Origin of the sequence: Undibacterium sp. Xuan67W, assembly GCF_049340165.1 — a bacterium.
Lineage (GTDB): Bacteria > Pseudomonadota > Gammaproteobacteria > Burkholderiales > Burkholderiaceae_D > Undibacterium.
Genome location: NZ_JBMPPN010000025.1, coordinates 1 through 48,051, shown reverse-complemented (window position 1 = coordinate 48,051; position 48,051 = coordinate 1). Strand labels below are relative to the sequence as shown.

The 48,051-nt window shown below is 50.1% G+C and carries 42 protein-coding genes; 34 read left to right on the top strand and 8 right to left on the bottom strand.

Features of this window, described 5'->3' with window-relative positions:
• Positions 1-350: 350 nt before the first annotated feature.
• From ACO0LE_RS17845 to ACO0LE_RS17745, 21 genes are all read left to right on the top strand, one after another.
• Positions 351-2,036, top strand: a complete 1,686-nt coding sequence (locus ACO0LE_RS17845; RefSeq protein WP_422961689.1) for an alkaline phosphatase D family protein — start codon at positions 351-353, stop codon at positions 2,034-2,036.
• A 507-nt stretch (positions 2,037-2,543) separates the two neighbouring features.
• Positions 2,544-3,797 carry an urea ABC transporter substrate-binding protein gene (urtA, locus tag ACO0LE_RS17840; protein WP_422961688.1) on the top strand — a complete coding sequence of 418 codons (1,254 nt, stop codon included), beginning with the start codon at positions 2,544-2,546 and terminating at the stop codon, positions 3,795-3,797.
• 284 nt (positions 3,798-4,081) lie between these two features.
• Positions 4,082-5,686, top strand: a complete 1,605-nt coding sequence (urtB, locus tag ACO0LE_RS17835; RefSeq protein ID WP_422961687.1) for an urea ABC transporter permease subunit UrtB — start codon at positions 4,082-4,084, stop codon at positions 5,684-5,686.
• A complete protein-coding gene (gene urtC, locus ACO0LE_RS17830; protein ID WP_422961686.1) occupies positions 5,683-6,831 on the top strand; it encodes an urea ABC transporter permease subunit UrtC in 1,149 nt (382 codons plus the stop codon). Before urtB ends, urtC begins: the two co-directional genes overlap by 4 nt.
• The gene (gene urtD / locus ACO0LE_RS17825; RefSeq protein WP_422961685.1) at positions 6,828-7,682 is read left to right on the top strand and encodes an urea ABC transporter ATP-binding protein UrtD; all 855 of its coding nucleotides are present in this window, start codon (positions 6,828-6,830) and stop codon (positions 7,680-7,682) included. The genes urtC and urtD overlap by 4 nt, the downstream gene beginning before the upstream one ends.
• Positions 7,683-7,823: 141 nt before the next feature.
• Entirely contained in the window at positions 7,824-8,522 is a 699-nt protein-coding gene (gene urtE, locus ACO0LE_RS17820; RefSeq protein WP_422957142.1) for an urea ABC transporter ATP-binding subunit UrtE, read from the top strand.
• A gap of 7 nt (positions 8,523-8,529) precedes the next feature.
• Positions 8,530-9,414 carry an urease accessory protein UreD gene (locus ACO0LE_RS17815; RefSeq protein ID WP_422961684.1) on the top strand — a complete coding sequence of 295 codons (885 nt, stop codon included), beginning with the start codon at positions 8,530-8,532 and terminating at the stop codon, positions 9,412-9,414.
• Between the two features lie 150 nt (positions 9,415-9,564).
• Positions 9,565-9,867, top strand: a complete 303-nt coding sequence (locus tag ACO0LE_RS17810) for an urease subunit gamma (protein WP_422957144.1) — start codon at positions 9,565-9,567, stop codon at positions 9,865-9,867.
• Between the two features lie 8 nt (positions 9,868-9,875).
• On the top strand, positions 9,876-10,241 hold the full coding sequence (locus tag ACO0LE_RS17805; protein WP_422961683.1) for an urease subunit beta: 366 nt from the start codon (positions 9,876-9,878) through the stop codon (positions 10,239-10,241).
• Entirely contained in the window at positions 10,238-11,938 is a 1,701-nt protein-coding gene (gene ureC, locus ACO0LE_RS17800; RefSeq protein ID WP_422961682.1) for an urease subunit alpha, read from the top strand. Before ACO0LE_RS17805 ends, ureC begins: the two co-directional genes overlap by 4 nt.
• A gap of 63 nt (positions 11,939-12,001) precedes the next feature.
• Positions 12,002-12,550: an urease accessory protein UreE gene (ureE, locus tag ACO0LE_RS17795; protein ID WP_422961681.1), complete on the top strand. Its 549-nt coding sequence runs from the start codon at positions 12,002-12,004 to the stop codon at positions 12,548-12,550.
• 6 nt (positions 12,551-12,556) lie between these two features.
• On the top strand, positions 12,557-13,237 hold the full coding sequence (locus tag ACO0LE_RS17790) for an urease accessory protein UreF (protein ID WP_422961680.1): 681 nt from the start codon (positions 12,557-12,559) through the stop codon (positions 13,235-13,237).
• A gap of 51 nt (positions 13,238-13,288) precedes the next feature.
• Positions 13,289-13,921 carry an urease accessory protein UreG gene (gene ureG / locus ACO0LE_RS17785; protein ID WP_422961679.1) on the top strand — a complete coding sequence of 211 codons (633 nt, stop codon included), beginning with the start codon at positions 13,289-13,291 and terminating at the stop codon, positions 13,919-13,921.
• Between the two features lie 151 nt (positions 13,922-14,072).
• Complete coding sequence (locus ACO0LE_RS17780; RefSeq protein WP_422961678.1) at positions 14,073-15,743, top strand: methyl-accepting chemotaxis protein; 1,671 nt, start codon at positions 14,073-14,075, stop codon at positions 15,741-15,743.
• Between the two features lie 153 nt (positions 15,744-15,896).
• A complete protein-coding gene (locus tag ACO0LE_RS17775) occupies positions 15,897-16,637 on the top strand; it encodes a c-type cytochrome (protein WP_422961677.1) in 741 nt (246 codons plus the stop codon).
• Between the two features lie 12 nt (positions 16,638-16,649).
• Positions 16,650-17,975 (top strand): c-type cytochrome, encoded by a 1,326-nt coding sequence (locus tag ACO0LE_RS17770; protein ID WP_422961676.1) that lies wholly within the window; start codon positions 16,650-16,652, stop codon positions 17,973-17,975.
• A gap of 172 nt (positions 17,976-18,147) precedes the next feature.
• On the top strand, positions 18,148-19,185 hold the full coding sequence (locus ACO0LE_RS17765; RefSeq protein ID WP_422961675.1) for a LacI family DNA-binding transcriptional regulator: 1,038 nt from the start codon (positions 18,148-18,150) through the stop codon (positions 19,183-19,185).
• A gap of 584 nt (positions 19,186-19,769) precedes the next feature.
• Positions 19,770-22,073, top strand: a complete 2,304-nt coding sequence (locus ACO0LE_RS17760) for a TonB-dependent receptor domain-containing protein (protein ID WP_422961674.1) — start codon at positions 19,770-19,772, stop codon at positions 22,071-22,073.
• 98 nt (positions 22,074-22,171) lie between these two features.
• Positions 22,172-24,211, top strand: coding sequence for an alpha-amylase family glycosyl hydrolase (locus ACO0LE_RS17755; RefSeq protein WP_422961673.1), 2,040 nt, complete (start codon positions 22,172-22,174; stop codon positions 24,209-24,211).
• On the top strand, positions 24,208-25,215 hold the full coding sequence (locus ACO0LE_RS17750; RefSeq protein WP_422961672.1) for a PfkB family carbohydrate kinase: 1,008 nt from the start codon (positions 24,208-24,210) through the stop codon (positions 25,213-25,215). Before ACO0LE_RS17755 ends, ACO0LE_RS17750 begins: the two co-directional genes overlap by 4 nt.
• Complete coding sequence (locus ACO0LE_RS17745) at positions 25,212-26,573, top strand: MFS transporter (protein WP_422961671.1); 1,362 nt, start codon at positions 25,212-25,214, stop codon at positions 26,571-26,573. Before ACO0LE_RS17750 ends, ACO0LE_RS17745 begins: the two co-directional genes overlap by 4 nt.
• 76 nt (positions 26,574-26,649) lie before the next feature.
• Here the strand turns inward: ACO0LE_RS17745 and pstS (ACO0LE_RS17740) are convergent, their stop codons facing one another.
• Positions 26,650-27,708 (bottom strand): phosphate ABC transporter substrate-binding protein PstS, encoded by a 1,059-nt coding sequence (gene pstS / locus ACO0LE_RS17740; protein ID WP_422961670.1) that lies wholly within the window; start codon positions 27,706-27,708, stop codon positions 26,650-26,652.
• A 231-nt stretch (positions 27,709-27,939) separates the two neighbouring features.
• Between pstS (ACO0LE_RS17740) and ACO0LE_RS17735 the strand changes: the two genes are divergently transcribed.
• From ACO0LE_RS17735 to ACO0LE_RS17725, 3 genes are all read left to right on the top strand, one after another.
• A complete protein-coding gene (locus ACO0LE_RS17735) occupies positions 27,940-28,497 on the top strand; it encodes a hypothetical protein (RefSeq protein WP_422961669.1) in 558 nt (185 codons plus the stop codon).
• Between the two features lie 317 nt (positions 28,498-28,814).
• Positions 28,815-29,582, top strand: coding sequence for a GNAT family N-acetyltransferase (locus ACO0LE_RS17730; RefSeq protein WP_422961668.1), 768 nt, complete (start codon positions 28,815-28,817; stop codon positions 29,580-29,582).
• Positions 29,579-30,421: a UDP-2,3-diacylglucosamine diphosphatase gene (locus tag ACO0LE_RS17725; protein ID WP_422961667.1), complete on the top strand. Its 843-nt coding sequence runs from the start codon at positions 29,579-29,581 to the stop codon at positions 30,419-30,421. The genes ACO0LE_RS17730 and ACO0LE_RS17725 overlap by 4 nt, the downstream gene beginning before the upstream one ends.
• Positions 30,422-30,524: 103 nt before the next feature.
• On the opposite strand, the gene ACO0LE_RS17720 is transcribed toward ACO0LE_RS17725, so the two are convergent.
• The 4 genes from ACO0LE_RS17720 to ppk1 form a co-directional block, all read right to left on the bottom strand.
• A complete protein-coding gene (locus ACO0LE_RS17720) occupies positions 30,525-30,842 on the bottom strand; it encodes a DUF6968 family protein (protein WP_422961666.1) in 318 nt (105 codons plus the stop codon).
• 17 nt (positions 30,843-30,859) lie between these two features.
• A complete protein-coding gene (locus ACO0LE_RS17715) occupies positions 30,860-31,243 on the bottom strand; it encodes a glyoxalase superfamily protein (RefSeq protein WP_422961665.1) in 384 nt (127 codons plus the stop codon).
• Between the two features lie 92 nt (positions 31,244-31,335).
• The gene (gene sixA, locus ACO0LE_RS17710) at positions 31,336-31,818 is read right to left on the bottom strand and encodes a phosphohistidine phosphatase SixA (RefSeq protein WP_422961664.1); all 483 of its coding nucleotides are present in this window, start codon (positions 31,816-31,818) and stop codon (positions 31,336-31,338) included.
• Complete coding sequence (gene ppk1 / locus ACO0LE_RS17705) at positions 31,819-33,909, bottom strand: polyphosphate kinase 1 (RefSeq protein ID WP_422961691.1); 2,091 nt, start codon at positions 33,907-33,909, stop codon at positions 31,819-31,821.
• A 359-nt stretch (positions 33,910-34,268) separates the two neighbouring features.
• On the opposite strand from ppk1, the gene pstS (ACO0LE_RS17700) reads away from it, so the two are divergent.
• The 7 genes from pstS (ACO0LE_RS17700) to phoR all read left to right on the top strand — a co-directional run bounded on the left by pstS (ACO0LE_RS17700) (position 34,269) and on the right by phoR (position 41,342).
• Complete coding sequence (gene pstS, locus ACO0LE_RS17700; protein WP_422961690.1) at positions 34,269-35,285, top strand: phosphate ABC transporter substrate-binding protein PstS; 1,017 nt, start codon at positions 34,269-34,271, stop codon at positions 35,283-35,285.
• Positions 35,286-35,617: 332 nt separating this feature from the next.
• Positions 35,618-36,562 (top strand): phosphate ABC transporter permease subunit PstC, encoded by a 945-nt coding sequence (gene pstC / locus ACO0LE_RS17695; protein WP_422957234.1) that lies wholly within the window; start codon positions 35,618-35,620, stop codon positions 36,560-36,562.
• Positions 36,559-37,455, top strand: a complete 897-nt coding sequence (pstA, locus tag ACO0LE_RS17690) for a phosphate ABC transporter permease PstA (RefSeq protein ID WP_422961663.1) — start codon at positions 36,559-36,561, stop codon at positions 37,453-37,455. The genes pstC and pstA overlap by 4 nt, the downstream gene beginning before the upstream one ends.
• Positions 37,456-37,472: 17 nt before the next feature.
• Positions 37,473-38,270, top strand: coding sequence for a phosphate ABC transporter ATP-binding protein PstB (gene pstB / locus ACO0LE_RS17685; protein WP_422961662.1), 798 nt, complete (start codon positions 37,473-37,475; stop codon positions 38,268-38,270).
• Between the two features lie 175 nt (positions 38,271-38,445).
• On the top strand, positions 38,446-39,156 hold the full coding sequence (gene phoU, locus ACO0LE_RS17680) for a phosphate signaling complex protein PhoU (RefSeq protein ID WP_422957167.1): 711 nt from the start codon (positions 38,446-38,448) through the stop codon (positions 39,154-39,156).
• 11 nt (positions 39,157-39,167) lie between these two features.
• Positions 39,168-39,857 (top strand): phosphate regulon transcriptional regulator PhoB, encoded by a 690-nt coding sequence (phoB, locus tag ACO0LE_RS17675; protein ID WP_422961661.1) that lies wholly within the window; start codon positions 39,168-39,170, stop codon positions 39,855-39,857.
• A 180-nt stretch (positions 39,858-40,037) separates the two neighbouring features.
• Positions 40,038-41,342 (top strand): phosphate regulon sensor histidine kinase PhoR, encoded by a 1,305-nt coding sequence (gene phoR / locus ACO0LE_RS17670; RefSeq protein WP_422961660.1) that lies wholly within the window; start codon positions 40,038-40,040, stop codon positions 41,340-41,342.
• A 113-nt stretch (positions 41,343-41,455) separates the two neighbouring features.
• Here the strand turns inward: phoR and ACO0LE_RS17665 are convergent, their stop codons facing one another.
• The gene (locus ACO0LE_RS17665) at positions 41,456-42,913 is read right to left on the bottom strand and encodes a hypothetical protein (RefSeq protein ID WP_422961659.1); all 1,458 of its coding nucleotides are present in this window, start codon (positions 42,911-42,913) and stop codon (positions 41,456-41,458) included.
• Positions 42,914-42,915: 2 nt separating this feature from the next.
• Entirely contained in the window at positions 42,916-44,247 is a 1,332-nt protein-coding gene (locus ACO0LE_RS17660; RefSeq protein ID WP_422961658.1) for an SPFH domain-containing protein, read from the bottom strand.
• Positions 44,248-44,505: 258 nt separating this feature from the next.
• On the opposite strand from ACO0LE_RS17660, the gene ACO0LE_RS17655 reads away from it, so the two are divergent.
• From ACO0LE_RS17655 to ACO0LE_RS17645, 3 genes are all read left to right on the top strand, one after another.
• A complete protein-coding gene (locus tag ACO0LE_RS17655; RefSeq protein WP_422961657.1) occupies positions 44,506-45,210 on the top strand; it encodes a response regulator transcription factor in 705 nt (234 codons plus the stop codon).
• Positions 45,159-47,273, top strand: a complete 2,115-nt coding sequence (locus ACO0LE_RS17650) for a sensor histidine kinase (protein WP_422961656.1) — start codon at positions 45,159-45,161, stop codon at positions 47,271-47,273. Before ACO0LE_RS17655 ends, ACO0LE_RS17650 begins: the two co-directional genes overlap by 52 nt.
• A 186-nt stretch (positions 47,274-47,459) precedes the next feature.
• On the top strand, positions 47,460-47,861 hold the full coding sequence (locus ACO0LE_RS17645; RefSeq protein WP_422961655.1) for a VOC family protein: 402 nt from the start codon (positions 47,460-47,462) through the stop codon (positions 47,859-47,861).
• A gap of 96 nt (positions 47,862-47,957) precedes the next feature.
• Here ACO0LE_RS17645 and ACO0LE_RS17640 read toward each other — a convergent pair.
• The coding region (locus ACO0LE_RS17640; RefSeq protein ID WP_422961654.1) for an IS3 family transposase at positions 47,958-48,051 on the bottom strand (94 nt) is incomplete at its 5' end.

Sequence of the window (48,051 nt, the reverse complement as noted above, 5' to 3'; positions counted from 1 at the left end):
GTGTCAGGTGATGACGCCATGTCGATTCTTTTGAGACATCTGAGGTCGGCTTACTCCTTTCCCGCTCCGTGATGTTGAACTGGGGGGATTGTGCCGGGTTTAGGTTCCGTTGAAAATAACCCCTCTCAGGAACCGGTTACGTTAGTGCAGGACATCACATCACCGCATCAGAAATTCAATATTCGCATGTCCCTCTCAGAATTTTCCTGTTAGATTTCCATCACAAGATTATGTCATTGATATGAAAATATCCTGAGTAATTCCTCCACTGGTCTTCCCATCCAAGTCATCTCTAAGTCATAAAAACTTTCTATGCTGGGCGGCTTCTCACTTCCTTTCCTCTGCTGACTATGAAAAATTCTCGCCGCCAGTTTATCCGTGACTTCACCTTCAGCACGGTTGCCGTTTCCAGCGCATTGTCGCTCGCTGCCTGTGGCGGCGGGAATGGCAATAATTTGACAGTCAATTTTTTGCATGGTGTTGCCAGTGGCGACCCGCAAAGCGATAAAGTTATTATCTGGACGCGCCTGACTCCGTCGGCAAGTCAGGATCTCGACGTGACATGGGAAATGGCGAGCGATAACCAATTTACCCGCATCGTTAAATCCGGTAGCTTTACGACCAATGCGGCCAGGGATTTCACTGTCAAGGTCGATGTCACTGGCCTGTCTGCGAGCACCGTATATTTTTATCGCTTCACGTATGGCACAGCACGTTCTGCGACAGGTCGTACCAAGACGTTGCCGACTGGTAGCGTCTCCCAGGTAAAACTTGCGGTATTTACGTGCTCTAATTATCCAGCAGGCTATTTCAATGTGTATGCTGAAGTCGCCAAACTCAACGATATTGATGCCGCGATTCATCTGGGTGATTACATCTATGAATACCAGCGCGATGGCTACGCCTCGCAAGATGCGGCCAGCTTAAATCGTCTGGTTGATCCGAAAAATGAAATCATCACGCTGACCGACTATCGCAGCCGTTACGCACAATATCGCACCGACGGAGATTTGCAGGCGATGCATGCAGCGTTGCCGTTGATTGCCATCTGGGACGATCATGAATTTGCCAACGACGCCTGGATCGGTGGCGCGGAGAATCATGATCCGGCGACAGAAGGACCTTTTAGTGCCCGTCGTGCTGCTGCTTTGCAGGCCTACAACGAGTGGATGCCTATCCGCTTGCCGGATCCGACCAAAAATGACCGTATCTATCGCTCTTTTGATTTTGGTAATCTGGTCTCCCTGCATATGCTGGATACCCGTCTGATCGGGCGTGAACAACAGCTTAGCTACACCAATTACATCAGTGCCAGCGGTGCATTTGATGCAGTAAAATTTACGACTGATATTAGCAATCCGACCCGCCAGCTGATGGGCGCAGAGCAAACATCCTGGCTACAATCCCAGCTCGGCAAGTCTGCGGCGACCTGGCAAATTCTGGGACAGCAGGTGTTGATGGCACGCATGAATATTCCCGCGCCACTGGTACTGCAAGCAATCAATTTCAGTGATTACACCGCGCTATTGGTGAAAGCGCAGACTGCGCCAGCGACATTAACTGCTGCCGAAAAGCAAATTTTGGCACAGCCATCCATTCCTTACAATCTTGATGCATGGGATGGTTATGCCGCCGCACGTGAGACGGTTTTTGCGACCGCCAAAGCATTGGATAAAAATTTGATCGCGCTGGCAGGTGATACTCATAACACCTGGGCCAGTGATCTTGCTGATCTGAGTGGGAACGCAGTTGGTGTCGAGTTCGGCGTGACCTCGGTTACCTCACCAGGTTTTGAAGAAATTTTCCCCAAGGAAGATCCGGCTAAAGTCGCAGGCGGCCTGGAGCAGATCATCGGACCTCTGGTCTATGCTGAAACGAAAAACCGTGGCTTCATGATCGTGACGGCGACCCCGACAGAGGCAAGGGCAGAATGGCGATACGTCAGTACGGTCAAATCCAAAACTTATACTGTTGTCCCGGGTAAAACTTTAAAGACCTTACCGGGTGCTGCGAATCGGAAATTACTGCCAGTGTAGTCCGGTCATCACATTCGTCCTTTATTACATAAAAAAACCAGCAGGCTTGCTGGTTTTTTTGTTTTTACGAAGAACTCAATAACTGATTAGTATCCCAGTATCGTCTGTTATTTTGTCCGCGATTGAGCTTGATTCTTTCTAGCAAGGCCTGATTTTGTTCTCGAATTTTATTTGGCGACAGATCTTCTTACGCACGTTTTATTGCCTGGAAACGCACCAGACTGAAGCGGCGACCAACAATTCTTTGTCACTTGCACAAAATTGATGCGAATGCATCAGTAATAGTCACGCCCGCTCACTACAAACCGCATGACGCAGACCTCCTGCCTCTGGCACGCAATCTGCTAAAGGTAGTCATGCGAACTCCGCACTCCGCTTTTTTTTAGCTTTGTGATTTTTTTTGTTTGCTTTGTCGTCTGCTTTTTCGTTCGATATTTAGTTCGTTTTTACATTCGCTGTTTAACGCTGTTTAACTAGCTCATTCACACTCACGCTTAGGAGCAACAAATGTCTCGTCGCACCCTATTAAAATCGACTGCAGTTGGCGCCTTTACTCTGGCTACTGCGGCTTGGTTGCCGCATGCGTATGCCGCTGACACGATCAAAGTCGGCATTCTTCACTCGCTATCAGGCACGATGGCGATTTCCGAAACGTCGCTGAAAGACGTTGCCTTGATGACGATTGATGAGATCAACGCGAACGGCGGTGTGATGGGTAAAAAGCTGGAGCCGGTGATTGTGGATCCTGCTTCGAACTGGCCTTTGTTTGCAGAAAAAGCGCGCCAGCTGGTTGCGCAAGATAAAGTCGCTGTCGTGTTTGGCTGCTGGACGTCGGTATCACGTAAATCGGTATTGCCAGTATTTAAAGAGCTGAATAGTCTCTTGTTCTACCCGGTTCAATACGAGGGCGAAGAGCTGGAAAAAAATGTGTTCTACACGGGTGCAGCACCGAACCAGCAAGCGATCCCAGCGACCGAATATCTGATGTCGAAAGAGGGCGGCGGTGCCAAGCGCTTTGTGCTGCTCGGTACGGATTATGTTTATCCACGCACGACTAACAAAATTCTGCGCGCTTTCTTGCATAGCAAGGGTGTGAAAGATACCGATATCGATGAGGTCTATACGCCGTTCGGTCATTCTGATTATCAGACCATCGTCGCGAATATCAAGAAGTTCTCTGCTGGTGGCAAGACTGCGGTGATCTCTACGATCAATGGCGATTCCAACGTCCCGTTTTATAAAGAACTGGGTAATGCCGGCCTTAAAGCGACCGACGTGCCGGTTGTCGCATTCTCGGTAGGTGAGGAAGAGTTGCGCGGCGTCGATACTAAGCCTTTGCTTGGTCACCTCGCTGCATGGAATTATTTCCAGTCAGTGAAAAATCCTGTGAATACGGCATTTATCAAGCAATGGAAAGACTATGCCGTTGCCAAAAAACTGCCTAACGCCAGTACCGTCGTCACCAATGATCCGATGGAAGCAACCTATGTCGGTATCCATATGTGGAAGCAAGCAGTAGAAAAAGCCAAATCCACCGATACGGATAAAGTCATCGCTGCCATGGGTGGTCAGACTTTCAAAGCGCCATCAGGTTTTGAACTGACGATGGATAAAACGAATCACCATTTGCACAAGCCAGTCATGATCGGCGAGATCAAAGGTGATGGTCAGTTCAGCGTTGTATGGAAAACCAAAGGCCCGATCCGTGCTCAGCCATGGAGTCCTTACATCCCTGGTAACGAGACTAAGCAAAAAATGTAGTTGTCTGAGCTATGTACTCAGTGCGATGCACGACAGATCAACTTGACTCTGCTATTGCCGGAGCCGAGTTGATCGACGCCATGAATTGAGTTGAATTGAGCTGAAACTGAGACATAAGTTCTGGACGTGTGATTCACCAATGCCGGGGAAGGAGTGATTGCCAACCCCGGCATTGTGTTGATGCTGGTCTGGTATTGAGCTGTTTTTTTTCCTGTTCTATCTGCACTACCGTAGTACGACGCTTCATTTTTTTGACGAATTTTTCAGCCCGGAAGAGTGCGTTTATGTCGCTATTTAAAAAAATAGTCTTGCCCGGATTGCTTTGCCTGCATGCCGTAATCGCCAGCGCGGCGATTGATCCTGCTGTACTTAAGCCTTTAGCCGGCGATGATCCTGATGCCCGTATTGCCGCCGTCAATCAGATCGCGGTACTGGCAAATCAGGATGCCCTGAAAGTGCTGACAGCGTTGAAAAATGACACCCTCTATGCAACGCCAGACGGTCAGTTGTATATCGTCGACAATGATAAAGCCACCAATCTCGCCAATGATAAAACGACGCCCTTACCTGAGGGCATTGATGGCATCACTGTCAACAACCGTCTGCGTGCCGTGGTGGATGACGCACTGTCTGGATTAAAGCTGTTTTCGACAGATCGTGCACTGCGCCTGGCTGCAGTGCTGGAACTACAAAAAAGCGCCAGTCCCGAACAAGCGCCATTGATTACTAAAGCACTGACAAAAGAAAACGATCCTGAGATTAAATCCTTGCTACAACTCGTTGCCGCAACCGCTAATTTGCAGTCTACCGATCCGCTTGTCCGCAAAGCCGCGGTCATCGCGCTGAAAGACAGCACAAATGCCAACATCAAGCCTGCGCTACAAAAAATGCTGGATATGGGACCCGATGGCAAGCCCTTGGAACCTGACGAAAGTATTCGTATTGAAGCCGCCAATACCATGAACGCGCTAAATAGCCGCATCGTCAGAACCGAGTTTGCCGGTAATTTGTTTTATGGCGCCTCGTTAGGCAGCGTGCTGTTACTGACTGCACTGGGACTGGCGATTACCTTTGGCCTGATGGGTATTATCAATATGGCGCACGGCGAACTGATGATGATTGGTGCGTACACGACCTATGTGTGTCAAATGGCTTTCCGGCATTTTTTGCCAGGCGCAATTGATGCATACCTGATTGTCGCGCTGCCCGCTGCCTTCATCGTTGCAGGCACAGTAGGGATCGTGCTGGAACGCACCGTCATCCGCTGGTTGTACGGCAGGCCGCTGGAAACGCTGCTCGCAACCTGGGGCATCAGTCTGATGCTGATGCAAGCGGTACGCACGATCTTCGGTGCGCAAAATGTCGAGGTCGCCAATCCTAGCTGGATGTCGGGTGGTGTCACCGTGCTTGGTTCACTGGTGCTCTCGTATAACCGGATTGTGATTATTTTCTTTGCCTTGTTTGTTGTGCTGGCAGTCTGGCTGATACTGAATAAAACCCGGCTTGGTTTGTTTGTCCGTGCGGTCACACAAAATCGTCGCATGGCCGATTGCGTCGGTGTTTCTACCGGTAAGATCGACATGATGACTTTCGGTCTGGGCTCCGGTATCGCGGGGTTGGGCGGTGTCGCCCTATCGCAATTGGGAAATGTCGGTCCGGATCTGGGACAGAGTTATATCGTCGATTCGTTTATGGTAGTGGTGCTGGGCGGGGTCGGGCAACTGATCGGTACGGTGATCGCTGCACTTGGTCTGGGAGAAGTGAATAAATTTCTTGAACCCGTCGCCGGTGCTGTCATGGCAAAAATTACGATACTCGTTTTCATCATCGTGTTTATCCAGAAGCGGCCACAGGGCCTGTTCGCGATGAAGGGGAGGAGTGCAGAATGAGCGAGTCCTTATTTTCGCGCCTAGCCTGGTCTGGCATCATCTTCTGCGCCGTCATTCTGGCCTTGTTGCCTATCTTGAATTTGAGTTTTCCGGCTGGACATGCCTTGCATATTTCTAGTTATGCCGTTGGTCTGATCGCGAAATTTATGTGTTATGCCCTGGCTGCGCTGGCGCTGGATCTCGTATGGGGCTATACCGGCATTCTGTCACTCGGGCATGGTGTGTTCTTTGCACTGGGCGCGTATGCGCACGGCATGTATCTGATGCGTGCAATCGGACGGGATGGCGTGTACCAGAGTAATCTGCCGGACTTCATGGTTTTTCTCGACTGGAAAACCTATCCCTGGTATTGGTCGATGACCGATAACTTCTGGTATTGCATGGCGCTGGTGGTTCTGGTGCCGGGTACACTGGCATTTGTGTTTGGTTACTTCGCGTTCCGGTCCCGCATTAAAGGGGTGTATTTTTCCATCATTACACAGGCGATGACGTTTGCCTTTATGTTGATGTTTTTCAGGAATAACACTGGCTTTGGGGGCAACAACGGGTTTACCGATTTCAAGCGTATTCTCGGTTATTCAATTACTGCACCCGCGACGAAAGCCGTGTTGTATCTGGTGACGCTGGGTCTTTTACTTACGGCCTTAATTCTGTGTCGCTGGATCGTAAAATCTAAATTAGGACGAGTGCTGCAAGCAGTACGGGATTCTGAATCACGCCTCATGTTTATCGGCTACAACCCCTTATGGTTCAAGCTGTTTGTCTGGACGCTCTCTGCGATTTTATGCGGTATCGCCGGTGCTTTGTATGTGCCGCAGGTCGGTATTATTAATCCATCCGAAATGTCGCCGGGTAATTCGATCGAGATGGTGATCTGGGCCGCGGTTGGCGGGCGTGGCTCTTTGCTCGGTCCGATTATCGGTGCCTTTTCTGTGAATGGTTTAAAGAGCTGGTTCACGGCGGCTTTTCCCGATCTTTGGTTGTTTGCGCTGGGTTTGTTATTCATCCTGGTGACCTTGTTTATGCCGCAAGGTATTCTGGGACTGGTCGATCAATTCAAACGCAAATGGCAATCGGCATCTTCCGATGGACTGGTTACCCAGGCAACCCCGGATACATCGACCGGCAAGAAGGAGGCGGCATGAGCAATATCGTGCATGATAAAGCCGCCGGTATCCTGATTGATCTGGTACAGCGCGACGAGCCGCAGGCCTCGTTTTCGCGGATCAAACCAGAAGGCGTCGATACCATACATGGCGCGATTTTGTATCTTGAGGACATTGTGGTGTCCTTCGACGGATTTAAGGCCTTGAACTATCTGAATCTGGATATTTCCGTCGGCGAGCTGCGCTGCATCATCGGCCCGAACGGCGCTGGCAAAACTACGATGATGGACGTCATTACAGGTAAGACACGACCCACCTCCGGAAGTGTTTTTTTTGGTCAGTCTATGGATCTCAGCAAGATGACTGAGTACGACATTGCACATGCCGGAATTGGTCGTAAGTTTCAACGTCCTACCGTGTTTGAACAACACAGCGTGTTTGAAAATCTCGAATTGGCAATGAAGATGAACAAGCGCGTCAGACCGACTTTGTTCTTCAAGCTCAATAGCGAGCAGAAGGACAAGATTGACGACATTCTTCGATTGATACGTCTGAACGGCAGCGAACACAGGCTCGCCGGCTTGCTCTCACACGGCCAAAAACAATGGCTGGAAATCGGCATGCTGCTGATGCAGGAGCCGCAGTTGATTTTGCTGGATGAGCCTGTGGCTGGCATGTCCGATGCCGAGACCGTGCGTACTGCCGAGTTGTTGAATGAATTGCGCGGCAAACACTCGATTGTGGTGGTGGAGCACGACATGGCGTTTGTCACAGAGATCGCACGCGAAGGCAAGGTGACGGTATTGCATGAAGGCTCGGTACTGGCAGAGGGGACGATGCAGCAAGTCCAGTCGGATGAGCGGGTTATCGAAGTGTATCTGGGGCGTTGATACGTGCTACTCCCTCAATTAAGACCGCAGTTTTGTCTTGATTCTCGAAATTGAATCCGCACTATCCATGCGCCTCTTGGCACGAAAAGCTTCCAGCAGCCGCAGCAGTATTGCGGATTAGTCGATAAAAATAGGATTTTTATGCTACAGGTTGATCACATCAATCAATATTACGGATCGTCCCATACCTTGCGCGGTGTCTCGCTGTCGCTGGAAAAAGGACAGTGCCTGACTTTGCTCGGCCGTAATGGTGTCGGCAAAACGACCTTGCTTAAATGCCTGATGGGGGTGTTACCCGTGTCCAGCGGCAGCATCATGCTAGAAGGCCGCGACATCACCAGGCTCAAGCCACATGAGCGGGCTGCCGCTGGTATTGCCTATGTTCCGCAAGGCCGTGAAATTTTTGCCCGACTGACAGTAGAAGAAAATATGCTCATGGGGATGGCTGTCAAATCAGGTCGCAAGGCCTCCGTAATTAAAGACGAAGTGGTTGAATTGTTCCCGGTATTAAAAGAAATGTTGCATCGCCGTGGCGGAGATTTGTCTGGCGGGCAGCAACAGCAACTTGCGATTGCACGTGCTTTGCTGGCTGAACCCAAACTGATTATTTTTGATGAGCCAACGGAAGGAATACAACCATCCATCATTAAGGATATTGAACGTGTTATCCGTCTGTTACGCGAGCGCGGCGATATGGCGATACTCTTATGCGAGCAATATTTTGATTTTGCACGCGCACTGGCAGACCAGTTCATCATTCTTTCACGTGGTGAAGTTGTGGCATCCGGTCTGGCAGATCAAATGGACAGTGAGGACGTGAAGAGGCACTTGGCGGTATAGTTTCAGGATGAATCAGATTGTTGACCCATTTATATCCGGCGTTTCTGTCGGGCCTTTGATCAAAGCCGCGTGTCAGGCCAGACTAACGCTGGGTTTTGTCGATGATGCCGGTACTACACGGCTGGTCGAGCGTAGCCATTTTGGCCCGCTGCGCGTACAAAAACCGCTGTATCCGGAAGCTCCGTCGATTTGCCATGCCATCGTGGTACACCCCCCCGGCGGTGTCGTCGGAGGAGATGAATTACATATCAAAACCAGCGTTGCCTCAGGTGCACACGCCTTTGTTACAACTCCCGGTGCGGCTAAATGGTATAAGGCGAATGGCCATGTTTCGCATCAATTGATTGAGCTCGATATCGCGGCGCAGGCATCGCTGGAATGGTTGCCGCAAGAGACGATTTTTTTTGATGCTGCGCATGTGCGCTTGCAAAACAAAATCAATTTGGCTAAAGATGCAAGCTATATTGGTGCTGACATTCTGTGCTTCGGACGCACCGCCTCTGGCGAATCTTTTCATACCGGAAAAATCACACAGACCAGCGAAATCCGCCGCGAAGGTAAGTTACTCTGGTTTGAGCAGGGCAGTATTGCCGGCGGCTCATCTGCTATGCATAGCCCGCTGGCACTGGCAGGTAACACCGTCAGTGCCAGCCTGATTGCAGTCGGCAAACAATTACCGGCGTCGCTGATCCAGCGTTTGCGCGAAGAGGCGATTGCGTTGACGGGCGACCCTCATGCCGTTGGCGTGACTCAGATGAAGACGGTCGTCGTTGCAAGGTATATGGGGCATTCGAGTGAAATGGCACGTCAGTGGCTGACACGCATGTGGCAAATTGTGCGACCTGAATTGCTGGGGCGTGAAGGCGTGGTGCCGCGGATCTGGAATACCTAGTCGTGGCTATTGCTGAAGCTAATGTGCCTTGTGGCAGTTAAATAACGAAATAGATTGTTGATGGAGTCAGCGATTTTATACTCCTCCACCGCAGGCGTGAGAGGATAGAAGAATAAAGCAAAAAATTTGCAGAAAATTGAAGGAGCAAACATGGAATTAACGCCAAGAGAAAAAGACAAGTTGCTGATTTTTACGGCAGCCTTGCTGGCTGAACGACGTCAAGCACGTGGCTTGAAATTGAATTATCCCGAAGCCGTCGCTCTGATCACTGCCGCCATCATGGAAGGTGCCCGCGACGGAAAAACCGTCGCCGAGCTGATGTCGGATGGCACCAAGATACTGACGCGCGCCGATGTCATGGACGGCATTGCCGAGATGATCCCCGATATTCAGGTAGAAGCGACATTCCCGGACGGCACCAAGCTGGTCACCGTTCATCATCCTATTCCATAGGTGCTCACATGATTCCTGGCGAAATGCTGATTGAAGCAGGCGATATTGAACTCAATGTTGGCCGTGTTACCGCATCTATCGTGGTGGCGAACAGTGGCGACAGACCGATACAGGTTGGTTCCCATTTTCATTTTTTTGAAACAAATCCCGCATTGGAATTTGATCGTAACGGCGCTTACGGCATGCGCCTGAATATCGCCGCAGGGACAGCGGTTCGTTTTGAGCCCGGGCAGAAGCGCACGGTGGAGCTAGTCGCTCTGGCTGGTGATCGTAAAGTATATGGTTTCAATGCTAAGGTGATGGGTGCATTGAGTCAGCCTGAATCTGATCTTCAGCCGACAGCAAGTACTGATCACATCAAGGAGGCCGAATGAGCAAGATCTCACGCCATGCGTATGCAGAAATGTTTGGCCCGACAACCAGCGACCGGATTCGTTTAGCCGATACCGAACTGTTTATTGAAATCGAAAAAGACTTTGCCACTTATGGCGAAGAAGTGAAGTTCGGTGGCGGAAAAGTCATCCGCGATGGTATGGGACAGTCACAGCGTAATTACAAAGACGTAATGGACACGGTCATTACCAATGCAGTGATCCTCGACCATTGGGGCATCGTGAAAGCGGATATAGGACTCAAAGGCGGCAAGATCGCTGCAATAGGCAAAGCGGGCAATCCGGATATCCAGCCGGATGTCACGATGTGCATAGGTGGTGCGACGGAGATCATTGCCGGTGAGGGCATGATCGTTACCGCAGGCGGCATCGATTCGCATATTCATTTCATTTGTCCGCAACAGATAGAAGAAGCCTTGATGAGTGGCGTGACCACCATGCTGGGCGGCGGTACCGGCCCAGCGACGGGCACCGCTGCGACAACCTGTACGCCTGGCCCATGGCACCTGCATTCGATGCTGTCTGCGGCAGATGCTTTTCCGATGAATTTAGGTTTTCTCGGCAAAGGTAATGTGAGCTTGCCGATGCCACTCGAAGAGCAGGTACTGGCGGGAGCCATCGGTTTGAAGCTGCATGAGGACTGGGGTACGACCCCGGCGGCAATTGATAATTGCCTGGCCGTTGCTGATCGTATGGATATCCAGGTCGCGATTCATTCAGATACCTTGAACGAAGCAGGTTTTCTGGAGCACACTCTGGCGGCATTTAAGGATCGTACGATTCATACCTTTCATACTGAAGGAGCCGGTGGCGGCCATGCCCCCGATATTATTGCCGCGGTCGGTCAGGCCAATGTCTTGCCATCGTCGACCAATCCGACACGACCTTATACCGTGAATACCCTCGATGAACATCTGGACATGCTGATGGTCTGCCATCATCTTGATCCCGCCATCGCAGAAGATATCGCTTTTGCCGAATCCCGGATACGCCGCGAGACAATTGCGGCAGAAGATATTTTGCATGACATGGGCGCAATCTCGATGATGTCATCCGATTCGCAAGCGATGGGGCGGGTCGGCGAGGTCATCATGCGTACCTGGCAGACGGCGCATAAGATGAAGACGCAGCGCGGATCACTGGCAGAGGACAATGCCCGCAATGATAATTTCCGTGCAAAACGCTATATCGCTAAATACACAATTAATCCGGCGATTACACACGGCATCTCACACGTAGTAGGTTCGCTAGAGGTCGGCAAGATCGCTGATATCGTGTTGTGGAAACCAGCATTTTTTGGTGTAAAGCCCACGATGATTTTAAAAAGCGGCATGATCGCGGCGGCGCAGATGGGTGATCCGAATGCATCAATCCCGACACCACAACCAGTCCACACTCGCATTATGTTTGGTGCCTATGGCGGCGGATTAAAAACCTCTGTGACCTTCGTCTCACAAGCGGCACTGGATGCCGGTATCGGTGCGCAACTGCAACTGAACAAGCCGCTGATTGCCGTGAAAAATATGCGGCATTTGCGTAAAGCAGACATGATTCATAACGCGGCAACGCCAAAGATGGAAGTCGACTCTGAAACTTATGAAGTACGTGCGAACGGTGAATTATTGGTTTGCGAGCCAGCTAAAATTTTACCGATGGCGCAGCGCTATTTTTTGTTTTAATGATTGCGATTGAAACCCATTTAATAAATTAGAAAACAAATTTAAAATCGAACTTTACAAACTATGCTGACCCTGAACACCAAAGTAGATCAAGCCGACAGCATTGTCGGTGAGCTGGTTCTGCCTTACGAATTACGTGAAAAAAGCCGGCAACGTGCGACCCTGAGTTCCGGTGAGGACGTGGCGGTATTTACTGTGCGCGGTACGGTGCTGCGGCATGGCGATTTGCTGCAAGGGATGACAGAGTCCGGCGAGGTTCAAGTCGTAAAGGTACTGGCCGCCAAAGAAGCGACTTATCGTGTGGACTGCAAGACGCCCCATACCTTGTTGCGCTGCGCGTTTCATCTTGGTAACCGGCATACGCAAGCGCAAGTCGGCGACGAGGCGGGCACGGGATTTTTGCGGATTCGGAAAGACCCTGTGCTGAAAGAAATGCTGGAAGGTCTGGGTGCAATCGTGAGCGAGGAGCAGGCTGCGTTTGAGCCAGAATCCGGTGCCTACGGTGGCGGTCACCATCATCACGGCGACGATCATCACAATCTCTTGGCACCGGTACCTTTGCGGCAGAAGATTCACCGGCCATCCCAGCTTACTACGGACAAGACTTCGTAAACTTGTATGCAATCCGCTTCGCTCCTGCATTTATTTCAGCTTGCCAGTCCTTCATTGCCTATCGGCGCCTACAGCTACTCGCAAGGGCTGGGGGCAGCCATAGAAAATGGTCTCGTCAGGGACGAGGCATCGGCGCGCACCTGGATCGTTGGCGCCTTGCATCATATAGTCGCCCAGTTCGAGGCGCCGATACTCTGGCGTTTGTTAAGCGCATTTTCTGCGCGTGATGCAGGGGCTGTGAGCTTGTGGACCGAGCGCTTTATCGCTGCACGGGATACGGCAGAGTTCCGTGCCGAGACGATACAGATGGGATATTCCTTGTCGAAACTCGCCATCGATTTAAAAATCGCCGATGCGTCATTGCTGGCTATTTTGCAGCAACAGGCCGAAGTACCTCTGCCAACCGCCATGGCGTTTGCTTCCGTTGCGCTGGATATTCCAGCCGATGCCTGCGTGTTAGCTATGCTGTTTTCATGGGCTGAAAATCAGGTACTGGTATGTGTTAAATCGGTACCTTTGGGTCAGGTATCCGGGCAGCGCTTATTGCTCTCGCTACGACCAGAATTGGAGACCGCGGCACTTGTCGCACACACTTTGCCTGATGACGAATTATCGAACTGGTCGCCCGGCTTATCCTTATTGTCCATGCAGCACGAGATCCAGTACAGCCGGCTCTACCGATCGTAAAAAGTACTTTTTAAGGTAACGTATTGTGCTCAACTATTCCATTCGAAAATTATGACAACAACTTCAGTAGCAACTACCTCAAATCCTCTGCGCGTCGGCATCGGCGGTCCGGTTGGCTCGGGCAAAACCGCCTTATGCGAAATGCTGTGCAAAGCCATGCGAGATGATTACGACATGGCCGTCATCACGAACGACATCTACACCAAGGAGGATATGGAAATCCTGTTGCGTGCCGACGCTTTACCCGCCGAGCGTTTGATGGGAGTAGAAACAGGCGGATGTCCGCATACGGCGATTCGTGAAGATGCCTCAATTAATCTTGAGGCAATTGCCCGCATGAGCGCTGAGTTCCCTGATCTGGATTTGATTCTGGTGGAGTCGGGCGGTGATAATCTTGCAGCCACTTTTAGCCCTGAACTATCTGATTTGACGATTTATGTCATTGACGTGGCTGGTGGCGAAAAAATCCCGCGTAAGGGCGGCCCCGGCATTACCCGTTCTGACTTATTGATTATCAATAAAACCGACCTGGCACCGTATGTCGGCGCGAACCTCGATGTCATGGCGCATGATGCAAAAAAAATGCGCGGTGAGCGACCATTTATTTTTACCAATCTGCGCAGCGGTGATGGCGTGCCTCAGGTGATTGAATTTATTTGTAAGCAGGGATTGTTAGATAAATAGTTCTTTTAGAGCGACAGTATGATGTGAGCCATTATTAATGGCAAAAGTGATACAGATTAGGAGTAAATCACTTAATTAATAATTAATAACCCTACTTATTGTAAGGGAAGTGTTATATTAATCGCACCGATCCACTTGATAGTCGACGATTATGCGCACAAACCTCCCAGTTTCGCAGAACGAATATCAGTTTCCTCCAAGTGATAGCCTAGTCAGCGTGACCGATGAAAAAGGGCGCATCACCTACTGTAATCCTGCATTTGTACAAACCAGTGGTTTCCTCCAGCATGAGTTGCTGGGACAGCCACATAACTTGGTACGCCATCCTGATATGCCAGAAGAGGCATTTCGGGATATGTGGGCAACTTTGCAATCGGGTAAGCCATGGACGGGTTTAGTAAAAAATCGACGAAAAAATGGTGACTACTACTGGGTGCGTGCAAACGCAACTCCCATGCGGCACGGGCAAAAAATTACTGGCTTTCTCTCGGTTCGTACAAAACCGACTAAAGAGGAAGTCAATGCGGCTGAAGCTCTTTACAAGCTCATGCGCGATGATGCTAAAGAGGGCCGGCAAGTCTATGGGTTAAAACATGGCAAGGTTATTCGAAAAGACATATTTGGCCTTATTGGTAAAGTCTTCAACATGGGGAAAAAAGCGCGCTTGTTTTTAGTTCAGGCAGCCTATGGCTTACTGGTCTTGCTCGCGGCGATGTATTTTTCCCCGACGATCGCAGCGATTGTCGCGGTAGTACTAGGTCTCTGTCTGACTGTATGGATTGGCTATCTGGTCTCGCTGCCTTTGAACTCTATCCTCAATGATGCTGATCGACTTGCTGCAGGTGATTTGTCGCATCCGGTAGCATTGGGAGCTGGTGGTTTGGCTGGAGAAGTGCAGCAGGCGATACATCAGCTTTCTGTTAATCTTCGCACTGTTGTCGGTGATACTAGGAGGGAGCTGCAGAACGTTCGCAGCACGACTGAGGAAATCGCTGCTGGTAATTTAGATATGTCTGGCAGGACGGAGTCTCAGGCAAGTAGTTTAGAAGAAACCGCGGCCTCGATGGAAGAAATTAACAGTACGGTTGCACAAAGCGCCAGTGCTGCATCACAAGGTTCGACATTGGCCTCGCAGATGACGGATTTAGCTTATCGTAGTCAGGATGCAGTCCAAGCCGTTGTCGTTACGATGGAAGAAATTAGTGGATCTTCACATAAAATCAGTGACATCATTCACATCATCGAAGGGGTTGCCTTTCAGACGAATATTCTCGCTTTAAACGCAGCGGTGGAGGCGGCAAGGGCAGGCGAAGCAGGACGCGGTTTTGCGGTAGTCGCATCCGAGGTGCGAGCGTTAGCACATAGAACAACGGATGCTGCACGAGAGATTAAGCATTTGATCCAGGAATCTAATGAGAAAGTAGACGCTGGTAGTAAACAAAGTGTCGAGGCTAGGCAGAGAATGGATGATGCACTGAAGTCAATCGGAAATGTGCGCACGATGTTAAGCGAAATCAGTAACTCTGCCGCCGAACAACAATCTGGGATTGCGCAGGTTAATGATGCAGTGACCGATCTTGATTCAGTTACACAACAAAACGCAGCGATGGTTGAAGAGCTTGCGGCATCGGCGGAATCCTTAAATGATCAGGTAGATGCCGTACTTGATTCCATGGGGCTATTCCGTTTAACAGACAGTGATATTACCGTCGCACAAAAAGATGCAGTCAATGTGAGAAAAATAGCGAAGTCAGATCAAGAACAAGACCAAAACCAAGACCACAAACATGAAACTAAAAATCACCCTTTGCGACTGAAATAGTTTTAGTGAAAATTAAAAGAGCCCGCACCTCAGTAATTGTGCGGGCTTTTTTAATGTTCTTCCCCAATGTTTGAAGTAAACTAATCGGATTGCAACGAACTTATCTCGCTCCCAGGAGGTTTGGTTGCCTTTTATCTTTCAGGTGGCTGATTTATGTTTATTCCAAAAGGTATGTGCGGTTTTCTTGATCAGCTTCGAATCGTCCTCCCAGTTTCGGTGTGTATGATGGTACTGACGATGGGAAATATCTCATCTGCACAAAGTATCCCGGATACGCTAAACCAACGTTTGAAAGCCTGTACCTCATGCCATGGCAAAGAAGGTAAAGCAGCAAGTGATGGTTATTACCCGCGGATTGCAGGTAAGCCGGATGGCTATTTGCTGAATCAGTTAAAAAACTTTAGAGATGGCAAACGTACTTATCCCTTGATGACCTATATGGTGGGAAATATGTCGGATACTTACCTGCAAGAGATCGCCCATTTTTTCTCCGAGCAGCATCCACCTTATCCTGCGCCTCAGCAGATTGATGTGACGGCAGCGGTCATCGAACGTGGCCGGCAGTTAGTGCAACGCGGCGATCAGTCCAGCAAGTTGCCTGCCTGCATTGCCTGTCATGGAGAGAAAATGACGGGTGTCGCACCGTTTATTCCGGGCTTGCTGGGGTTGCCGCGAGACTATATCAACTCACAATTAGGCGCATGGCAAACAGGTAGCCGTCATGCGCAGGCGCCCGATTGCATGGAGCAGATTGCACGTAAATTGACTCCGCAGGATATCGCTGCCGTGTCAGCATGGTTGGCTTCGCAAACATTGCCAGCTAATCCTGTAGCGATTTCTGCTGGTGAGTTCAAGGCTAAGCGCCCTATGTCCTGCGGCACTATTCCTGAATAAGCGATTGACATGATGAAACGAATTTTTGCAAGTTTATTGTCAATGCTGGCGCTGATTGCATCGGGGATTTTTTGGTACGGCAATCAGTTGGGCTCGCCTTTGCCAGCAGATATGGGAAAGACAGCAGGGACGACTGAGCAAGCTGCGGATCAGAGTGATCAGATTGCCCGCGGCGCTTATCTGGCGCGCGCCGGCAATTGTATGGGCTGCCATACGACCAGAGGGGGTGCTGCCTATGCCGGTGGTCGCTTGATTGCCTCTGAGTTTGGTGATTTCGCTTCACCGAATATCACGCCGGACAAAAAAACAGGTATCGGCAACTGGACTTTTGGAGATTTCTGGAATGCTTTACATAACGGTAAATCGAAGGATGGTCGCTTGTTGTATCCGGCTTTTCCTTATCCTAGCTATACCAAGATTTCACCTGGTGATGCACAAGCGCTCTTTGCTTTTTTTCAGTCGATACCCGCAGTAGAGCGACAGAATCAGTCGCATGCGCTGCGTACACCTTATGATCAGCGCGGCCTGTTGGCATTCTGGCGCGCTTTATATTTTAAGCCCGGACAATATCAGCAACAACCCGCGCAAACTGCTGAATGGAATCGCGGTGCCTACCTGGTGACAGGTCTCGCACATTGCGGCGCCTGCCATACCAGCCGCAATGCGTTGGGCGCCAGTGATCTGAACAACGAGCTAGGCGGTGCTTATATGCCGGTGAGTAACTGGTACGCGCCATCATTGCTGGCGCAGGAGGAGGCTGGAGTTCAGACATGGTCAGCGACACAGCTCAGTCAATTATTGAGAGATGGTATTTCAGCGCAGGCCCATGCATCTGGACCAATGGCAGAAGTCGTTGCCAACAGTCTGCAATACCTGAACGACAGCGACGTACAGGCGATGACGGTATATCTGCAATCTTTGCCGAAAGTGACTAAGCCCAAAGCTGACATACTGGACCAGGCCATTGCTGGGCAGGGGATTGGTAAAGAGGAGATGGAGCGCGTCATGTATCTAGGCGGCGCGCTCTACAAAGCCCATTGTGTCGATTGCCACGGGGACAGCGGGCGCGGTGCGCCACCGGTGTACCCTGCGCTGCAAGGAAATGCGTCTTTGCAAATGACGTCGGTAGCGAATCCGGTGCGCATGGTACTAGCTGGTGGTTTTCCTGCCGCGACTAAAGGTAATCCGCGTCCTTACGGCATGCCACCTTTTGCGCCGACCTTGTCAGATGCCGAGGTCGCTCTGGTCATATCCTATGTCAGAAATTCATGGGGTAATAAAGCGTCGGTGATCGGTGCGTCTGACGTGAACCGGTACCGCACGGCACCTCTCGATTGAAAGGGTATTCACTTCCTTTTCGTTCTTGCATCATTGCCCTTTATAATAAGTCTGTTTAGTCCTTTTTCAATCGGCACAGAAAGGGGCGACTTGGTGATTTCCCCGATTTTGAAACCGGGAAATCTGACCTGACAATGACATCAAGATAACGACTAAAACGGGATTACACAAATTGACATCCGATTCCAGCAGCGCTGAGCAACGCCGTTTGCAAATGGCCGATATTGCCCGTCTAGCCGGAGTCTCTACCTCGACGGTATCGAGAGCACTGAGTGGCAGCTCATTGGTGAATGATGAGACCCGTAAGCGGATCGAGGAATTAGCCCGGTCGCTAAATTACACCATCAACATCGGTGCGCAGAATTTGCGCTTAAAACAAAACCGCACCGTGGCGGTAGTTGTTCCCTATGATTCTGCGACCCGGCAGCATTTATCTGATCCGTTTTTCCTGAGTATGCTGGGCAGCCTTGCTGACGCCTTAACCGATCGCGGGTTCGACATGTTGTTGTCGCGGGTAGACGCAGAGCGCCTCGATTCTGCAGCGCAAATCTATGATACTGGCCGCGTGCTTGGCGTGATTTTAATCGGTCAGTGGCGTCATCATGATCAATTGAATCAACTCGCTGCTCGCCGTGTTCCCATCGTTGTCTGGGGTGCACAATTACCACAGCAATTGTATGTGACCGTCGGTAGCGATAATGTCATGGGCGGATTTTTAGCGACTGAGCACTTGATTCAATCTGGCCGAAAGCATCTGGCTTTTTTTGGTGACACACAATTGCCTGAGGTCGCGCATCGCTACGAAGGTTATTGCAACGCACTGAGTCAACATGGGATCACTCTGGATGAACGGCTGGTAGTTCCTGCTTCATTTATTGAGGAGGGCGGGCGCCTGGCGGTTGAAGAGTTATGCCAGCGTGGCATCGCGTTTGACGGTCTGTTTGCATGTAGTGACTTATTGGCAATGACCGCCATTAATACCTTGAGAGAAAAAGGTTTTCAGACACCTGACGATGTTGCCGTAGTCGGTTACGACGATATTGAGCTGGCACGTTACTTCCATCCTCCTCTTACCACCGTGCGTCAGCCAATTGCACTGGCAGGGCAAGCCTTAGTCGACGCTTTACTGGTATTGGCAGATCAGCGTAATGCGATGCCACAGTTGCTCTCGACCGAACTTATTCCACGCTCAAGCAGCCGTTCCGGCTAGATTTTCTACGTCATTTATATAGTTAATTCAAAAATGCAATCGTTTGCATAGATTTCAAAAATACCCCTGACTTTTGGAAATAAATAGTCCGATTCAGTGGCGTAAAGCATTTTGCATTGCAGCAAAAATATGAGTGGAGCATCTTTCATGTTGCGTGGCTCATACAGAGATGAGCCGTGTAATATTGTGATTTGGGTAGACTATTTGCGGAAAAAAATCACCTGTTTCAACCAGACCAGGTACAGGTAAAACAGTCTTCGCAGAAAGACTTCAATTTAAAAATAGCACGATCAGCTTAAAAATTTCCCCTTTGCATCAGATGTAATTTTATTGCACTGCGTGATTGCAATCGATTGCAAAGAAAAATATTTTGCACGATAATTCACCACACCTACACTACAAAAGATCTTCATCAATGTTTGCCATAAGATGATCGGAGAATCAGGCGAGGATTGCTGGAGGTCTTTTGTCACTGCTTTGCATACGCTGAATCGCCAGCGTCCTGGCAAGCAGAAAAAAAGGTGACGACACCGCCGGAACAAGTGCGCATTGTTTTGGACATAATGAATAAAACGGAGACAGTAATGACATCACAACGCATCAAAATGACACGTATGGCCAGCGTAGTATCGATGGCAATTTTTCAAATGAGTGCTGCCTGGGCACAGGAGGCGGCAACTAGTCAGGATAAAGAGAAAAATTCGTTGAACCTGAATTCCGTGATTGTGACCGGAACACCATTTGGCACCTCCAAGATGAAGGCCAGCGTATCGATCAGTACACTTGATGCTGATCAGATTTCGCAATCTTCTCCGACGAACGCGGCTGAGATTTTACGTGCAGTACCCGGTATTCGTGCCGAGTCATCGGGTGGTGAAGGTAATGCGAACTTGACCGTACGTGGCGTACCTATCTCTGCGGGCGGCGCCCGTTACGTGCAGTTTCAGGAAGATGGTTTGCCGTTATTGCAATTCGGCGATATCGCCTTCGTTACCCCCGATATGTATTTACGTGCAGATGGTGGATTGAGCCATCTAGAGGTAGTACGGGGTGGTACTGCGTCAACGATGGCAACGAATTCACCAGGTGGCATCATTAATTTTTTAAGCAAAAACGGTAGTGAAAAAGGCGGCAGCATCGGCATTACAAAAGGCCTGGATTTCAATCAGACCCGCTATGATTTTGACTACGGTGCAGCGATCTCAGATAAGACACGCTTCTTCATCGGCGGCTTCTACCGCAATGGTGATAGCTCACGCCCGGCAGGGGTAACCGCGGAAGATGGCGGTCAGATCCGCGCCAATATGACGCATCAGCTGGACAATGGTTATGTACGTCTGAGTTTTAAACATCTTGATGATAAGTCGCCGATGAATATGCCGGTTCCAGTCAAAACGGTGAACGGCACGATCTCAGAATTGCCAGGAATCGATCCACGTACTGCGAGTTTTTACTCCCCTTACTGGACGCGCGATATTGTTCTGGATAAAAACAATAATAAGATTTCGACCAATATCAATGATGGCTTACATGTAGTCAATAATGCTTTCGGTGCGGAAGCCTCATTGAAACTGGGTGGCGGCTGGACATTGGATGAAAAATTTCGTAAGTCGACGAATACCGGACGATTCATTTCCATCTTCCCGGCAGATAACGGCACGACTTCAAGTGGGATGACATACGCAACCGGTCCGAATGCTGGTAAGGCTTATACAGGTGCCGCATTTACTGCAACAGTATTCAATACCTCGTTTGACGATCTCGGTAGTACTGTAAATGACATCAAATTATCAAAAGTATTTGATACTGGGAATGGTAAGTTGGCAGCGACTGTCGGCTTATATTCGTCTATACAAAATCTTGGTGTAACGTGGAATTTCAACCAGTATTTACTGCAAGCCAGTGGTGATAAACCAGCTTTGATTAATTCCAGTACGACGATCCCCGGCACCCAAGGTCAGCTCGCTCAGGGAACGGATGTTTTTGGTGGTTGCTGCAATCGCAGTATCGATGCGCAATACAAAACCAATGCGACTTACGCCAATTTGGGCTGGGAAAGCGGTAACTGGAATCTTGACGGCAGCCTACGCTACGATAAACAAGATGCAACCGGTACTTATAATCAGGCAGTCAATCAGGCATATCGTGCCGCGAATGTGAAATTCATCGACTATGGTGTAAATCACACATCCTATTCCCTTGGCGCAAACTATCGGCTGATACGCGACCTGGCATTGTTTGCACGTGTCAGTGAAGGTATTGCATTCAATGCTGACCGCATCATGTTCGGCAATCCGCTGGATGGTACGACACCGATCAGTACCAATATTGTGAAACAGACTGAAGCAGGAGTGAAGTGGAAAACCGGCGATTTCAGTAGCTTTGTGACTTTGTTCCAGGCAAAAACCGCAGAGTCGAATTTTGAGGCGACCACCCAGAAATTCACTGCCAATACCTATGATGCAAAAGGTCTGGAGATTGAGGCAAGTTACCGTATGGATGCGTTCCGCATGACCGGTGGTCTGACTTATACCAATGCGACGATCGTGGGAGCAAATGATAGCTCCGTAATTGGTAAGACACCGCGCCGTCAGGCCAAGTTCGTGTATCAGATTGCACCGACTTATACCATCGGCGATGCGGTTTTTGGCGCTAGTGTGATCGGTACTACCAAGTCCTTTGGTGATGATGGTAATACGCTGACCTTGCCTGGATTTAATGTCTTTAACGCCTTCGTTAATTACCAATTCACAGACCGTGTGCAAGTGTCTCTGAGTGCGAATAATCTTCTCAATACCATTGGTTATACCGAGGTCGAAGGTGATGGACATGCGGCGCGTTCGATCAACGGACGCACAATGCGGGCGACCCTGAAATATAACTTCTGATTTCCTGCTACTCCAGCAGTTTTTAGGCTCTCGTCACATTCACTCCCTGTGGACGAGAGCCATTTTCTTTTTTATGTTTTTAAAGTCTGGTTCTTTTGATGAGTCCGCACGCTATTTTTGATCGTCTTCTTCAATCTCTGGTAGCACAACTGCCCTCAGATCAGCATGTTTTAATTACTTTGCGTTTTCAGAAACAGGCGCCAGTATTGATAGACAAGTTGCGCACTCTGTATCGCAATAAATTCGAGAACGAAACCGGTTTTATCGATTGGCTAGAGCAGATGTTACGTGCAACAGGACGCTTGATTTCTGATCGTCCTTTAGCATTACGCAATCTGGATGTACAGCGTAGTGGCAGCAGGGAATGGTTTTCTTCGCAAAATATGCTGGGTTATTGTGCCTACGTTGATCGTTTTGCCGGAGATCTGGGTGGTGTTGCCGCGCGTATTCCTCATTTGAAAAAATTGGGCGTCACGTACTTGCACCTATTGCCTTTCCTGAAGGCGAGACAGGGTGAGAATGACGGTGGCTTCGCCGTAGCTGATTTTGACGCCATCGAACCAAAACTCGGTACGATGGAAGACCTGCAAGAATTGACGACGCAGCTGAGATCTTCCGGGATTAGTTTGTGTTCAGATTTTATTTTGAATCATGTTGCTGATGATCATCCATGGGCAATGGCTGCAAAGCGAGGAGATGCAAGCTATCGCGATTATTTTTATCACTATCCGGACCGCACTCAACCAGAGATTTTTGAAGCGAGCCTGGGGCAGGTTTTTCCTCAGGTGGCTCCGGGTAATTTTAGTTTTATCCCTGAGATGCAGAAGTGGGTATGGACTACGTTTTATCCGTATCAATGGGATTTGAATTACACCAACCCCGCTGTATTTGCCGATATGACGGTCGCCTTACTACAATTGGCTAACCGTGGTGTAGAAGTATTTCGTCTCGATTCAACGGCTTTTCTCTGGAAGCGTGAAGCAAGCAATTGCATGAATCAGCCCGAAGCGCACTGGATATTGCAAGCCCTGCGCTGCATCGTCGATGTTGCCGCACCAGGTGTTTTGCTTAAGGCAGAAGCAATTGTCCCGACAGCAGAATTACCTGCCTATCTCGGCAGCCAGGATTCCTCGGTAAAAGAGTGTCATCTTGCTTATCACAGCAGCCTGATGGCAGCGAGCTGGGCCGCGCTTGCCGAACAAGATGCCGATCTGCTGCGCGCAGTTATTCAGGCGACACCGTTATTGCCGGAGCAGGCAAGCTGGCTGACCTATGTGCGCTGTCATGATGATATAGGCTGGAATGTGCTACGTCCTGAGGCGAGTCATGGCGTGCAAAATGTGCAGCAGCGTCTATCCTATGTATCCAGATTTTTTTCTGGTGAAGAGGCTAGCTTCGCGCGCGGTGCGAGCTTCCAGGCTAGTGGTCCGGATGCGGTGCATGGTACTGTGGGTATGGCATCTGCACTGGCGGGTCTGGCCAGTGCCAGTACGTCGCTGGAACAGGAATACGCATTGCGACGCACATTATTATTGTATGGACTGACACTGTGCTTTGGCGGCATGCCTTTGATTTATATGGGTGATGAATTTGGACAAATGAATGACGACGATTATCGTCTGCATGCAGGTCATGAAAACGATAGCCGCTGGCTACACCGGCCTCTCTGGAAAACGGAGTTAGAAATGACTGCTCATGACGTCAGTACGATTGCAGGAACCATGTTCCGCAGCTTAAGTCACTTGTTACAGCAACGGCGGTCTCTGCCGCAACTGGCAGCGCATCAGTCGCGTCGTTTGTTGTTGGGTGTGCCGTCTCAGATACTGGCCTTTGCCCGAGGCACAGAGGATGAGGCTTTGCTGTATATGTCAAATTTTTCAGATCAGACGATCACATTAGATTTATTCTCCTGTGTGATGCAAACCGGGCTAAAAGCAGAGCAATGTCTCTGGCGCAACCAGTTAGATCAGAGCATCCATGCTGATACGCTGACTTTGCAGCCCTGGTCGCAAGTCTGGCTGACTAGAGCTACAGATACGGTACAAGAAAAGACGCAGGAAATGCATGCACAGGCGCTGTCGCCAGATAACTCCGGCAAGCCAGAGCTGTCTTCAACTACCAATGGAGTCATCGCGTGAACAACAAATGGAAGCCCGTCCTTATTTTTGGCGAAGCGTTGATCGATGATTTTCCGGGTGAACAAGTAGTGGGAGGAGCGCCGTTGAATGTGGCGCGCACCCTCGCTTATTTTTGTGCTAATCCCCTGATGATTTCGCGGATAGGTAGTGATGCAAATGCGGATCTGATCGTGCATGAGATGCAGCGCTTTGGATTGCAAAAAGACGGCATGCAGATAGATGCTCTGCACCCTACCGGTAAGGTAGAGGTTAGGCAAAATGATGCTGGGAATAAGGCGAATCATCATTTTGATATTTTGCCAGATCAGGCCTACGACTATATTGAGTCCGGTGCAGCTCTGAGCGTCCGCGACAAGCTTTGTCCTGATCATGATGCAGGTTTTATCTATTTTGGAACGCTGGCGCAGCGCATGGAATCTTCACGTAAAGCGCTATACGCATTGCTGGATAATACCCGGGCGATGACTTATCTCGATTTGAATTTACGTGCGATGCAAGTCAGTATGAGTACGATAGAACGTTCTCTGCATGCGGCGGATATCTTGAAAATCAACGAAGAAGAATTGCAGACGTTAGTCAAAATTTATCTGCGTGATACGCAATACGCCACGCTGGATGTGAGTGACAGTGCACAATCCTGGCAGAGCGGCCTATCTTCGCTGATGGCAATGTTTAAGCTGCGCGCAATCCTCGTGACGCTGGGTGCTCGTGGCTATGCGTATTTTGATCGTGACGGTGAGTACCTCAGTAATGGCGACGTCCAGATTGCGACAGAGCTTGTCGATACGGTTGGTGGTGGCGATGCATTCTCTGCGATTTTCTTACTTGGTTTACAGCAAGGCTGGAGCCTGTCACTGACCTTGCAGCGGGCACACCAATTTGCGGCAGCTATTTGTGGTGTGCGCGGAGCTGTCGCAAGTGATATGCAATTTTACGAACAATGGCAGGCCAGATGGACGGCAGAGTCAGTGGAAAAAAATACTGGCAAGGGAGCCATCGCATGAATCAGATAAACAGTCAGCAGAGTTTTGGCGGTGTTGTGAAAGCTAAACCTGGCTTATCTTTCTGGCAGATTTTGAATATGAACTTCGGGTTCTTTGGTATTCAATTCAGCTTTGGTTTGCAACAAAGCAGTATGAGCCCGATTTATGCCTATCTCGGTGCTGATGAGGCCAGCTTGCCGTATCTGTGGCTCGCCGGACCAGTGACCGGTCTGATCGTGCAACCTCTGATTGGTGCGATGAGTGACCGCACGGTGACGCGTTGGGGGCGACGCACGCCATATTTTTTGGTCGGCGCACTGCTGTGCAGTCTGGGTTTGTTATTGATGCCGTTTAGTCCGACTTTGTGGATGGCCGCCAGTTTGCTATGGATACTTGATGCCGCTAACAACGTGACGATGGAGCCGTATCGCGCGTTTGTCAGCGACAAGCTTGATAAAAGCCAGCATTCGATCGGCTTTCTGACGCAGAGCGCATTTACCGGACTGGGGCAGACACTCGCGTACCTGACGCCGTCGATTCTTGTCCTGCTAGGGATGAGTCGCGATGCAGTAAATGACAATCATATTCCGCATATTGTGATCGCTGCATTTTTGATTGGTGCCGTGTTTTCTATCGCCTCGATTTTATGGACACTGAAAACCTCACCTGAAATTCCTTTAAGTCAAAGTGAGATCAAGGTCTTGCAAAACAAGCCTGGCGGCTGGCGCGCGACGCTGACAGAAGTAGTGCTGGCGATGAAGGAAATGCCGCCGACCATGCGCCAGTTAGCGCTGGTCAAATTGTTTCAGTGGTATGCCATGTTCTGCTACTGGCAATACATCATGCTGTCACTGGGACGGACGATTTTTGGCACCAGCGATCCAAGTTCTCAGGGATTTCGTGAGGCGGGATTGTTGAATGGACAGATTGGTGCCTTTTATAATTTCATCGCGTTTGTCGCAGCGTTTGCCCTGGTACCATTTACCCGTCACTACGGGCCGAAGCTCACACACGCGGTGTGCTTGACACTGGCAGGTCTGGGAATGCTGAGTATTCCCGGGATTCATACACCTGCTTTATTATTTATCCCGATGATCGGTATTGGCATGGCGTGGGCTAGCATCATGGGTAATCCCTATGTGATGCTGGCGGGTAGCATCCCAGCAGAGCGCACCGGGGTGTATATGGGAATCTTCAATATGTTTATCGTGATTCCCATGATTATTCAGATTGTTACTTTGCCCTTGTATTATCAGCGCTGGCTGGGTGGTAATCCTGAAAACGTGATTCGCTTAGCCGGTGTTCTGCTCATCTGCGCTGCGTGTTCGGTCGGCTTTGTGAAGTTGCAAGCTGACGCTGGCAAAGAGACTTCAGCATAGCGGCGGCATAGTGGTAGTAAGGCGGCAGTAAAGTAGCAGTACATCGTGTTTCCGCACGCCGCAGTATTCTTGATTGCTATTGCAATGACCACTGTAATGGTTTGCCATTCTTATCGGTAACCGTGGTCATTTCTTTATACACACGTGCCTGGATCGCATCAGGCAGGCGCACCAGATCGACGTTGTTGACCAAATGATCGCCGTTTAAAAATCCCCAGGAAAAGAACTTCAGCAATGCAATCGTCTTTTCTGGCGTAGCAGACACCTGAGGCACAATCACAAAAGTTCCCATCGTGATTGGCCAGACGTTGGGACCAGGCTTATCGGTCAGCATTTCGTCAAAACTGGCCTTGCTCTTCCACTGACTCGCCGTCAACGCCGCAGCGAAACTCTCCGCTGAGGGCGGCAAAAATTTACCATCGCGATTTTTCAATTGCACAGCGGTCAATTTATCCTGCAAAACATAGTTGTAATCGATATAGCTGATGGCATAGGGTGTTTTTTTGATGCCAGCCACAATACCGCTACTTCCTTTGATCTGCGTCAAGTCCTTATGCCATGCGATGGTAAAGTTTTTGCTGTAGGCTATTTTCCAGTCTGCGCTGACTTTACTCAAATAATCTGTGTAGTTATAGGTTGTACCAGAGCCGTCCTGACGTACGATGACTTCGATGTTTTTCGCTGGCAGATTGATTGCCGGATTGATGGCAGCGATCGTCGCGTCATTCCACATGGTGATTTTTCGTGAAAAAATCGCGGCGAGGATGTCACCCGTCAGTTTCAGATCCCCTGATTTAATGCCGGGCAAATTCACGACAGGTACCACCCCCGAGATCGCGGAGGGAAATTGAATCAATTTTTCTTTTTTAAGGTCGGCGGTGCTCATTGCGACGTCACTAGCACCGAAATCAATCTCTCTGGCTTTAATCTGTTTAATCCCGCCGGATGAACCGACGGGTTTGTAATCAAGCGTATCGGCTGATTTCTTGGTATAGGCCTGAGCCCAGATATTGTAAAGCGGCGCTGCTGCAGAGGAACCTGCGCCATTCAGGGTAGCGGCGCTGGTGGTGACAGATGGCGCAGACAACAAGAGGGATAGCCCGATGGCAGGCGTAATACGATAGAGAGATTTCATGGTGTTCAGGGAGCTGGTAAGAGGTGTTCAGTAACGCGGATCGGTGAAGTAAAGCAGGATTGCAATCAACAACAAACCGTATTATCTCGTAAATTCAGAATCCGGCTTGAAAAGATCATGTCATGCAGAGGTCATTTAATTCAATTAATTTATATAGATAGAAAAAATGACATTTGTAGAATTGAGATAAATCGTTTATATTATTTGTACTTTTAATTCATGGAGGTGTTTATGGCTACTGCCCCGAGTAAAAAAACTGCAACAACGGACAAACCGGTTGCTAAAGCTGCCGGTAAGATTGCAGTAGTTCCCGCCAAAAAAATTGCAACGGCCGCTAAATTAGTTGCCACTCCTGCTGAAAAGCCAGCAACTAAGCCCGCCGCTAAGCCAGTGATCAAATCAGCAACCAAGCCTGCGACTAAATCAGCTGCTAAGAAAACGGTTGCTAAGGCCAAGCCAGTCGCAAAAATCGCTGCTGCTAAGTCAGTGAAACCAGCATCATTGAAGCCTGCGTCAGCCAAACCGGTCGTAGCCAAAACAGCGGTAGCCGCAACCGCGAAGGTGAAAAAAGAGAAACTCGTACGTGACAGTTTCACCATGCCTGAGTCCGAGTACGAAGTCCTCAGTTCCGTGAAAAAAGCCTGCCTGAGTGCCGGAATCGAAGTGAAAAAGAGCCAATTGCTGCGCATAGGTCTGGTTTTGCTGAATAAGGCCAATGTGACAGAACTGAAGACGTTAATCAGTGCATTGGCACCATTGAAGGCCGGACGTCCTAAAAAAGATAAATAAATTGCTCTGTAACAGCAGGCAAAAAGAATAACGAAAAAGATGGCAAAAAAGGTGACATAGTCGTGGTAGTTTCATCGCCTGATGGACCTGGCATCTACTTCGTTTGCGTGGAATATTTAATCGATAGTTGGGTCATTGCTTCACTAAGTTACCTCACTAAAGTACCACACTCACTCATCGTAATAAGCAGGCTCGCCTCAACCGCGAGCCTGTTGTATTTTTGCCTGTCATAAAACCGACATCAAACTGTCATCTTGTTGAAGTAATCCTCCATTAATCTTCGTCCGTCAAAATGCTAAACACAAAAAGGATGACGCATGAGATTACTCACGATACCTGCGGATGCCAATCCGAGTTTTTCTAAACTCAGCCTGAGTCTGGCGAGTACCGCCAAAGAAGTGAAAGAAGTCCAGCGCCTGCGCTACAAGGTTTTTATCGAAGCGATGGGCTTGTCTGCGCTCAGTAACCCAGACGGTCTCGACAAGGACGAATTTGATGAACACTGCGATCACCTGATCGTACGTGACACCAAAACTTTAAAAGTCGTCGGTACTTACCGCATCCTCGGTCCGAATGCAGCACGTCATATCGGCCGCTATTATTCCGAAACAGAATTCGACTTATCCCGTCTTCACAACATCCGCGGCAGTATTGCCGAAGCAGGGCGTGCCTGCATCCACCCTGACTATCGTAGCGGCGCAGTCATCATGCTGCTCTGGGCTGGACTGGCTGCGTATATGCGTCGTGAGCGTTGCTCGTACCTGATCGGCTGCGCAAGTATCAGCCTGACTGATGGTGGTCATAACGCCGCGGCGATTTACCGGAATTTTAAAGAGGCTGATTTCTCCCCTCTGGAATATCGTGTGACGCCACTGCTGCCGTTTCCATATGAAGAGATGGATGCCACGCATGATGCACGTATCCCACCTCTGCTGAAAGGCTATCTGCGCGCCGGTGCTTGGGTCTGCGGTGAACCGGCATGGGATCCTGATTTTCATTGTGCTGACCTGTTCGTGATGCTGCCCTTATCAAACCTGGATGATCGCTATGCGAAACACTATGGTACCGAGGAGATAGCAAAATGAAGCCTGGCGACCACTTCCTGAATCAGAAATTGTTTAAAACCAGTAAAAAAGACTTTATACGTTTTCGTAGTATCTGGATATCTGATCTGCATTTAGGAACGACTGGTTGCCAGGCAGCGCGCCTGCTCGAATTTTTGCAGGCTACAGAATCAGAGACCTTGTATCTGGTCGGCGATATCATCGATGGCTGGCAGCTCAAGCGTCGCTGGTACTGGGATCAGACGCACAACAATGTTGTACAAACCGTGTTAAAAAAAGCCAAAAAGGGAACCAATGTTATCTTCGTTCCCGGTAATCACGATGAATCGATCCGGCAATTTATCGATCTTGATTTTGGTGGCATCAAGGTCAGGGATGAACTGGTGCACGTCACTGCACAAGGTAAGCGCATGCTGGTGCTGCACGGCGATCGCTTCGACGGTGTAATCGCCTGCGCCAAGTGGCTAGCCTATGTTGGTGATAGTCTGTACACCGTCATTCTGAAATTCAATCAGGTCTTTAACAATTGGCGCGCCCGTGCTGGTTTGCCGTATTGGTCGCTCTCGCAATATCTGAAGCTCAAGGTCAAAAACGCTGTCAGCTACATCAGCTCTTTTGAAAATGCACTGGCCGACGAAGCACGCAAGCGCGATCTTGATGGTGTGATTTGCGGTCACATTCACAAGCCTGAAATTCGCGATATCGACGGCGTTCTTTACTGTAACGACGGTGACTGGGTTGAGAGTTTATCCGCGCTGGTCGAGGAGGCGAACGGCGAGCTACGGCTGGTCAGCTGGCACGACATCATGCAGGTCAATCATCCTGCATTACTACCAGAACCTGAATTAGTGAATTCCTGATTCACTATATTTTATGCGCCTTCCAGACCGAAATGCCTTGGAAAAGCTTATGAATACGGTGAAATGGCTTTTGGGAAGTTTTTTTTGAGATTGCCGGATCGTATCAGGTGAGCTGGCATAATCCTGACCCAATCAGATCGGCGGGACTTGCTGGGCCGCCGTCTTTATCCCAGTAAAACAACCAGCCAGCCTCGGAGAAATGTGTGACTCTGCGCGCAATGAATAGCATTGCCTGCTGCACCGCATGCCAGCTATCCACTCCATAAATCCTTGATGGATGCGAGTCGAGTATTCCAAGTGATACTGTGCAACCCCAGTCAAGATGATCCTTCACAGGAGCGGCAATACCTAAGATCAGTTCAGCACGTTCACCGTCCGGTGACACCGCATACCACTGGCGTTCTAATAAAAACTCGCTCATGACCAGATTCTTTCCCTTCAATTAGTTTCTGCGTGGCTGGCAGGCTTCACTTCGTTGAATAGAATTTTATTGGAAAAAGGGTCTGTCAAGCTCATGACACGATCGCCCCATGGGGCGATTTCGATACCTGGTTTATTGTATTTATAGGTTTTCTGAGACAATTCCTGGTACAAGATATCGATGTCCGGCGTATTCACAAACACCTTACTTCCCGGGGTGCAGTCGCCGGAGTGTTCACTTAGATGAAAAACTAAATTGTCTCTCGATACTTGCATGTAGAGCGGGAAATCTGCCTCAAACCGATGCTCCCAATCGATATTCATACCGAGAAATCCGATATAAAACTGTTTCGCTTTTTCTTCATCAAAAATGCGTAAAACAGGAATGCTCTGGAAGTTCATCGTCTATCCTTATTCGTACATCATTCAGGAGATCAATGATAGCGCAGTAGCACGATCAGAACATGACTACAACTGCGAATATGAACCCTAGACTATTTGATTACCAGGTCTGGAGACATGATCGCTTTGAGATAGGTTTGTATGCCTGCTTCGCTGTCTTCTTTGGCGCGTTGCTTCTGGCTGATCCACCAGACGTTGCCTTTGCGTACTGAGCAGTCTTGTTGTGCCGGCGCGATCAGACGGGCAGCCACCTGACCCAGCGTTGGCTGGTGGCCGACTATGAGGACTGGTTCGCGGCTGTTTGGCCAGTTTGCCGCTTGGAGCAGGGCGTCGGCATCGGCTTCGGGACCGATTTCGTAGATGACTTTGAACTTGCGATCGAGTGCCGCCATCGTCTCGCGGGTTCTGACCGTGGGGCTGACTAGAATGCGGCAGGTTTCTGGCAGATTGCTGTCTAGCCAGTAGGCCATTTTGTTGGCCTGTTTGATCCCTTTTCCTGTGAGCTTGCGGGCGCTGTCTGGCATGCCGGGAGCGGCCAGTTCTGCGTCGGCATGGCGCCACAGGATCAGGTCCATCTATTCCCCGTCCGTGTCCGATAACGATCCCAGGCGCTGCATCAGACTTTGCTGAGCACAGATAGATGCTTGCTTGGTGCGGGCTTTTTTGCGGTGATAGTCACCGTCGCTGTCAAGTGTCCAGGCGTTGACATTGTCCTTGAGATAGGGATCCAGACCTTCGGTGATTACACGTTTTTTCAGGGATTTATCTAATACCGGGAACGCGACTTCAATACGGCGGAACAGATTGCGGCTCATCCAGTCGGCGCTGGCGAGATGTACGTCGTGAGCGAGATCGTTGCGGAAATAATAGATGCGGCTATGTTCCAGAAAGCGGCCGATGATGGAGCGCACCTTGATGTTTTCTGATAAGCCCGGGACGCCGGGACGCAGCGCGCAGGCACCACGCACGATCAGGTCAATCTTGACGCCGTCTGCTGACGCTGCATACAGAGCACGGATCACGGATTCATCAAGCAAGGCATTCATCTTGGCGATAATCCGTCCCGGCCTGCCAGAGCGGGCGATCTTGGCTTCGTTTCGGATGGCTTTGATGATCTGCGGTTGCAGAGCAAATGGCGCGAGCCACAGGTAGTCGAGTTTTTTCGGTTTATTCAGTCCAGTCAGGTGGATGAACACTTCATTCACCTCAGCAGCAATCGCCGGATGCGCCGTCAGCAGACCAAAATCCGTATAGAACTTAGTTGTCGACGGATGGTAGTTACCTGTGCCCAGATGCGCGTAATGCCGCAATGCACCGCCTTCTTCGCGACGGATCACCAGCGCTAATTTTGCATGGGTTTTTAATCCGACGACACCGTAGACCACCTGAGCACCAGCGCGTTGCAGGCGATCTGCCCAGTTGATATTCGCTTCTTCATCAAAACGCGCCATCAACTCAACCACAACGGTGACTTCTTTACCGTGGCGTGCGGCGGTGATCAGTGACTCCATCAGATCCGAATTCATACCAGTGCGGTAAATCGTCTGCTTGATTGCCACTACCGCCGGATCGAGTGATGCGGAGCGGATGAAGTCGATCACTGTCTGGAAAGGTTGAAACGGATGATGCAATAAAATATCTTGCTTGCCGAGCAGGGTGAAGATGTCGGCGTGTGCGTATTTGGAATTGATCTTGGCAGAGAACGGCGGGAAGCGCAAATTCGGCTGCTTGACATGATCCACCAGCTCAGACAAGCGCACCATATTGACCGGGCCATCGACTGGATATAACCGGTCCTGATTAAGCGAGAATTGCGACAACAGGAACTGCGCAAGATCGTCCGGACAGTTTTTAGCCACTTCCAGACGGACGGCTGCGCCAAACTGACGCGTCTGTAATTCGCCTTGCAAGGCCTGACGCAAATTTTTCACTTCTTCTTCATCGACCCACAGATCACTATCGCGTGTCACACGGAATTGCGAATAAGCAAGAACTTCGCGTCCGTTGAATAAATCGCCGATATGCGCATGAATCACTGATGACAGCAGGCAGAACGATAAACCTTTGTCTGACAGTTCATCCGGCAGCTTGATCACTCGCGGCAGGACGCGTGGTGCTTTGACAATTGCAATCGCAGTACCGCGGCCAAAGGCATCTTTACCGGCCAGCGAGACGATAAAATTCAAACTCTTATTCACTACTTGCGGGAATGGATGCGCAGGGTCGAGGCCGATCGGTGTCAGAAGCGGTTTTACTTCGCGTTCAAAGTAGGCCTTGACCCAGGCTCTTTGTGCTTCGTTCCTATCGGTATGGCGTAAGAGATGAATACGTTTGCGTGCCAGTTGCGGCAAAATTTCCTGATTCAGGACTTCGTACTGACGTTTGGCGAGCTCATGACATTCTTTATTAATCCTGTCCATCATCGCGACGAAGGCCGGATGTTGCGCCAATTCGCCATCTACGGTGTTCTGTGCCAGCAGGCTTGCAACACGAACTTCAAAGAACTCATCGAGATTGCTACCGACGATACACAAATAACGTAAGCGCTCCATTAAAGGAATGGTTTTGTCCTCGGCCTGTGCCAGTACCCGCCAGTTAAAAGCTATTTGTGACATCTCCCGATCAAGGAAAATCGCTGATCGCGGTAATTCCTGATGTGTTGTCATAGAAGTCGCAGGCTTGACATGAGTGTTTTGCTCAATCGGTTCGACAGGCGTTGCCACTGATTCTGCCGGCGGGTTGGGGGCTTTCTGATCTTGCATGTTTGCTCGCGTGTCATAGAGACCGTCATATAGGTGCAGTGGATTGTAAAGAGGCAATATGACAAGTTTATGACAATTAATGACATACTAATCCTGTATTTCATCAAATATTATTGTGCGTCATAATCCTGTCATATTTGACTTGTAAAGTTCGCTCCGTAATAAATCAGTTATGAACCAGCAGTAATGGACCAGATCCAGACCGCTACGTGTTATCTAACCCCGAGGTGAATATGCAACTCAATCGACTCTTTACATCTTTGATGATCGCGTTTGTTACAGCGACAGCATCCGTTTCAGCAGTTCAAGCCGCCGACATGACTGGCGCAGGTGCGACTTTCCCTTATCCTATTTATGCAAAATGGGCAGAAGCTTACAAAAAAGCAACGGGTAACGGCCTCAACTATCAATCCATCGGTTCCGGTGGTGGTATCAAACAGATTAAAGCAAAGACAGTCGATTTCGGCGCGTCTGATATGCCTTTGAAGCTCGAAGAATTGGATGCAGAAGGTTTGACACAATTCCCGGCAATCATCGGTGGCGTGGTGCCAGTTGTCAATCTGGACGGTATCGCTCCAGGTAAAATGAAGATGACAGGCGACGTACTGGCTGCTATCTACATGGGCAAAATCACAAAATGGAATGCACCGGAAATCGCTGCAATCAATCCAGGCCTGAAATTGCCAGCAGAAGAAATCACTGTAGTACATCGCTCTGACGGTTCAGGCACTACATTCCTGTGGTCCGATTACCTGTCTAAAGTCAATCCAGAATTCAAAACAGTCGTTGGCGCAAGCACAGCGGTCAAATGGCCTGTCGGTCTGGGTGGGAAGGGCAATGAAGGCGTTGCCGCTAACGTACAGCGTATTAAGAATTCCATCGGCTACGTTGAATATGCTTATGTTAAGCGTAACAAAATGATTTACACCTTGTTGAAAAATGCAGATGGTCAATTCGCTGAACCTGATGATGAAAACTTCAAAGCGGCTGCAGCGGGTGCTGACTGGTCTAAAGCCCCGGGCATGTACCTGGTGCTGACTAACCAGCCAGGCAAAGTTACATGGCCTATCACTGGCGCGTCGTTCATCCTGATGCACAAAGCTCAGGCTGATGCTGAAAAAGGCAAAGAAGTATTGAAATTCTTTGACTGGGCATTCAAAAACGGCGGCGCAATGGCAACTGAACTGGAATATGTGTCCTTGCCACCTGCCGTAGTTAAGCTGATCGAAGATAGCTGGAAAGCGAAAGTTAAAGACGCATCCGGGAAAGCAATCTGGTAATTAGTTTGATCGATTGATCGGCACATTGCTGATGAAATTCCATCATCAATGTGCATGATTCGAATAAGTAAAAGCAGTTAAGCTAGCAGTAAAAAGCAAAGTGGAATTCGCGGTTGAGAGCGGCATCCACTTTGCCCAGAGTGTCAGAAGTTCCGTAAGACTCAGAACAACCCCTGAACGATTACCCGAACTACTTTAATGAGATGGAATTGTGTTCCATGCAGATACAACAACCTTCGATAGCCATGTCCACGCCCACTTCTCCAGCTAGCCCAAGCACCCTCCAGAACCACTCTCAGGTTGCTGCTTCGGCGCAATCAGCAGAAGTTAATATGGTGGCGGTCATGCGACGTCAGCAATGGCAAGATTTTATCTTCCACAAGCTGACATTCAGTTTTGCTCTATTCGTATTGGTGGTGCTGATCGGCATCATCATCTCCCTGATTATCCGTGCCTGGCCGGCGATGCAAGAATTCGGCCCCGGATTCGTGACAACCATCGAGTGGGATCCGGTCAATGATAAATACGGTGGCTTGATTGCGATTGTCGGCACGCTTGCCACTTCGGTGATCGCGCTGCTGATTGCTTTCCCGGTCAGTTTTGGTATTGCCTTGTTTCTCACCGAAATTTGCCCACCTTGGCTTAAGCGTCCGCTCGGTACAGCGATTGAATTGCTGGCCGGTGTGCCAAGTATTATTTACGGTATGTGGGGCTTGTTTGTGTTTGCGCCGCTGTTCTCTGAATATATACAGCCTGCATTACACAATACGCTGGGTAAATTGCCCGTCATCGGCGTAATGTTTTCCGGTCCTATGATCGGTATTGGTATTCTGGCAGCAGGCGTGATTCTGGCAATCATGATCATTCCGTTCATCTCCTCCGTCATGCGCGATGTATTTGAAGTCGTTCCTCCGGTATTGAAAGAATCTGCCTACGGCCTAGGTTGTACTAAATGGGAAGTCGTCCGCAAAATCGTCTTGCCTTACACCAAGATCGGTGTCGTCGGCGGCGTCATGCTCGGTCTGGGACGTGCACTTGGCGAAACCATGGCGATTACCTTTGTGATCGGTAATGCGCACAAATTATCCTGGTCCCTGTTCGCAGCAGGTAACAGTATTGCTTCGACTCTCGCGAATGAATTTGCTGAAGCGGAGACAGTGCTGCACACCTCATCCCTGTTCTTGCTGGGTCTGATCCTGTTTGTGATTACCTTTGTTGTGCTGTCGGCTGCCAAGCTGATGCTTCTGGGTTTAAGTAAAAAAGAAGGTGCAAAATGAGCGACAACTACCTGGCGGCAGCGCCTTTGCCGTTGAATTCTTCTCCAGATAATCCTGTTTATAAACGTCGTCTGCTGACGCACAAAATCGGTATCGCCTTATCTTCGCTGGCGATGGCCTTGGGCGTGTTCTTTCTGATGTGGATACTGGCGACCTTGCTGATCAAAGGTTTTTCGGCAATCAGTCTGGCAATGTTTGTCGAAACCACACCGGCACCAGGCAGTGATGGTGGCGGTCTGATGAATGCGATTGTCGGCAGCTTTATGATGGTCGGATTTGCGACACTGATTAGTACGCCGATTGGTATCCTGGCCGGTATTTATCTCGCTGAATATGGCGATAAGAGCTGGTTCGGCGGCGTCACGCGTTTTGTGACAGACATTATGTTGTCTGCGCCCTCGATTGTGATCGGTTTGTTCGTGTATGCGATCTATGTGTACAACGTTAAACATTTTTCCGGTTGGGCCGGCAGCTTGGCGATCTCACTGATTGCGATCCCTGTGGTGGTTCGTACTACCGATAATATGCTGGGTTTGGTGCCAACGAGCTTGCGCGAGGCCGCATTTGCGCTAGGTGCCCCACGCTGGAAAGTCGCTCTGCTGATACGTTTGCGTGCAGTAAAGGCAGGCGTCATTACCGGTATTTTGTTAGCTGTTGCACGTATCTCTGGCGAGACAGCTCCATTGCTGTTCACAGCCCTGAACAACCAGTTCTATAACGGCAATATGAATAAACCGATGGCGAATTTGCCCGTCGTGATCTACCAGTTTGCAATGAGCCCTTACGATAACTGGCGTGAGCTAGCTTGGGGTGGCGCCTTGCTGATTACGTTTAGTGTGTTGGGACTGAATATTCTGTCGCGCACGATGTTCAACCAAAAAGTTCAGAACTAATTTCCTTGGAATCCATAATGACAACGACCATGACAGAGCCAGCAACATCGACTATTGACAGCAAAATGGCGATCGAAATTTCAGGTTTGAATTTTTTCTATGGCGCGACCCGCAGTCTGCGCGACATCAACCTGAATATTCGCGACAAAAAAGTAACCGCCTTTATTGGGCCATCCGGTTGCGGCAAATCGACGTTGCTGCGTACCCTGAATCGTATGTACGATCTGTATCCAGGCCAGCGTGCCGAAGGTCAGATCATGTACAACGGTAAAAACATTCTCGATGCGAATCAGGATATCAACCTGTTGCGCGCAAAAGTTGGCATGGTTTTTCAGAAGCCCACACCGTTTCCGATGTCGGTCTATGACAATATCGCGTTCGGTGTACGTTTGTACGAGAACTTGTCTAAAGGCGAGATGGATGAACGCGTTGAATGGTCGTTGAAAAAAGCAGCACTCTGGACCGAAGTCAAAGACAAACTGAATAAGAGCGGTCTGAGTTTGTCCGGTGGTCAGCAACAACGTTTGTGCATCGCCCGCGGTGTCTCCGTCAAACCAGATGTATTGCTGCTTGATGAACCAACCTCGGCGCTGGATCCGATTTCAACCGTTAAGATTGAAGAATTGATTCATGAGTTGAAAGAGGATTACACCATCGCAATCGTGACCCACAATATGCAGCAGGCAGCCCGTTGTTCCGACTTCACAGCGTATATGTATCTAGGTGAGTTGGTGGAATTCGGTGAGACGGATCAGATTTTTATGAATCCTGTGAAAAAAGAAACTCAGGATTACATCACTGGCCGTTTCGGCTAGTCTCACACTGATTAAGCTATTGCCCGGAGCGATCTTGGTTCGGCGATGCTCGACGTACTAAAGTACGACTGCGCTTCTCAAACCAAGCTAGCCCTGCTCGCTACGCTTACTCAGCTCGCTTGTGAGATATTTAAGTAAAAACCAAGCAAAAAAATTGCACATTTAGGAGCATACCGTGACAGGCGAACATTCTTCAAAACAGTATGACAATGATCTGGAAACGATTCGTTCTAAGGTCTTGTTGATGGGTGGTCTGGTGGAGAGCCATTTCCATGATGCGATGTCGTGCTTTCGCACCGGTAATGCTGAGCATGCCGAGCAGGTGATTAAATCGGATCTGGAAGTGAATCGCCTCGAAGTGACTCTGGACGATATGTGCAGTCATCTGATCGTCAAGCGCCAGCCGGCAGCGAATGATTTGCGTACTGTCATGGCCACGGGAAAAGTAATTACTGATCTCGAACGTATCGGTGATGAGTCGACCAAGATTGCCCGGATTTCACGTGATGCAAGTCTGGCGCGCAAGCAGCAGGCGCTTTTCAATGGTTATGACGCCGTGCGTGTTCTGGCAGCGAGTGTTGGCGATATGTTGCATCAGTCGCTGGATGCGTTTGCGCGTCTGGATCAGGCTAAGGCAGTGCAGCTGATCGCTCAGGATGCCTTAATCGACAACGACTTCCGTTCGATCATGCGCAATCTGATCACCTTCATGATGGAAGATCCGAGCACGATTTCTTCGACACTGGATGCTTTATGGGTGGCAAAGGCAATCGAGCGCATTGGCGATCACGCCAAAAATATCGCAGAACATACTATCTACATCGTCGAAGGTAAAGACATCCGCCACTCCGATTATGTAGCGACTAAACAAGAGCAAAGTAACTAATTCATTCTATGATGGCTGCTGACAAGACCACTATTCTCATCGTTGAAGATGAGCCCGCCATCGTTGAGTTGGTGACCTTTACCTTGCGCGCCAGCGGATGGAATACCTATTCCGTCAACAACACGGCAGAGGCCTGGGAGTTCATTCAGCGCCGTACGCCACAATTAGTGCTGCTCGACTGGATGTTGCCTGACCAGAGTGGTTTGCGTCTCTTGTCAAAGATCCGTGGTGACCGTCAGCTGAACGAGGTGCCGGTCATTATGCTGACGGCAAAAAGCATGGAAGAAGACAAGATTGCCGGTCTTGATCACGGTGCCGATGACTATGTGACGAAGCCATTCTCGCCGCGCGAGTTGACAGCCCGTATCAAAGCTTTGTTGCGTCGCAAGAGCCCCGAGCATGCACAAAGTGCGCTTGCTGCTGGTCCGGTGATCCTGGATCCGGTCAGTTGCACGGTCAAGATCGATGAGCAAAAGGTCGATATCGGTCACGCAGAATACAAGCTGCTCAAGTTTTTTATGGCGCATCCCGAGCGCGTATTCTCACGCAGCCAGTTGCTCGACAAGGTCTGGGGTGATCATGTCGTTATCGAAGAACGTACGGTCGACGTTCATGTGCTGCGTCTGCGCAAGGTACTGAAAAATGCGGAATCCTTGATTAAAACAGTGCGCAGCGTAGGATATATGCTGTCGGAGAAATAGAGCGGCGCTCACCTTCGTTCGTGTTTCTGCAAGTGATCTAGGATCCTGCTGTATTTGCCAGACAATTTGATATACTCCCCCTGTAATTAATAAAAAACAGCCCAATCCGCACATTCTTATTGGTGGATTGAAATATACAGGGGTAGAGTATTTTCTCTTAAGCGTTACTTAGGGTAGTTAATGCATCCTCATCTTATCTTCTGGATCTCTGCCACCGTCCGTATTCTGGTGGTGCTGGGTCTGTCTGCTGCCGCCGGTTTTGTATGGGGACCTGTACCGGGTCTTGTTCTCGCTGTAATCGGTGTGATCGTCCTGATTGTCATTCAACTCTTCTTCTTGCTGCGCCTATCTGACTGGCTGGATAAACCGAATATCTCGCGTTTGCCAGATGGCTGGGGCGCTTGGACCGAAGTCTTCTCGCGTCTGTATCGTCTGCGTCGCGGCGATGAAAAAAATCAAACCGAACTGGCCGAATGGCTCGCCCGTTTTCGCCAGGCCATGACCTTATTGCCCGACGGCGTGGTGATCATGGATGACGTCCTGTTTCTTGAGTGGTGCAATCCCGCGGCGGAAAGCCATCTTGGCCTGAGCCTCAAGCAAGATAAAGGCATGCGGATTACCAATCTGGTCCGCAGTCCTGAGTTCATGGATTACATCATCCTCGGTCGCTATGATGTACCGCTGACGCTGTCGTTCCGCGAACGTAAGTTGATTGTCCATATCATCCCATTTGAAAACCGCAGACAGATTCTGGTCACGCATGATGTCACCGAATCCGAACGGATTGATATGATGCGTCGCGACTTTATTGCGAATGCCTCCCATGAATTGCGTACGCCGCTGACGGTGATCAACGGATTTTTAGAGATCGCCTCCCTGCAACCAGACCTCGACGCCTCAACCCGCATGTCACATCTGAAGCTGATGGCAGAGCAGGGCGAGCGTATGCAAAGACTGGTTGAAGACATGCTGACTTTGACCCGTCTGGAATCGATGGATTATCCGATGCGACCGGATCGCATCAATATGCGCGCGATGCTGGAACAGATAATCGAAGAAGCGCATGCCTTGTCCGCAGGTCGGCATATCATCACGCTAGAATTTGATGGACCGAATATCTTTGGCAGCACCGATGAGATACGTAGCGCTCTGACCAATCTGGTCACGAACGCGATTCGCTACACGCCAGAGAACGGTGAGATCAAACTGATCTGGAAGAATCTGTCGCAAGGGCCGAAATTTATTGTGCAAGACAATGGTATCGGCATCAGCGCCGAACATATTTCGCGCCTTACAGAGCGCTTCTATCGCGTTGATAAAAGCCGTTCGCGCGAGACCCAGGGAACCGGTTTGGGGCTAGCGATTGTGAAGCATGTGTTATTGCGACACAAAGCGAATTTAATGATTGAATCCACACCACAGGTCGGCAGTAAATTCTGCGCGCAGTTTCCGGCTGCTGCTGTGGTACAGGATGAAATCGAATGAATGTAATGGATCTGACTGGATCTGTGGCGGTATAAACGAAAAAGGGCATCACGTACAAATGTGATGTCCTTTTTCATTGCCCAGTTAATTCGTCTTAATTTTCACACGCCGTCCTACCGCAAACTGATCGTCTGTTTCTTCCACAGCGGATCTTGCCAGCGATAGAACACGCTGAGCGAATTAGGGTTGTCGGCCCAACGCTCTACCTGCAGCGATTCGCCGCTGACGATTTCAAAGCTGCGCTTGTAGCGGCCATCCACACGTGCTTCTCTCGCCATCAGGAGTTTTGTCGTTCCTGGTACCCATCCTGCAAATTCTGCGTAGCCCAGGTCCGGCTCTGCCGCTGCGGGCGGGATCACATCGATGACCCACTCTTTACCTGTTTGGTGGAACAGCCACATCTCGCGCCAGGTGTCCATCGGCTGTACGGCCAGCGTCAGCGCGGTGTGCTGGGGATTACTACGCGCTGAAGCTGTCCATACCAGGCTGTAGGTACAGCGTTGTGCCAGCGGGGCTTTACTATCGTGTTTGGCATCAAGTAATGCAACGCAGGTTTCACCCGGTTGCCCCGGTGTGGTGACGATGCGCAGGTTCTTGCTGTCGGCTGACGCCGGTAGCGGTGCTGGTGCCGGTTCTGCTGCCCAGCGCATGCTGCCGGTACGTACGCCTGCTTCTGCATAGCTGACGAGGTCTTCGTCGCTCATTTCGCTCTTATTCACGCCTGCTAATTCGATCAATGCGCGATTTGCTGCGGCTTCGCTGTTGTTGCTGTTTGTGCCGTTGTTGTCGCCTTTGCGCTGGCGCTGAAACGCAATACTGGACCAGACACCGGCGCGGCGCATGCGGATGCGGTTCTTCTGGTATTCAGGTAATTCCGTAATCTCAACCCTATCGAGCACCTCGGCGCGCCACAGATCGATACTATTGCGCTCGGTTGGCCGTGTCGCCGGATCGATGCAGTCGGGACGTGTCAGGGCCAGCGCCGCTTTTGCTTTTTGCATCTGACTAGCATTCATCGCGAGCACGCGGCGAAAAGCTTCGCCGTCATAGCAGAGCTGGATACGTCCATCCCTTTCTATGCCTTTTAAATTCACGCCGTAGTACGCGGCGACTTCCAGATGTGCGGCGATCTGGGTATCGCTTTGCTTGACACCCGGATTAAGCGTTTTGTTTGATGCGCGACGTGCCAGACGTTCTGCCATCCCGCCTAATGCATCAAAGGCTTCGGCGTTGATTGCCTGCACTGGAGCCGCCTTCAGGAAGGCGGCGGTGTAGGCGATGCCCAAGGCTTCGGCACCCGGGGTATCACGCAGAAAACGCACGACAGACAAAAGCTCAGGCGCGTCATCGGGCTTGGTCGAGATGATCCTTACCTGGCTTGCTTTGATATAGCCGGCACGCTCCCGGCGATGGTCATAGACTTGCAGGTAGTCGAGTTTTTCTCCGCGAATTTCCAGACTATCGCCTTGCCATAGCACAGCTTGTTGCTGTGCGCTGTCTTTGGGCGCGGCGCGCAATTGCGCCTGATCCTGGGTCACGATGGCAAGGACGGTAATGACAGCAGCTAACATGATTATTGGCTCTCTTCAGTGGACGTTGTTTGTGCTTGGGTCTGTGCCTGCAACTGCGTTTGCTGGTTTTTGCCAGCACCCAATAAAGCTGAGCCGATGAATCCGCCATCTGCCGGTGGTGGCGCAATAATCACCGAAATTTTGTCCGATAATTTATCCGCCATCGTTTTTTGAATGAGTAATGGATGTTTGCTCAGTAAGGCACCGTCGCGTTCGAGCTGGGCGCTGGCGACTTTACCGACCAGATCCTGACGATACGCTTCGGCGTCGGCGAGTTTACGGCGTGAGTCTGCCTCACCAGCGGCTTCGATGATGCGTGCCTGGGCGGAGCCTTCTGAGGTTTTGATGCGGGAGATTTTTTCGGCTTCAGCCTCAAATTGTCTCTGTTCAATTTGTTTTTGTTTAAACGGCAGTACATGTTTCATCGCTTCTTCCTGTGCTTTGGCGGCGATGATCTGCTCGCTGGCAGCGGCTTCTGCGTTTTTTTCACGGCGGATCTTTTCTGCATCGGCTTCAAGTGCGGTTTGCTGGACTTGCTTGCCTTTGAGTTCTAAGGTGTAGCGCATCTTTTCGCTTTCTAGTTCTTCTGCAAGGAGTTTTTCCATGCCGACTTTGTAATCAGGTGGCAGATCTACTTTACCCATCATGACGCTACGCAGAATCACGCCATCGGTAGCGAGTTTGGGCTTGAGTTCGGCTTCGATCTGTTGCTGGATTTCCTGACGTTTGCTGGAGAAAATTTCTCTCACGGTGTATCGGGTAAACGCTTTATAGATGACACCTTGCACCGCTGGTTCGACGATTTCACCGTTGATATCTTGCGGCAGGCTTTTGCTCATGCTCGTCAGTTTCGCTGGGTCGAGCACATAACGTATGGTCAGATCCACCCCCAGCGATAAACCTTCGATCGACTGGAAAGGCGCCTCGCCATTGGCTTTGGCGCTTTTCACCGGGCGGTAGGTCTGGTCCAGCAGCGAGTAGCGACGCAACTCATGGATGCCAGGAATCGCCATCACGGTACCGGCACGCAGTTCTTCCGAAACGCCAGTCAGTTGATTGATGCGGATACCGACATCGCCGCGTTCTATTGTCTGGACGGGTGGATGCTGAATCACTGCAAAAGCGGCGGTGCCGAGGACGGCCAGAACCGCAAAGCGTTTGATGATAGTGCCGCCGTGTGTTTTGATGCCGCCGGAGATACTGCCGGAGATGTTGTTAGAGTTGATACCAGATGCGTCATTGCCAAACCCGCCAGAGACATGGCGTAGGCCAGATACGCTTTTTGATAAGGTGGAACGGATGGCTTGTACGATGGCTTTGATACGGTCAGACATGACATTCTCCTGTGATGTTGTGGTCGGGTGCCGCGTTCATTCGCTGCTGTTCCCTGAGACACATCATGCGACTGTGTGCGCGGAAGAATCAACGAGGCAGCCGTGCCAGTATCTTCATCGCTCCCGAGCACTTGTTCCGTCTGCGGAGCCAGCGGAAAACCGTGTGAGTAAAAACTCACAGCCTGACGTATGACTTTTGCATCGAAAGCGTGGATACTTCACTCATCAGTGACCAGAACGAAGCAGGAGAAGCGCAGCATGGTAAAAGTAGCCGTAATCGAAGACGATCTGCCGACCAGTAATCAACTCAAGTCCTGGATAGAATCGGCGAAGCCGGGCATCCAGGTTGATCAATGGTTTAGCCGTGACGACGCCGAAGCCGCGCTGGCACGTGAGACCTATGATCTGGTGGTGCTGGACATCGAGCTGGGGCGCGAGCGTCATGCCGGTGTGGCGATCATTAATGTCATCAATAAGAGTCAGGCCACGCCGGTACTCGTCGTGTCCGCCATGCCTGCGACGATTTACCGCAGCATCATGAAGGCACTGGATGCCTGGGATTATTTGCAAAAAGCGACGTTTGAAGAGGCGGATTTCATCGATACCTTCTTAGAAATTTTACGCGCAGTCAAAGAACGCAAACAGCATAAGGACAACGGCAAACAAGTTGAGATCATCGATGAACTGGCGATGGATCCATTGCGTCAGCGCAGCCCGATCTGGCGCGGCCAGCGTATTAATTTGCCGCTGACCGCACAACGGATTCTGGCAGCACTGTTCGCCAGTCGTGGCCAAGTAGTGTCTTACGATGATTTATACGAGGTCGTCAAGAGCGGCCGTAACCGCGACAATATCAGAAAGCATGTTAGCACTATCCGCGACGCTTTCCGCGAAATTGATCCTGGGTTTGAATGTATAGAAAACGTACCGATGCGTGGTTTTCGCTGGGTGGATGGCAAGTGATGAAAGCGCTTTTTTCTGTACTGGCACCGTATCGTTTGCGTCTCTTATTTCGCACCGCCTTTCTGCTACTTGCCGTGGCCACGGTTGCGTTGGCGCTCTCTGTACTGCAACAGGAGAAGCAACTCAGCTATAAGAATTATCAGCACAGTTTTAATAAAACCCGTGAGCAGATACTCTCAACCTTACGTCATCCCGCAGGTCAACTGGCCTTATTGAATCCACCCGCAGACAAAGGCGGTGAAGGCTTGCATCCTTTGCTGTTGCCGTTCTCGGCGCTGGATTTTGATGATCAGAATAAGGTGCAGCAGGCAGTAGCGATGTCGGGCTGTCTGGTGCAATACGGCAGCAGTGGTTCGTTGTGTCTGGGCATCGGTAATAATCCGTGGGCAGGTGGTTATATCTACGCGGCAGGTAGCTTCAATAGTGCCGATCTGGTCGCGCATCAGCGGGGTGATGAGAGTCTGGTGCAAGCGCACAGAATGCAGGTCAGCGTCAGCCTGCGCGGACAAACATATCAATGGATTGCACCATTCGAAAAAATGCCAGATGCAGGAAAAAAATCCCCAGGATTGCGCGGTCGCCTGACCGGATTCTGGACCAGTGAGGCCGACAAGCCAAATGCCCGGCCAGTGAAGGAATTCCGCGGTTGGATCTGGCAAAACGCGAATTGCAATCAGGCCGAACTCGATGATCAGGATCACACTTGCAGTAAGACTTCGTTCTATTCCTTGCGCTTGCCTATCGCTATCTGGCAAGAGGCCTTATTTGAGAAAAAACGCCCGGTCTGGCCACCCGAAGATCTCGATCAGATTAAAGTCAGGATCGCCGTGCTGGCGCCGGACAGCAACGACACCTTGTTCGATAGTGAAAAGGAGACGCCGACGCCGCCATTCTCACTAAAAGATTTACAAAGTCAGTTATTGCCCGGTGAGACAGTGAGAATACGCAAGCTGTCGGGCGCTAAAGAACTGGTGAACCTGAGTGGTCAGGTCGAACAAGAGAGCGACTCGTGGAATGCATTGACGCGCCTGATTCGCCGCTTGCCTGTGGATGAGTACGATACGCCGCTGGAAAGTCGTGACCAGATCACAACCGCACTCGATAGTTACGAGGTCGTACTTAAAGGCGACTTGCGTAGTGTGAGCAAGAGCCTGGCCGTCGTGGCGACCCGCGTGTCCTGGTTTGTCGGTGCGATGTTGCTGGCGCTATTTCTCACCTGGCTGATCATGGAAATCAGCATTATCCGCAAAATCACAGTCCTGACTAAACGCGCCGCATCTTTGTCCAAAACGGTTAAAGGCACCGGAGGTTTACAACAGTTTGAGTTGGGAGATTTACGTGGTGATGACGAGTTAGGCGTACTGGCAAGTTGCTTGCACGATTTGCTGCGACGGGTCAAAGAAGACGTCGAACGCGAAGGCATCCGCGCCGAGCAAGAGAAGCAGATGTGGCATGCCGTAGGTCACGAGATTATGTCGCCATTGCAGTCACTGATGGCGCTGCATGGAGCAGCTGATGATCAGAGTAGTCGCTATATTCACCGCATGCAGCAAGCAATACGCGTGTTGTATGGCAGCGCCTCGCCAAGTGAAGCATTTCAATCGACAGAGCTGCAAGTTACCAGCATCGACATCGCGGCTTTCTTGCGTAACGTGGCGGACAACGCGCCTTGCGTCGGCATTTCTCACGTTAAATTTAATAGTAGTGCGGAACCGATCATGGTCAGGGCTGATGATTATTCGCTGGAGGACGTCGTCACCCATGTGCTACGTAATGCCGATCGCTATCGCCTGCCCGGGAGTCCGGTTCGGATTGACTTGCTGACCAGCGAGACGGGCGTCACCATCATTATCCACAACACTGGTCCGCATATTGCTGTCGATATGCTGGACAAGATTTTTGAATACGGTGTCTCCGATCAGCAGGACTCGGGAGCAAATGGCAACCGAGGGCAGGGCTTGTTTGTCGCGAAAACCTATATGGCAAAAATGGGTGGCACGATCAGCGCGCATAATACACATGATGGTGTAAGCTTTGTGCTAAGTTTGCAGCGGGCGCATTGAGGTTTTTGCTGCGGTTTTTGCCTCACGTCTTTGCTTGTAATTGGCGTCTAACCGATACGTAACCGGTTCGTAGCTGGCTACGGATTGGGCTGTAACCCGCATGCAATTTGCTTGTGACTGGTTCCTAATTAACTTATGCGAGCTTTTTAATTATTCATTCCATTGTCTATCAAAGATCGAGACATCATGATTACTGCGATTAACCATATCAATATCAAAGCCCCGTCGGATTTACTGGAACGTGTGCGGGATTTTTATTGCAGCGTCCTCGGTTTGCACACAGGACATCGTCCGGCGTTTAAGTCGCATGGTTATTGGTTATATGCAGGGGATAGCAGCATCATTCACTTGTCAGAAGCAACGGTGCTATCTTCCGGAGATAGCGATGCAATCGCGACGACAGGCTATTTTAATCACATCGCTTTTTCTTGTCAGGATCTGGCACAGACCAAAGAGCAGCTTGAATTGTTCGGTATTTCATATACCGTGAATTCAGTGCCTGAGACGCAGCAAGTCCAGTTATTTCTTACCGACCCTTCAGGGCTCGGTGTCGAGTTAAATTTTGCGCTGGCAATTTCTCTGGATTAATATCACAAGTTTTTAGAAGGGATCGCCAGTGATGACTTCTTTTTTAATTGCTGCTATGAAAGCGCATTGGACTTCCCCTAATTTCGTAGACAACTCTTAACTTCCAAATTGTTGTTGCTCGAAAGCTAGGGGACTCATCTGATTCAAATGACTATGTCGCCGTTTGCGATTGTAGAACACTTCGATGTAA

Bases quoted from the DNA above. Each gene is read 5' to 3' on its own strand.
- ACO0LE_RS17645 (WP_422961655.1), top strand. From the start codon at position 47,460: ATGATTACTGCGATTAACCATATCAATATCAAAGCCCCGTCGGATTTA.
- ACO0LE_RS17715 (WP_422961665.1), bottom strand. From the start codon at position 31,243: ATGAACTTCCAGAGCATTCCTGTTTTACGCATTTTTGATGAAGAAAAA.
- ACO0LE_RS17745 (WP_422961671.1), top strand. From the start codon at position 25,212: ATGAATCAGATAAACAGTCAGCAGAGTTTTGGCGGTGTTGTGAAAGCT.
- ACO0LE_RS17815 (WP_422961684.1), top strand. From the start codon at position 8,530: ATGAATCAGATTGTTGACCCATTTATATCCGGCGTTTCTGTCGGGCCT.
- ACO0LE_RS17760 (WP_422961674.1), top strand. From the start codon at position 19,770: ATGACATCACAACGCATCAAAATGACACGTATGGCCAGCGTAGTATCG.
- pstS (WP_422961690.1), top strand. From the start codon at position 34,269: ATGATCGCGTTTGTTACAGCGACAGCATCCGTTTCAGCAGTTCAAGCC.
- ACO0LE_RS17725 (WP_422961667.1), top strand. From the start codon at position 29,579: ATGAAGCCTGGCGACCACTTCCTGAATCAGAAATTGTTTAAAACCAGT.
- pstS (WP_422961670.1), bottom strand. From the start codon at position 27,708: ATGAAATCTCTCTATCGTATTACGCCTGCCATCGGGCTATCCCTCTTG.
- ureG (WP_422961679.1), top strand. From the start codon at position 13,289: ATGACAACAACTTCAGTAGCAACTACCTCAAATCCTCTGCGCGTCGGC.
- ureC (WP_422961682.1), top strand. From the start codon at position 10,238: ATGAGCAAGATCTCACGCCATGCGTATGCAGAAATGTTTGGCCCGACA.
- ACO0LE_RS17655 (WP_422961657.1), top strand. From the start codon at position 44,506: ATGGTAAAAGTAGCCGTAATCGAAGACGATCTGCCGACCAGTAATCAA.
- ACO0LE_RS17755 (WP_422961673.1), top strand. From the start codon at position 22,172: ATGAGTCCGCACGCTATTTTTGATCGTCTTCTTCAATCTCTGGTAGCA.
- ACO0LE_RS17780 (WP_422961678.1), top strand. From the start codon at position 14,073: ATGCGCACAAACCTCCCAGTTTCGCAGAACGAATATCAGTTTCCTCCA.
- pstA (WP_422961663.1), top strand. From the start codon at position 36,559: ATGAGCGACAACTACCTGGCGGCAGCGCCTTTGCCGTTGAATTCTTCT.
- ACO0LE_RS17720 (WP_422961666.1), bottom strand. From the start codon at position 30,842: ATGAGCGAGTTTTTATTAGAACGCCAGTGGTATGCGGTGTCACCGGAC.
- urtC (WP_422961686.1), top strand. From the start codon at position 5,683: ATGAGCGAGTCCTTATTTTCGCGCCTAGCCTGGTCTGGCATCATCTTC.
- urtA (WP_422961688.1), top strand. From the start codon at position 2,544: ATGTCTCGTCGCACCCTATTAAAATCGACTGCAGTTGGCGCCTTTACT.
- ACO0LE_RS17660 (WP_422961658.1), bottom strand. From the start codon at position 44,247: ATGTCTGACCGTATCAAAGCCATCGTACAAGCCATCCGTTCCACCTTA.
- ACO0LE_RS17665 (WP_422961659.1), bottom strand. From the start codon at position 42,913: ATGTTAGCTGCTGTCATTACCGTCCTTGCCATCGTGACCCAGGATCAG.
- urtE (WP_422957142.1), top strand. From the start codon at position 7,824: ATGCTACAGGTTGATCACATCAATCAATATTACGGATCGTCCCATACC.
- pstC (WP_422957234.1), top strand. From the start codon at position 35,618: ATGGTGGCGGTCATGCGACGTCAGCAATGGCAAGATTTTATCTTCCAC.
- ACO0LE_RS17735 (WP_422961669.1), top strand. From the start codon at position 27,940: ATGGCTACTGCCCCGAGTAAAAAAACTGCAACAACGGACAAACCGGTT.
- ACO0LE_RS17775 (WP_422961677.1), top strand. From the start codon at position 15,897: ATGTTTATTCCAAAAGGTATGTGCGGTTTTCTTGATCAGCTTCGAATC.
- urtB (WP_422961687.1), top strand. From the start codon at position 4,082: ATGTCGCTATTTAAAAAAATAGTCTTGCCCGGATTGCTTTGCCTGCAT.
- urtD (WP_422961685.1), top strand. From the start codon at position 6,828: ATGAGCAATATCGTGCATGATAAAGCCGCCGGTATCCTGATTGATCTG.
- ACO0LE_RS17650 (WP_422961656.1), top strand. From the start codon at position 45,159: ATGTATAGAAAACGTACCGATGCGTGGTTTTCGCTGGGTGGATGGCAA.
- ACO0LE_RS17770 (WP_422961676.1), top strand. From the start codon at position 16,650: ATGAAACGAATTTTTGCAAGTTTATTGTCAATGCTGGCGCTGATTGCA.
- ACO0LE_RS17790 (WP_422961680.1), top strand. From the start codon at position 12,557: ATGCAATCCGCTTCGCTCCTGCATTTATTTCAGCTTGCCAGTCCTTCA.
- ACO0LE_RS17730 (WP_422961668.1), top strand. From the start codon at position 28,815: ATGAGATTACTCACGATACCTGCGGATGCCAATCCGAGTTTTTCTAAA.
- ACO0LE_RS17805 (WP_422961683.1), top strand. From the start codon at position 9,876: ATGATTCCTGGCGAAATGCTGATTGAAGCAGGCGATATTGAACTCAAT.
- sixA (WP_422961664.1), bottom strand. From the start codon at position 31,818: ATGGACCTGATCCTGTGGCGCCATGCCGACGCAGAACTGGCCGCTCCC.
- ureE (WP_422961681.1), top strand. From the start codon at position 12,002: ATGCTGACCCTGAACACCAAAGTAGATCAAGCCGACAGCATTGTCGGT.
- phoB (WP_422961661.1), top strand. From the start codon at position 39,168: ATGGCTGCTGACAAGACCACTATTCTCATCGTTGAAGATGAGCCCGCC.
- ppk1 (WP_422961691.1), bottom strand. From the start codon at position 33,909: ATGACAACACATCAGGAATTACCGCGATCAGCGATTTTCCTTGATCGG.
- phoR (WP_422961660.1), top strand. From the start codon at position 40,038: ATGCATCCTCATCTTATCTTCTGGATCTCTGCCACCGTCCGTATTCTG.
- pstB (WP_422961662.1), top strand. From the start codon at position 37,473: ATGACAACGACCATGACAGAGCCAGCAACATCGACTATTGACAGCAAA.
- ACO0LE_RS17810 (WP_422957144.1), top strand. From the start codon at position 9,565: ATGGAATTAACGCCAAGAGAAAAAGACAAGTTGCTGATTTTTACGGCA.
- ACO0LE_RS17845 (WP_422961689.1), top strand. From the start codon at position 351: ATGAAAAATTCTCGCCGCCAGTTTATCCGTGACTTCACCTTCAGCACG.